The organism is Bacteroidota bacterium, from assembly GCA_013696965.1.
Taxonomy (GTDB): domain Bacteria; phylum Bacteroidota; class Bacteroidia; order JACCXN01; family JACCXN01; genus JACCXN01.
In genome coordinates, this window is the sequence record JACCXN010000081.1 from 1 (window position 1) to 57,671 (window position 57,671).

Genomic DNA, 57,671 nt, shown 5'->3' on the forward strand with positions numbered 1-57,671 from the left:
AGCTTGCGGTTGCACCAGCATTTGTCCAATAAGTTAAGGTTCCTGCGCCTGTACTTCCTGAAGTTACTGATGCTGCAGTTATATCTACCGTTGCTGGAGAACAAACTGCCGCAGGATTGGTAATTGAAAGTACAGGGGATGGGTTAATAGTAACAGTAACAGGTTCAATATCTGAACAACTTGATGCTGTTGATTGTATATAATAGGTACCGCTTGAACTAACCGCACTGGGTGAGGTTAAAACTGTTGTTGCACTGGCATTTGTCCAATAGCTTAGTGTTCCTCCACCTGTGCTGCCAGCCGTTACTGAAGCGGTAGTTAAATCTACCATTGCTGGAGAACAAACTGCCGCAGGATTTGTAATTGAAAGTACTGGTGTGGTATTAATGATAACAGTAACTGGTTCAATGTCAGTACAACCAGATGCTGAAGATTGTATATAATAAGTGCCGCTTGCACTTACAGCATTTGGGGATGTTAAGCTTGCGGTTGCACCAGCATTTGTCCAATAAGTTAAGGTTCCTGCGCCTGTACTTCCTGAAGTTACTGATGCTGCAGTTATATCTACCGTTGCTGGAGAACAAACTGCTGGAGGATTTGTAATATTCAAAACAGGATTTGCATTAACCTGAATTACAATTGTACCTGCATCACTTACACAACCACTTGCATTTGCGGTAACCGAATAAGTTCCTCCCATTGCCGTTGTAACATTATTAATGGTAATTGAAGTTGTATTTAGCGAAGTATAGCCATTAGGTCCAGTCCAATTGTAAGCAAAAGTTGCATCAGGAGAATTAACACTGATTATCAAAGTAGCTCCCTGACAAAGTGGATTAGTGGATGAACTAACCATTGGTGCAGCAGGAGCGCCTGGTGAACTTAAAGATGCTGAGCCTTGCACAGTACATCCTGCTGAACTCATAACTACAATAGAATAAGATCCTGCTCCAAGTCCTGTAAAAGTATTTGAAGCTGCAAAAGAGCTTCCTCCATTTATAGAATAAGTAAGTCCTGATCCTGTTGCATTAATTGTTATAGCTCCGTTGTTTACTCCACAACTAAGGGGGTCTGTTTCATTAATAGAAGTAATTATGGGATTTGCGTTAATTGTAACATTCACAGTGGCAACAGCACTTGAACAAGAATTTACAATAGCAATAACTGAATATGTTCCAGACATGGCCGTAGTAGCATTTGCTATAGAAGGATTTTGAGCTGTAGAAGCAAATGAATTAGGTCCAGTCCAGCTATAAGTTGCACCTGTTATAGTTGTTGCAGCCAGCATTATAGTTGAGCCTACACAAAGGACAGGGCTATTATTATAAGAAGCTGTAGGAGTCGCAGGTGTAGGATTAACAGTTACAGTTACAGCAGTTCTTGCACTAATACACCCATTAACACTTGTGGTTTGTACATAATAGGTTGTTGTAGCAGATAAAACAGGAGTTGTATAAACTGCACCTGTAATAAGTAATGTGCCTCCAGAAGCAGCAGTATACCATTGGTAAGTGCCTCCAGGTGCAGTTGCAGTTAAAGTGGCTGTGTTTCCTGAACATATTGTTGTTCCCAAGGCTGTAGGTGAAGCAGGTAAAGGGTTAATTGTAACTAAAACAGTTCCTGGATTTGTCACACATCCACTTACAGTCAATATCAAGGAATAAGTCCCTGCGTTGGCAGAAGTAATATTTGAAATCACTGGATTTTGGCTTGTGGAAGCAAAGCCGTTAGGGCCTGTCCAGCTATAAGTAGCTCCGGTAATTGAAGGAGTTGTTAAATTTAAGGTGTTTCCTTCACAAAGTGGACTGTTGGAACTTAAAGCTGGCGCAGCTGTTGAAACAATTGAAACTGTTTGGCTTGAAGTTTTTACGCATCCTAGTGCATCAGTAATTTGTAAGGTAATTGTATAATTTCCTCCGGATGAGCTGTATGTATGGGAGGGATTTTGTAATGTTGATGAGTTTCCATCTCCAAAAGTCCATAAAAAAGAAGAGTTTGCAGTTTGGCAGGTTTTAGTAAAATTGTATGTTCCGCAGGAAGGAGATACAAATGAGAAACCTGCATCTGGCCCAATAACTGCAGTTCCACCGTTACACGCACCCCCAAACGTTAAAGTAAATCCTGAATTTGAAGTTGAAAAATTATCTACTAAAAGCGTGTAAGTGTTTCCTGCAATAACATTTATTGGATTATAATTACCAGCAGTACTATTAGCATAAGCCTGCTGATTTCCCATACAAGTTTTTACTCCGGGCTCTGATGTTCTGCAGCTGCTTAATCCTGTAGAGCCTGTGCACCCGCTCCAGTTACAGGCAATGGCATTGCCCTTTGTAGTACATGTATTAGGGCTTCCTGTTATATTCCATATTGCCCAATCATAATCATTTGCACCATTGTTCGGATTTATATTAAACTCTAAAGTTCCACTGCAACCAATTGTGAATTTATACCACCTTGACTGTCTTTCCCCTCCAGATCCCCAACAAGAATTAGTAGAGCTCACCTCTTGAGTACCAAAGCCTGCTGTGGAAGAGGCCTGGTTAATTACGGCAGTATTACAAAGAATAGCAGCGGTTGAACAATCCTGTCCTGATGACACCGGGGGATTGGTTGTGGTCACACAACTTTGAAATGTTCCCGTTGTCCCGGTAGGGGTATTTGAAATTGTATAAAAATATGTTGTTCCTGATTGTAGACCATTAAAAACAGTGTTCATAGGGGAAGCACCACATTGACTTCCAACTAAATTAAGGCCTCCTGCACAGGTACCACCTACAAGTATAAGCTCAATGTTTCCAGTAAATGTACCAGCCGTAACAGTAAAAGTTGCCTGTGAACCCGTTGCTGTAAAGGAATACCAAACATCAGGATGAACACTGTTGTTGTTTCCTGTTTGGCATCCTACCACATTGTTCCAGCCATCTGTAGCATCTACTGTTGTACCTGAAACACAAGTGCCATCTGGCGTAACCACCTGAGCTGTAGTACATATATTATTTGCCGGCTGCGCATACAAATTGACTGAAAAAAACAAAGCAGCTATAAAAGGAAAAATTTTCTTCATGACGATTTGGCTAAAAGTTTGAGATTATTCGTAGATGAATTCAACTAAGGGTTTAAAGGAAGGAGAATTTACTGTTTTTCTTGATGGAATAAAAACAGTAATTAATTCACTAAGTGCTTCAGTTTTATCAATAGTATCATCCCTTAATTCCTCAATTTTGGTAAGTGTTTCTTGTGCGATTACTACTACATATTTTGATTGTGCAATGGTTATTTGATAAGTGCCTGGAGTAGCTATAGGTAATTCTACTTGTTTTCCCTGACTAAAAACAGTTGTGGTAAAAAACAAAGCAAAAAAAGAAAGAAAAGTTAATTTTTTCATAGAGATATAATTGTTTTTAATTTGTCATTTGGCAGTAGGCAGTAGGCTTGTAATACTCATTCCTAATTTTTAAAAAAAGCGAAAACGAATTCAAAATCAATATTTTTCAAAATAACAATCTTGTAAGACCATTTTTAATAAAAGGCCGGTTTAATGACTGAACCCTTACACAAGGGGGTTTTCAAAGAATTTGTAAAGATAGTGATATTCCTGTTCAAATTTTTATTTTGAATAATAATTGGTAATTGTATATTTAGCCGACCCTTAAAAAGCAATCAACACCCTGATTGTTAATAATTTGACTGTATTTTTGGGTGATTGTATTTGCAATATTTTGTATCTTTATGATGTAAATCTTGCAAATTATTTGATATGATTCCAAAACAGAAAGCGCAAAATCAAGTTAGTTTCTTTTTCTCTTTTGAGGATACTTTGGATAGAGAACATCAACTTTTTATTTTGGCCAATAAGGTTCACTGGGCGGTATTTGAAGAAACTTTTTTACCCTTATACTGCCAAAATTATAGCCATCCGGCCAAACCTATCAGATTAATGGTTGGTTTATTGATCCTTAAACATATTCGTAATATTTCGGATGAGAGCGTGGTTGAACAATGGCCTGAGAATATTTACTACCAATACTTTTGTGGCGAAACTTCTTTTGTGAGTGGGGCTCCTTGTGAAGCTTCTGAACTAGTTCACTTTCGTAAACGTATTGGAGAACAAGGGATAGAGCTGATAATTAAAGAAAGCATACGGATAAATTGTGCCGCTAACAAAGTTTGTTATTGAATATTTCGGTTCAAAAATTTCCAATCAACCACCATCAAAATAAATGGAAATAAATACAATTAAACATTAAATAAAAAAGGAGCCGCACTATGCAGCTCCCATTTTTCCAAATTATTAACCCTTATCGAATAAGAGTTACTGTTCCGGTATGTTCATACGGCTTACCATCCAGGCCTTCTGCTTTAATCATTACAAAATAAGTTCCATCTGCAGCCTCATTTCCAGATACTTTTCCGTCCCAGCCAACATTATAGTCATCAGAAACAAACACTAATTTTCCCCACCTGTTGTAAATTGAACAGCTGTAACTCTTTAAGCCGCGACTTTTTACTTTAAAAACATCATTTTTACCATCCGCATTTGGAGTGAATACATTTGGTGCTTCTAAATTAGAATCGCTTTCAACAAAAATTGTAACACTAAATGTGTCCGGGCAATTTGCCAGGCTACTGTAGGCTATAAGTATTACCTCATAGCTTCCGCCTTCTGTATAATTATAACTTGTGTCTTTTTGATTGGAGCTTATTCCTGTTCCAAAATGCCAGGTGTAATTATTTGCAAAGGAGGATTGATTTGAGAAGTTTACATTATGTGGGGTTATTCCAGTTAATGGTGTAGCCGTAAACAAAGCATCTGCATAATCAATGGTTGCAGTAGTTTGTGCCGAATTACTCACGCAACCATTTACCGTTACAGTTAAATTATATGTTCCTATATTCTGAGAGTTTAAATTATTAATCAAAGGATTTTGAACATTTGAGGTAAATCCATTTGGACCTGTCCAGTTAAAGCTTCCATTAACAACATCGGAAGCATTTAGTTGTATGTTTGTTCCAGCACATTGGGCATTAATTGACTGAATTATTGGATCCAATGGTTTTGAAAACACATTTACTGAAAGAACCGAAGGTAAACTGGTACAACCATTCTCAGTTAGTGTTGCCGAATAATTTCCCGCATGAAATGTGGATACATTATTTATTTGGGGATTATTGCCAGGAATTGATGATCCATTCGGACTTGTCCAATTTACAGTTCCATTAGTAAGTCCTGAGGAAAGAATTAAATTACCTCCTTCACAAGGGGTGTTGGATCCTAGAGTTGGTGCAGCTGGTATGGCTTGAACGCTAACAACTACTGGTTCTATAGTAAAACAGCCGGTTGTGGTATTCGTGTTTTGTATATAATAAATCCCACTTGAAGGGACCGAATTTGGAGAGGTTAATGAAATTGTTGCTCCGGCATCGGTCCAATAGGTTAAAGTTCCTCCTCCTGTGCTTCCAAAGGTTATTGATGGATCCGTTAAATTAACAGTAGATGGAGAACATACTACAGGAGGATTTGTAATTGCAAGAACCGGATTTGTGTTTATTGAAACAAGTACCGACCCAGTTACAGAGCATCCGGATTCAGTTATTTGAATATAATAAGTTCCACTTAAATTTACTGCATTTGGAGCTGTTAAGGAAACTGTTGTCCCTGCATCCTCCCAATAGGTTAGAGTTCCTGCTGATGTACTTCCAACAGTAATTGAAGGATCGGTTAAATCTATTGAATTAGGTGAACATACAGAAAGTGGGTCTGTAATTGTAAGGACTGGATTTGGATTAATGGTAACAATAACTGGTTGTAAATCGATGCAACCATTTTCTGTTGCTTGTATGTAATAAGTACCACTAGAAGTTACTGCATTTGGAGATGTTGATGCATTGGTTGCACCTGAATCGGTCCAATAGGTTAATGTTCCTGCCCCTGTACTTCCAGCGGTAACTGAAGATTCAGTTAAATCAACAGTTGAAGGTGAACATACCGCAGCAGGATTTGTAATGTCAAGCACAGGTTTTGCATTAATAGTAACAATAACAGGTTCAATGTTAGTACAACCTGATACTGAAGTTTGGATATAAAAAACTCCATTTACAGCAATTTCATCGGGTGATCCCAAGGGAATAGTTGCTCCTGCATCTATCCAATATGTTAATGTTCCACCCATCGTACTACCTGAAGTAACTGAAGCATCAGTTAAATCCACAGTTAAAGGTTCACATAATGGTGCAGGATCATTGATATTAAGAACTGGAATAGAATTAATTGTAACATCAACTGTTTCAATATTAGTACAACCTGATACGTTAGTTTGAATGTAATAGGTACCGCTTGTGCTTATTGCTTCTGGAGATATTAAGGCATCCGTTGCCCCTAAATCGTTCCAATAGGTATAATTTCCACCAGGTGTGCTTCCATCAGTAACTAAAGCGGCTGTTATATCTACAGTTTCTGGGGAGCATACTGCAATAGGGTTTGTAATTGTCAGGGTAGGAATGGAGTTTAATACAACAGTTACACCAAATGAAACTACTGGGCAACCTGTTAAGGAAACTGTGTTTGTTACAATATAAGTACCCGCAGAACTTGTTGTTAAATCAATTTCTCCGGTATTAACGTCTATGGAAAGGCCAGAAGAGGATGAAAAATTCCCTGAGCTTGCCCCTGGTGCTAATATGGGCATTGGATTTATTTCATTCAAACAAAAAGGTCCTGAATAATTAAAATCTGCCTCTGGAGCTGATGTAATAACAATTGTAACGGTTGAATCTTCAGAACAAATACCATTGGTTGTATACGTAATTGAATAAGTATTCGAAGAACTTAATGAAAGATCGATTTCTCCGGTACTTGCATCCAGGCTCAAGCCCATAGGAATTGCCGAAAAAGATCCTCCAACTGTTCCTGTAATAATTGGACTTGTTGTTCCTGACTGACAATAAACATCTGTTGAATATTCAAAAGAAGGATTATCATTTGGGGTAATGGTAATATTAACTGTATTGGCAGTCCCGGTGCAGCTTCCGATAGCATAGGTAACAGAATATACACCTTCATGAATACTATTTGCATTTGGTATAGTTGGATTTTGATTAGTGGATAAAAAACTATTTGGCCCGGTCCAATTATAGGTAACTCCCGATGAAACTGGGGTAAATAGATTTAAAGTTTGTCCTTCACAAATTGGGTTATTATAAGAGGCTGCAGAAGCAGGTGGCATAGGATTGATAGTGACATTAACAGAGCCTGCGGAGGATAAACAACCATTCACATCTAAAATTAATTCATATATTCCTGCAAATGCAGATGTTACGTTTGGAATAACCGGATTTTGATCTGATGAAGCAAATCCATTTGGCCCTGTCCAGTTATAAATAGCATCGGTAACTGTTGGTGTGGATAAATTTAATGTAGCTCCTTCACATATTGGACTATTGGATATAGCTGAAGGTGTTGCTACACCTGAAACATTTACTGTTACTACCCTTTGATACTGACACCCAAATTCATCTGTTGCAGAAAAAGTGTAATCAAATGAACCTGAAGTCGTGAAGGGTCCCACTGAAATAGTATTAGCCAATTGGTTTCCAATGCATGTTCCGGCCGTTGGACACATTGAAGGACCCGGATCTGTTACTGTTGTGCTGGTTGAGGATTGAGCAGGTACTATTGGCCCCAATCCACTATGACTCCAGTTAGCAGAGGCTATGTCTGGAGTAATTGATTCTAATGAATTATAACAAGAATTCGGGAAACTTAGGGCCCAGCCAAAAAGTGTACCATCATCTTGAAATAGATTGTCTGTAATTTTCAAAGTCCATATTCCATTAAGAGCTGCTCCATTTAATGCAGCGAAATTAGTGGCCGAATTAAAGGTAATTGGTCTGGTGTAATTACCCACTTCACAAGGTCCGGAATATATTGCACAGGATGCTGAAATGTTTGTTGTACTTGCATTTAATCCTGCTGGTGGCCAGGCAACTCCTCCTGTATTTACAACAGTATACAATGCTCCGCAACCAGGAACCTGGTCATCTTGTTCTTTACTACATGTTCCAAATTTATTGCCCGATCCTGTTTGATTAAAAACGCGAACCGTTTGGCCGCTAGGCGCTATTAAATCAATTGTAAGGTCACCTGTATATGAATGTTCAATATTAAAAGTCAGGGTTGGATAACAGCTTGGGGAAACAGTTGATCCTACAGGAAAAAAACCAGTATAATCAATTCCGGAAGTATAACTTACACCAGAACCATCAGGTAAAGGAACAACACCAGTAATAATGGTTGGTGTAGCCTGTGTAGCTGTTTGTGACTTTACAATACCATCTAAATTAACAGATTGACCGCAAGAAATACTTAAAGGCGAAGTTGTTGTTCCTGTGAAACTTGGTGGTGGTATAATTCGGATTAATTTTGTTGCCGAATTGGAACTCATGCATCCTGTTGGAAAAATACTTGTATTGCTATCCTTAACAAAAAGCTTCACGGAATAAACCCCTGCACTTGCGTAAGTGTGGGTGGTTGTACTTGTTGTTGTGGTATTAGTGGTTCCATCTCCCCATTGCCAAATATAACTTGAAATAGTAGTGCCTGGAGATGAGGTTGAAGGAGAAGCATCAAAAGCCACAGTAAGGGAGCCTGGGTTTAAAGCAGTTGTTGGGCAAATATCTAAGGTTGAATAATCTGTTAAAGCAGCAGTGGGATTAGTACATCCTGTGATACAAGAAACTGTTCCTACCCAACCTGCTCTTTGTACTGAACCATCAGAAAAAAATTGAAAAGTAATACATCCATCTGGACTAAGAGAATTTACAATAAAACTGCCTAAATTGCCACATAATTGATTGTCACTTGTTCCCGCACCACCAGCAGAACTGGCATGCCACAAATTCAGGTAATCATAACAGAAACCAGAAGCAGATTCAGTATTAAAAGATGAAAAATTTATGCTGATAACATCCCCAGGAGTTGAAGGACAAAAAGTAATCGTGCTGTTTTGATTTGCTGAATAATTCGATCCGGCACCTCCATTATCAACAAAAGTTCCAGAGCAAGTTGTAACAGTTCCATTGCTTCCATTATTCATTGTATAGGTTTGAGCTATGGAATAACCAGTGAACAATATGATGGATAATAATATCAGAAATATACTTTTCATAGTCCGCTTTATTTAATGTTTTGTAATCTGTTTTTTAATTCCTGGTCAAAAACATAAATATAACTGAGTTCCTCTAATGTATATATTGTCTTCACTTTTTGCGATAAATTTTCATGATACTTTTTTAGGGAAGTATAATAATTATATGATGCAGGATCGCTTATCTTTATTTTAAACAACTCTTCCTCAGTATATTTACTTAGCAAATTGGTGCTCTCAACATCAAAAATAGCATTGTTTGATACTCCATTCAATTTATATGAATAATCAATTTTTTTATATGTTTTAGGATTGAAAACGGTACCCGGAGGAAGGTTATAGCCTTTTTTGTCGGAATCCTGACCAAATGAAATAGAAACTATTCCCAAGAAGACGAAAAAAAATATGAATTTTTTCATTTTATATTATATTTAGAAGTCAATTGTTTGGCATAAAATGCACTAAGGAGTTGTAAAGGAAGTTATTTTCTTTTTATTTTCCAATTGCAAAACAAGATAACTCCGTTAATAAATGATTATTTAAATTGCTTTAGGCCCTATACTTAATAAATTGATATACATTCGGATAATAGAAACTTCTTGCTTATAAAATTAATCCATTTCCTTGAATTTCCTTAAATTTGAACTTTACCAAAATAAAATTCATGGCAACTAAAATTGAAAATATAGACGACTATTACAAGGCCTATAATAAAAGTATCGATCAACCCGAAGCATTTTGGGAAGAAGTTGCCGAATCATTTACCTGGAGAAAAAAATGGGATAAGGTATTGGAATGGGATTTTGAAAACCCCGATATTAAATGGTACAAAGGAGCTAAACTTAATTTTACAGAAAACTGCCTGGACAGGCATTTGCAAAACAAGTGGGACCAAATTGCAATTATATGGGAACCAAATGAACCTGATGAGGAAGGTAGAAAAATAACATATAAAGAGCTCTATTCTATGGTTTGCCGCTTTTCTAACTGCCTTAAAAAACAAGGAGTTAAAAAAGGAGATCGGGTTTGCATTTATATGCCAATGATTCCTGAACTTGCTGTTGCCCTTTTAGCATGTGCACGCATTGGTGCTGTACATTCTGTAGTTTTTGCCGGATTTTCTGCAAATTCAATTGCAGAAAGAATAAATGATTCCCAGTGCTCACTTGTTATTACCAGTGATGGGGCTTACAGAGGGCCAAAAGATATTCCTATAAAAGCTTTGGTGGATAAGGCACTTGAATCTTGTGCTTCTGTACAAAGCGTGATCGTTTATAAACGGACTAATACTTCAATAAACATGAAGGAAGGGAGAGACTTTTATTGGGAAACCCTCATGGAAAATGAAGATGATATATGTGAGGCCACAGAAACAGATGCCGAGGATATGCTATTTATTCTTTATACATCCGGATCTACGGGAAAACCAAAAGGAGTGGTGCATACATGTGCTGGATATATGGTTTACACTGATTACACTTTTAGGAATGTTTTTCAATATAAAGAGGGAGAGGTTTATTGGTGTACTGCCGATATTGGCTGGATTACAGGACATTCTTATCTGGTTTATGCTCCATTACTTGCTGGTGCTACAACCCTAATGTTTGAAGGTGTTCCATCATATCCTGATTTTGGACGGTTTTGGCAAATTATAGATAAGTTTTCGGTAAATATATTTTACACTGCCCCTACAGCGATAAGAGCCCTTGAAGCTGCAGGAACACAATGGGTGGAACCCTATTCTTTAAATTCATTAAGGGTTTTGGGATCTGTTGGAGAGCCTATAAATGAAGAGGCCTGGCATTGGTATGATATAAATATTGGAAAAAGAAAATGTCCTATTGTAGATACTTGGTGGCAAACGGAAACAGGAGGAATAATGATTTCTTCTATTGCTGGTATTACCCCTTCTAAACCTGGCTATGCTACTTTGCCTCTTCCGGGAGTACAACCTGTGCTTGTGGATGAAAAAGGAAATATTTTAGAAGGAAATGAAGTGGAAGGAAACTTATGTATTAAATTTCCCTGGCCATCAATTATCAGAACCACCTATGGCGACCACGAAAGATGCCGCATTAATTATTTTTCGACCTACAAAAACCTCTATTTTACAGGCGATGGATGCAAAAGGGACAAAGATGGAAATTATAGAATTACAGGAAGAGTAGATGATGTAATTAATGTTTCAGGACATAGAATTGGTACTGCTGAGGTTGAAAGTGCAATCGACATGCATGAAGATGTAGTGGAATCTGCTGTTGTAGGTTTTTCTCACCCAATTAAAGGACAAGGTATTTATGCCTATGTAATTTGCACTAAAATTAATGCTGATTCTACTAAATTAAAGCAGGAAATAGTCGAGATGGTTAATAAAATAATTGGTCCAATTGCCAAACCTGATAAAATTCAAGTGGTTAAAGGACTACCAAAAACAAGGTCAGGAAAAATTATGCGAAGAATATTAAGAAAAATTGCTGAAGGTGAAACTTCTAACCTTGGTGATACAAGCAGTTTGCTGGATCCTGCAATTGTAGATGAAATTAAAGAAGGGGCTTTGAAACAATAAGACATCGAAAATTATAACAGTTGGCCTGTTATTAAAATCTATGATATTCATTAATTATAAAAACTAGGGTTCATTTATAACTTCAATACTTACTTTTGCCAGTCCGCTTTTTATCATATTTAAATCTGAAGCAGCTTTTATTGAAAGATCTATCATCCGGGATGATTTTAAAGGGAGCCTATCATTTATTCTCACCTCAACTACTTTTTGGTTTTTTAAATGAGTAACTCTTACAACAGTACCAAAGGCAAGTGTTTTATGAGCTGCTGTATAGTTTTCATTGCTAAAGATCTCCCCGTTTGCTGTTTTTCTCCCTTCGAATTTTTTATGGTAAAAACTTGCCACGCCATTAACAATATTTTCCTGGGTTGGAAAATATATTGCTGTTAAAAACGCGATAAATAAAATTATAAATACCTTCATACACTACTAAAGTACAAAAAAATACCCTATTCCGCACATCTTTTCTATCTTTTGTCTCAGATAAAACAAAACTACTTATCTTCGCAAAAACCTTTTTACAATTGGCAGACAGTTTAGTAATTATACCAACTTATAACGAAAGGGAGAACATTGAAAAGATTCTTCGAAAGGTCTTTTCATTGGAGAAAGACTTTGATGTACTCATTGTGGATGATAATTCACCAGATGGTACAGCACAAATTGTAAAAAACCTTATGCAGGAATTCCCTGGCCGTTTATTTATTGAAGAACGTAAAGGCAAAATGGGCCTGGGTACTGCTTATACACATGGATTTAAATGGGCTATCCGGAAAGGTTATGATTTTGTTTTTGAAATGGATGCAGATTTTAGTCATGATCCTGAAGATTTATTGCGTCTTTACAATGCCTGTGCAAAACAAGGTGCTGATGTTGCAATTGGTTCCAGGTATGTTTCTGGAGGCAAAGTGAAAAACTGGCCCATTGGAAGAATCTTAATGTCCTATTTTGCTTCCGTTTATGTTCGCCTTGTTTTATGGATTAATATCCGTGATACAACGGCTGGTTTTAAATGTTACAAAAGGAAAGTCCTTGAATCCATCGATTTAGACAAAATAAAATTCATGGGCTATGCTTTTCAAATTGAAATGAAATATACTGCCATAAAATTAGGTTTTAAAGTTGTAGAAGTGCCTATTACCTTTATAGATCGTAAGGAGGGCACTTCAAAAATGAGTTCAGGAATTTTTAAAGAAGCATTTCTGGGAGTTTTACAGATTAAATTCTCTAATATTAAAGCAAGGCATTTAAATTCTTCAAGGAAAGCTGCTAATGCGGCAAAAACAAATGAATAAAAATTACTTAATAAAAAATGCATCACTTATTAATGAAGGGTGTATAAAGATTGCTGATGTATTGATTAGCAAAGGCCAAATTAAAAAGATAAATACCAATATTATTCCAACTGCTGATGATATTGTTATTAAAGGAACAGGAAAATTTTTACTCCCTGGCGTAATTGATGACCAGGTCCATTTCCGGGAACCCGGGCTCACCTACAAAGCAGATATTTATTCTGAATCAAGGGCAGCCGTTGCAGGAGGGGTTACCTCTTTTATGGAAATGCCAAATACTGTTCCCAATACCCTTACTATTGATTTGCTTGAAGAAAAATATGAAATGGCGGCAAAAAAATCTCTTGCCAATTATTCTTTTTTCATGGGAGCATCAAATGATAATATAAATGAAGTTCTAAAGGTTAATCCCAAAAATGTCTGCGGAGTTAAAATTTTCATGGGTTCCTCTACGGGAAACATGCTTGTTGATAGCCAAGAAGCTTTAGAGGATATCTTTTCTAAATGTAAAATGCTTATTGCTGCACATTGTGAGGATGAATCCACAATTAGGGCCAATTCTCAACTATTTAAAGAAAAATACGGAGAAGATGTTCCAATTCAAGCACATCCACTTATTCGCAGTGCAGAGGCCTGTTATAAATCTTCTTCTTTTGCGATTGAATTGGCAAAAAAGCACAATGCAAGACTACACGTTCTACATATTTCAACTGCAAGAGAAATAGAATTGTTTGAAAAAAAACCTTTGAAAGAAAAAAGGATAACCGCAGAGGCTTGTATTCACCATTTGTGGTTCACTGATGAAGATTATAAAACAAAAGGAACTTTAATAAAATGGAACCCAGCTGTTAAAACAAAGGCTGATAGGGATGCCATTTTAAATGCAGTAAAAGATGGTTTTATTGACATAATAGCAACTGACCATGCCCCTCATACATTAGAAGAAAAACAAAACAAGTATTTTAGCGCTCCTTCAGGAGGGCCACTTGTTCAACATGGCTTGGTTGCAATGTGTGAATTGTATCATCAGGGTAAAATAAGCCTGGAAAAAATTGTGGAGAAAATGTGTCATGCTCCGGCTGAATTATTTGAAATTGAAAAAAGAGGATTTATTCGAGAAGGATATTGGGCTGATTTAGTCCTTATAGATCTTAATTCACCCTGGAAAGTAGAAAAAGAAAATATTTTTTACAAATGTGGCTGGTCGCCTTTTGAAGGTCAGGTGTTCAAATCAAAAATTAATTACTCTTTTGTGAATGGGCATCCGGTATATCAGAATGGAACATTTGATGAAACAATAAAAGGCTCAAGATTAATGTTTGATAGGGCTTAGAAACTTAAAATGAAAAAATGCCAGCTGTTTGTTCCTTTATTGTTGCTATTTGTTGCTTTTGGATGCAAAAACAATACTGTAAGGATACCTGCCCATATAATTTCTCATGATTCTATTGTTAATATCCTTGCCGATATTCATATAATGGAAGCATTAAACATTCAAGGAGCCATAAATATACATGATTCGGTTAAAACCCTGGAAAATTACAAGCTGGAAATAATTGAAAAGTACAATTTGGATGTAAAGCGCTTTGATACCAGTTATGCCTTTTATACTGCAAATCCGCAATTATTAGACAAGGTTTATAATGATATTCTGATTGAATTAAGCAAAAAGAAAGCAGAAGCTGAGAATTAAAGAGCCTATTTTTCTTTAATAAATTCCTGGCAAATTTCTTTAATTGTTTGAGCTACGGGAATAAATTCAAAATTTAAATGTTTCCTTATTTTTTCATTGGAATAAAGTACTGTACTTGCGCTTGCATTTGCAGTTTCTCTTGTTATTAAGGGAACTGATCCGGTAAATAAACTTCTCACAAATTCTGTTCTCCAGGTTAAAGCCCTTAAAAACTTTCCTGCTTTTATCGTTGGTCTTTTCTTTCCAAAATTATCGTGCAAAAGATTAAACAAATCTTTAAAGTTTACATTTTCAGAGGAAATAATATAACGCTGGTGGTTGAAAGAACCTTCCATTAATTTAATCATGCATTTGCTTACATCTCTTACATCAACAAATCCTGTAATTCCTGTGGCAAAAAATTTCATTCCTTTATAGGCTGTTGAAATTATTCCTGCTGAACCCTTGCTCCAATCCCCAGAACCAAGTATAACAGAAGGATTTACAATTACAAGATCCAAACCTTCTTCTGCTGCCCTCCAGGCTTCTCTCTCTGCAGAATATTTACTTATGGCATACCCTGTGTTTTCGGGGGCGTTTTTCCACCAGTTTTCTTCAGATATTGGATCATCTTGAACCGTTTTACCAAGGGCGGCAACAGAACTTACATGGCAAACTTTTTTTACTTTTTTTTCAAGTGCCGCATTCATTAAATTTGCCGTTCCAGTACCATTTACTTCCATCATTAAATCCCTGTACTTAGGATTAAATGAAACCAATGCAGCACAATGATAAATATACTCTACTCCCTCTAATGCTTCATAAAGTGAAAAAATATCCCTTATATCACCAATAATCCATTCAACAGAATCACGGAACGAATAATCAGGAGCATAAAGTTTAAAGGTCTTTTCAACTACATCTAAATTGCTGCTTTCCCTTTTTAATGCCCTTACTTTATGACCTGCTTTAACCAGGTCAACCAACAAATGAGCCCCTAAAAGTCCTGTACCACCAGTAATTAAAATCATAATGCAAAGGTAATTTTTTTTACCATGCCTATTTAGAAATATGGTGCTGAGGCTAAAAAATTCATGTTTTTTTAAAGGATTTAAAACATAAAACAAATTCTTGGAGAAACTTTATTCCCTGTATTCGAATGAACATGTTGTTTTTCATGTTTAATACCTATCTCCTTCTTAAAATATAAATATTAAATTTGGCGTTTAATCTATATTGTGAAAAAATTTAAACTCTTATTCCTTTCCCTTTTAAGTGGGGTTTTACTAAGTGTTGCATGGCCGGCAACAGGAGGTTTGTTTTTTTTGGTGTTTTTGGCCCTGGTTCCTTTGCTTTATGTGGAAAACATAATTTCTAATAACAGGGATAAATACAAATCATTCCACTTTTTCAATTATGCTTATGTAACCTTTTTTACATGGAATGCCATTACAACCTGGTGGATTTATTATGCCACTGCAGAGGGAATGGTGGCTGCGGTAATTTGCAATGCTCTGTTTATGGCTGTTATTGCCCTGCTTTTTCATTTTACCAGAAAGGTGTTGGGTGAAAAGAGGGGTTATATTGCCCTTGTAGTATATTGGATTTCTTTTGAATACCTGCATTTGGAATGGGATCTTTCATGGCCCTGGCTTACCATAGGAAATGTTTTTGCCCAAAACACAGAACTAGTGCAATGGTATGAATACACGGGTATAATGGGAGGAACTCTTTGGGTATTGGTGGTAAATATATTGCTGTTTCGCATTTTCAGGCAATTGTATATTCTAAAGACAGGCCTAAAAAACAATTTTGTAGAAATTTCAACAGCTGCATTTATTTTATTTGCACCTATCCTTTTTTCCATTTTTACATATGCCAACTACAAGGAAAAGTCTGACCCTCTGGATATAGTAGTAGTACAGCCTAATATTGATCCTTATTTCGAGAAATTTAACGGACTCACTCCTGAGCAGCAGCTTGAAAAAATGAATACACTTGCTGCTTCCATGATTGATCAAAATACTGATTATGTAGTCTTTCCGGAAACAGCCCTTCCACAAGGAATATGGGAAAACAAGTTAGAAAACGCTCCGCCTGTTAAAGCAATAAAAGAATTTATAAAAGATTTTCCTAAACTACATTATGTAACAGGACTTTCATCCTTTCGCGAGTATCTTCCCGGAGATAAATTGTCTGCTACAGCACGCCCTTACAGAGATGGAGGAGGTCATTATGATTTATACAATACGGCAATGCAAATTGATCATGATCCTGAAATACAGATTTACCATAAATCAAAACTTGTTCCTGGCGTTGAAAAGATGCCTTTTCCTTCCCTTTTTGGATTTTTGGAGGCATACGCAATTGACATTGGAGGTATGACCGGAAGCCATGGAACAGATGCTGAAAGAGGAGTGTTTTCTTCCATAGATGGTAAAAAAAGAATTGCCCCGGTAATTTGTTATGAATCCATTTATGGGGAATATATTGGAGAATATATTAAAAATGGAGCTGAAGTTATTTTCATCATTACCAATGATGGTTGGTGGCAGGATACACCCGGATACAAACAGCATCTTCAATATGCAAAATTAAAAGCGGTTTCAAATAGAAGGAGTATCGCCCGATCTGCAAATACTGGCGTTTCCTGTTTTATTAACCAGCGCGGGGATATTCAACAGGCCACATCCTGGTGGGAACCAGCAGTAATAAGGCAAACCATTAATGCCAATGATAAAATCACTTTTTATGCACAACATGGTGATTATATTGCACGAGCAGCAGTATTCATAGCTGCTTTAATTTTTCTCAGCGCAATTGCATTTAGCATGAATAAAACCAAACAAAGACTTGGCTAACGGTTTTTAATGGAAAAATTGAAACAAAACCACATGAAAATTCATTGCATTTCTCCTTTTTTACTGATTGGAAACTCAATAAAGTCAATGAAGATTAAACAATATTTATTACTTTCGCTGAAAAATATACTGTAGTGTAAGCTACTGTTTTTACAAGCATTTAATTGAAATCTCTTGAAATGAAAAATTACGAAGTAATAATTATAGGTTCTGGCCCCGGTGGATATGTTGCGGCTATAAGATGTGCCCAATTGGGAATAAAAACAGCCATAATAGAAAAATACAAAACACTGGGAGGAACATGTCTAAATGTTGGTTGTATTCCTTCGAAAGCTTTGCTTGATTCTTCAGAACATTTTCACAATGCTGCACATAACTTTAAAGAGCATGGAATTGAAATCAAGGATTTGAAAGTTAACCTTGCCCAAATGATTGAACGAAAAAGGCAAGTAGTTTCTCAAACCTGTGATGGTATTGATTTTTTAATGAAGAAAAACAAAATTGATGTTTTTCATGGACATGCTTCTTTCGTTGATAAAAATACTGTTGAAATAACCAAAGAAAATGGTGAGAATGAAAAGATAAGTGGAGCAAAAATAATTATTGCAACCGGATCAAAGCCTTCTTCCTTGCCAGGAATTGAGATCGATAAAAAAAGAGTAATCACCTCAACCCAGGCTCTTGAATTAAATGAAGTGCCTAAACATATGATTATCATTGGTGGAGGAGTAATTGGTTTAGAACTTGGTTCTGTGTATGCCAGATTAGGTGCCAAAATATCCGTTGTGGAATTTAGTGATTCATTAATAGGTTCAATGGATAGATCATTAGGAAAAGAACTTCAAAAGGTTTTGAAAAAATCAGGATTTGATTTCTATCTGAGCCATAAGGTAACGGGAGCCAAAGCAAAGGGAAAAGAAGTAACGGTAACGGCTCAAAACAATAAAGGAGAAGAAATTGAACTTAAGGGAGATTATTGTCTTGTTTCTGTTGGTCGCATACCTTACACACAAAATCTGGGCTTAGAAAAAGCAGGAGTTAAAATGGATGACAGGAGCAGGATTGAAACCAATGAACATCTAGAAACAAATGTAAAAGGAATATATGCCATTGGAGATGTGGTAAAAGGTGCTATGCTTGCTCATAAAGCAGAGGAAGAGGGCATTTTTGTGGCAGAAACCATGATGGGTCAAAAGCCTCACATGAATTATTTATTAATTCCAGGGGTTGTTTATACCTGGCCTGAAGTTGCTGCTGTTGGTTACACTGAGGAGCAATTAAAAGCATCTGGAAAAGCCTACAAAACCGGCTCGTTTCCCTTTAAAGCAAGCGGAAGAGCCAGGGCCAGCATGGATCTGGATGGTTTTGTAAAAGTTTTAGCCGATAAGGAAACGGATGAAATACTAGGCGTTCACATGATAGGACCAAGAGCAGCAGACATGATCGCAGAAGCTGTGGTGGCAATGGAATACAGGGCAAGCGCAGAGGATATTGCTCGTATGAGTCATGCCCACCCTACTTTTACAGAGGCTTTAAAAGAAGCCTGCCTTGATGCTACAGAGAAAAGAGCATTGCATTTTTAACTTTGTAATTCTTTAAAAACAGAAAGATCAATTTTACACCTTCAAAAATATTACTAATTGAAAACAGGAGTCCTTCTCATTAACCTGGGAACACCCGATAGCCCTTCTACAGGTGATGTAAGGAAATATTTAAGTGAGTTTTTGAACGACCCAAGAGTAATCGACATTCCTTACATTTCAAGAAAATTATTGGTTAATTTAATTATCGTTCCTTTCAGATCAGCAAAATCAGCAAAATTATATAGGGAAATCTGGACAGAAAAAGGATCTCCTTTGTTAATTCATGGTGAAGAATTAAAGAAAAAACTACAACAGGAATTAGGAGGAAACTTTGTGGTTGATTTTGGTATGCGGTATCAAAAACCAGCACTATCAGATGCCTTGGACCGTTTAAGAAAGCAAAAAGTTTCAAAAATTAAAATAATACCACTTTACCCACAGTATGCCTCAAGTTCCACGGGTTCCACTATTCAGAAAATAATGGAACTTATGGCAGCATGGGAAGTTATTCCATCAATAGAAATTACAAGTGGCTTTTGCAATTATCCTCCTTTTATAGATGCATTTTCGGCTGTTGCAAACAAATACAACCATGCGAATTTCGACCATGTTATTTTCAGCTATCATGGGTTACCAGAAAGGCAGATATTAAAAGCATCTTATCATTATGGCGACAATTATTGCAAATTGGATAAGTGCTGCAATAAACTTTCAAGCAGTAATCAATATTGTTACCGGGCACAATGTTTTGAAACCACGAGATTACTTGCCCAAAAACTAAATATTCCTGAAGATAAATATACAGTAAGTTTCCAGTCCCGTCTAGGAAGAGATCCTTGGATTAAACCCTATTCTGATCATGTAATTATTGAAAAGGCAAAACAAGGAATGAAAAATCTATTGGTTTTTTCTCCAGCTTTTGTGGCTGATTGCCTTGAAACAATTTATGAAATTCAAGTGGAATATCAGGAAATTTTCCAGGAACATGGGGGTGAAAAAATTCAACTTGTGGAAAGCTTAAATACCCATCCCGCATGGATTGATGCCTTAAAAAAAATGGTTACAGGTTAATTAAAATATTTAACCTGCTATTTGTTTTGCGCATAAAAAAATATTTGCGGGCTTGAGTGAAATATCCTTGGCTGATTTTATTTTAGAATAGAACAGACGCCTAGTGCGAACCTTATTCTATTTATCACCAATATCCTTTATCATATGAATGGAGCATGCAAAATGTCCGGAGTTACCTAATGCCTTTGAAAGTAATTCAAACCCCATACTTTTATATACAAATACTGCATTTTCTAACTCTGGCAAAGTTTCAAGATAAATTCTTTTGTATCCATTTTCTTTTGCGAAATCAGTACACTTATTAATTAAAGCTTTCCCTAAGCCTATTCCTCTTGCCTCAGGCAAAAGGTACATTTTTACTAATTCGCATGTTTTTTTCGGTAATCCTTGGGTTGGATAAATTCCTGCTCCGCCAACAATTTTTCCATCTGAAGTTGCAACAAAATAAACACTTTCAGGTCTTGAATAAGAAAATGTCATGTTATTCAGACTTGCATCAAAATATGCAGTTCCGGGTCTGTTTACTCCAAACTCAACGAGCACTTGTTTAATAACAGAACAAACTGCTGGATCATCATCTAAACAAATTTCCCTGATAGTAACAATCATTGTCATTTTTAATTATTGCATTTAATCCAATCAACTTGAAATGGCTTATTCTTCTTTTGCTTTTGTATGCTCAGGAGAATTTTTATAAGATCCCTCGATTATTTATTACTCAAAAGAATCTCTTTTACATTTACTCTAATTCTCTGAGCAATATCATCCGTGGGTAAATCATTGGCATCAAGACCAAATGGATCTTCTATTTCCTCTGCAATAAGTTCAAGGCTGGCCAGTACATAAAAGGTAAAAACAACAATTGGAATTGCCCAATAATGAAAGTCACTTACAAAGCCAAAAGGCATAGTCATAACATAAATGAATATGAATTTTTTAATGAATAGGCTGTAGGAATAGGGAATTGGTGTTCTTTTTATTCTTTCGCAGGCTCCTGTAATATCTGTTAAAGATCGAAACTCTTCATTTAAAATGATTAATTGATCACCTGATATTTCACCATTTTTATAACATTGGTTAATCTCCGCCAATATTAATCCTGCTATTTTATTGGGGATATGCTCAACTTTAAAAATTTCCTCTTTGCTTAGCCCTGAATATTCTTCAAGCTCAACTGCCAGTACCCCCGATCTTAAGCTTTCTTTTAATGCATAAGGGTAATTTCCTATTAATACCGAAATGTTTTTCCTGCTTTCTTTATTATCCAAAGGCAGAAAAACATTTATTTTTATTGCAAGGTTACGACTGTTATTCACCAGGCTGCCCCATACTTTACGGCCTTCCCACCAGCGCTCATATGCCGTATTGGTTCGAAACACGAGTAAAAGCGAAATAATAAAGCCAAGGAATGAATGAACCAGTGTGGTACTTTTGTACTTTAATTCCCAAATTTCAATTTCAATATAAATAATGATATATGTATAAACTCCCACTGCTAACATGGTAGGAATTAAAATCCTGAATGTATCGCTTTTGTGGAATTGAAATATTAGTTTAAACCAATCTTTAGGATTGTATAATACCATCTTTAATTAACATTTATTGAAGGGCAAAGGTAAGAAATCAACATGAGGTAGCTGAACATTAGGATTTCCAATTTTAGTAAAGCAGGATTAAATGCATTTTCAGGGAAAAGCAATGGATTAAAAAAAATCAGGAAAAGCATAGAATTATTTCTCTAAAAAATACAGATTATACTTATTCTTTAGACGTTTTCATTATAGCGAAAATTTCTATAACAAAGCCAATAAGCACAATAGTTGGGGCAAGTGTTAGCCTTCTAAAATCAAATATTGCCTCAGAAAAAACATTGGGATCATCAGAACCACCACCAATCATTAGGATAAAACCAACAGCAATAAAAACAATGCCAACAAGCATTAATATGTAATTCTGTTTTCCAAAAGCAAAATCATGACCATCTGCTTTAATTGAACCTGAAGTGGTTGTTTTAGAGGAAGTTGAAGGGGTTGTTTTAGTTACACTCATAATATATATTTAACTTATTTTATCAAAGGTTTAGTATAGGTCTTCTGTTTTTAAACGAAGGAACTTTGTTACGGCAAACATTGTGCATATCCAGGAAATAAAAACTCCTAAAACCAGAACAATACCAAATATATATAAAAACAATTGCATATCCTGAAGTTCGAAAAGTTCTGGGACTTCTTTTTGAATTAAATATAAAACTCCAACCAATAAACCTATAGCAATAAATGCCCCGTAAATTCCCTGTGCAATTCCTATTATCATAAAAGGCTTTCGGATAAATCCACTTGTTGCACCTACCAATTGCATGCTTTTTATTAAAAATCGTTTCGAATAAATAGATAACCTGATTGTATTGTTAATTAAAACGATTGCTATCATTAACAACAAGGAACTAAACCCAAGTAAAATAATACTTATTTTTTTTACATTTTCGTTTACCATTTCCACCAGGGACTTCTGATAAAACACTTCCTTTATTTTTGTGTTGGAAATCAATTCCTTTTCAATCCATGCTATGCTGTCGTTATTTGCAAAACTGGCATGCAAGTGCACATCAATTGAAGAAAGCAGGGGATTAAAACCTAAAAAGCTGATGAAATCCTCACCTAAATCCTCTTGAAGAGATTTTGCCGCCTGTTCTTTTGTAATGTACTCTGTTGATTTTACATAATTTGATGCATCGAGTGATTTTTGGAGATGAATTATGTCAACCTCTTTTACGTTTTCCTTTAAAATAACAGATATTCCAATATTTTCTTTAACATGATCAGATAATTTTTGGGCATGCAGAACAATTAAGCCCAAAAGGCCAAGCATGAATAACACAAGCGTAATGCTAATAACTGTTGTGAAATAGGAGGTTTTTAGTCTTCTTCCCGTTGATTTATCCTGTTTGTTTGCCATTAATGCAGTTGCTCTAGCTGTTTAAAGAGTGTAAATTTAATAAAATTCATTAAGAGATGGATTTCCTTTAATTTATAATTTTCGTAAATTTAGTATTCCTGGTATATATTAACTTTAAAACTACTGGAATCATTTTAGGATGTATTAAAAAAACACTTATCCCCTGTGCGTTTATTGGTTTCCATTTTTGGGGAATGAGTGAAAGGATAATACAAAGGGACCTAAAGAAAAAAAAATAATCAAGAAATGGTATGACAGAAAATGAACTTTCCTATAAAATTATTGGAGCTGCAATTGAATTGCATAAAAACTTAGGTCCTGGATTACTTGAATCTGCATATGAAACTGGCTTAGCCTATGATTTAAAAGAAATGGGATTAAATGTAAAGCAACAAGTTCCAATGCCCTTTTTATATAAGGAGACAAAACAAAATATTGGTTATAGAATTGATTTGTTAATTGAAAATAAAATATTAATCGAATTAAAATCAATAGAAAATTTAGCGCCCGTGCATTTTGCCCAAACCCTAACCTATTTGAAGTTATCCTACCTGAAATTGGCATTGCTAATAAACTTCAATACAAAAACATTAAAAGAGGGAATACATCGAATAGTTAATAATCTTTAAACATAAGAACCTAAAGTAAAACCCTCTTTGCATGCTTTGCGATAAACTTTGCGCTCTTTGCGTGAAATTATTAATTGGTCACGCAAAGTGCACTAAGAAAAAAGTTCACGCAAAGAGCGCAAAGAAAAAAAATTCACGCAAAGAGCGCTAAGAAAAAATCAAGTTTAAACAAAAAGATCTGAAGTAAAACCCTCTTTGCATGCTTTGCGATAAACTTTGCGCTCTTTGCGTGAAATTTTAATTGTTCACGCAAAGGGCGCTAAGAAAAAATTAAGTTTGCGTCTTTGCGTGAAATTTAATATATCAAAATCGTATCGGAGAAACCCGAATAAAAAAGCATTATTTTGTGTAATTTCACAACCTGATTAAATAAACGAGAAAATGGAGTATAATTTCAGTGAAATCGAGAAGAAATGGCAGGCATACTGGAGCCTTCATAAAACATATAAAGCAGAACAAGCTTCTTTTAAACCCAAATACTATATTCTTGACATGTTTCCTTACCCTTCAGGTGCTGGATTGCATGTTGGGCATCCCTTAGGATATATTGCCTCCGATATATATTCCAGATTCAAAAGGCTCACCGGTTTTAATGTATTGCATCCAATGGGATATGATGCTTTTGGACTCCCTGCAGAACAATATGCAATACAAACAGGACAACATCCGGCCATTACCACAGAGAAAAACATTGAACGATACAGGGAACAATTAGATAAAATAGGCTTCTCCTTTGACTGGGACAGACAGGTAAAAACTTCGGAACCTAACTATTACAAATGGACGCAGTGGATCTTTATTCAACTATTTAAATCCTGGTATAACAAGAAAACAGATAAAGCAGAAACCATAGAGGCCTTAGTTGAAGAGTTTCAAGAAAATGGCAATACAAAAATCAAAGCAGCAAGTGATTATGAAGGCGTTTTTTCTGGAGATGAATGGAAATCCATGGATGAAAAAAAACAACAGGAAATCCTTTTAAATTACAGGCTTACTTATTTATCAGATACAATGGTTAATTGGTGTCCAGACTTGGGAACTGTGCTTGCCAATGAAGAAGTAAGGGATGGACTTTCAGAAAGAGGAGGATATCCCGTTGAACGTAAATTAATGAAACAATGGTCAATGCGAATTACTGCCTATGCAGATCGATTACTAAAGGATTTGCAGGATATTGATTGGAGTGAAAGCATTAAAGAGCAACAACGCAACTGGATTGGAAAATCAACTGGTGCTTCTGTTAATTTTCAGATTGATGGACACAAAGAAAAAATCGAAGTATTTACCACAAGACCAGACACTATTTTTGGTGTAACCTTTCTTACATTAGCCCCCGAGCATGAATTGATTGATAAAATTACTACTTCAAGTCAAAAAAACGAAGTTGAAAAATACGTACAAGTAGCAAAAAACCGTACAGAAAGGGAAAGAATGACCGAGGTTAAAAAAATTACAGGTCAGTTTACCGGTGCTTATGCTATTCATCCCTTCACTAACGAAAAACTTCCTGTCTGGACCGGGGATTATGTACTTGGAGGATATGGAACAGGTGCAGTAATGTCTGTTCCCGGGCATGATTTGAGAGATTATGCTTTTGCAGAACATTTTAATATTCCAATTAAGGAAGTTGTTAAAGGCGGAAATGTTTTGGAACAAGCCTATGAGCCTAAAGAAGGAATAATGGTTAATTCCGATTTTTTAGAAGGGATGCAGGTAAAGCAAGCCATTGAAAAAGCCATTGAAAAGATCGAGGAAAAAAGCATTGGAAAAGGCAAAACAAATTTCAGGATAAGAGATGCTATTTTCAGCAGGCAACGTTACTGGGGCGAACCTTTCCCCGTTTATTATAAGGATGGACTGCCGTATATGCTAAATGAAGATGAGCTTCCTCTTGAACTTCCTGAAGTAGATAAATATTTACCAACAGAAAGCGGAGAGCCTCCTCTTGCAAGGGCAAAAAATTGGAAAACAAAAAAAGGTTACCCATATGAAACTAGTACCATGCCTGGATGGGCAGGTTCATCCTGGTATTTTTTACGTTACATGGATTCCGGTAATAAAGAGGAATTTGTTTCTAAAGAAGCAAATGAATACTGGCAAAATGTAGACTTATACATAGGAGGTTCCGAACACGCCACTGGCCATCTTTTGTATTCACGCTTCTGGAACAAATTTTTATTTGATCTTGGTTATATTGTAGATAAAGAGCCGTTTAAAAAATTGATTAACCAGGGAATGATACAAGGTGTTTCCTGTATAGTATATAGGTATGACATTGGTTATAAAGAAGGAAACCAGTTTAAATATAAAGCAACTAATTTTTATTTATCAAAAAAAATAGCTGAAACAATCATTGATGGGGAAGTAGTAGATAATGATTTAAAACAAATTATTATTGAACAAGAGGGAGAAGAATTTTGGAAGAACAACGAAAAGCAATTGGGATTTTTAATTGCTGCTGATATTAACAAAGAGGATATTACAACAGGAGCAAAAATAAAAAAAACACCTCTGTATGTTGATATAAAATACTGTGATGGAGAGCGTGTGAATATTGAATTACTGGCCCAAGAAGATATGCGCTTTTTAAATGCAAATTTTATAAAGGAAAACGATGGCAGTTTTTTAAGCTGCAGAGAGGTTGAAAAGATGTCAAAATCCAAATTTAATGTTGTAAACCCTGATGATATTGTTGAACGATACGGAGCAGACACTTTACGTTTGTATGAAATGTTCCTGGGCCCTCTTGAACAATCTAAACCATGGAGTACAAACGGGATTGAAGGCGTGCACCGCTTTTTAAAGAAACTTTGGAGACTTTTTATTAACGATAAAGGCCAAGTTGATATTTCTGATGAACATCCTGATCAAACGGAGTTAAAGGCGCTTCACAAAACTATAAAAAAAGTAAAAGAGGATATAGAAAGATTCTCCTTTAACACTTCAGTAAGTAACTTTATGATTTGTGTAAATGAACTTTCTGATTTAAAATGCAATAAAAGGGAAATTTTAAAGGATTTAACTATCCTTCTTTCCCCCTATGCCCCGCATATCGCTGAGGAATTCTGGTCACTTCTGGGTAATACCCGAAGTGTTACTTTTGCTCATTTTCCGGAGTTTAACCAGGCTTATTTGATTGAAGATAATTTTAATTATCCTGTATGTTTTAATGGGAAAACCAGGTTCATGCTGGAATTGCCTACTAATTTAGCTAAAGAACAAATTCAAAAAGAAGTGCTTGCTTCAGCTGAAACGCAAAAGTGGCTTGCAGGAAACAAACCCAAAAATGTGATTGTTGTACCAAATAAAATTGTGAATGTTGTAATCTAATTTACAGCATTAATTTACACTATATGTTATTAATAATGAGATAGGTGATTCACTTATTTAATTTTTGTAAGCCCTTTTAAAATATGAGAATAATCATAACATTATCAATGCTTTTTACTTTTCTTGAGGCTTTCTGTGGTCAAATACCTGTCGGATTATATACATACCACATAAATGTCTGGAGGTATTGGGAAAAAACCAACACCGGTTACAAAAACAAAATGATTGTATTCAACACCAGTGACAGCATTCTTGAATTCTCACTTCACCAAGTGATCTATCTTGGAACTACTATGAACGTTGATACAACTAAAAATAACGTATTTATTAAAGCCACAAAAATAGATAAATACAAATATGCCATTTTTGACTTGCCACCATCAACAGAAAGAGAAGAATATATGCAGTTTAATGTAAACCATAAATCAGTTGGAATCTTGGGACATAACAATATTGAGCCTCCAAAGGGCCTACCAAACGGCAGGTATTCTTCTAACGAAGGATTAAACGCCAAGGAAATTACTTTTTGGATTTCTAAAAACAATTTAATAACAAAAAACAATCAAACTGATACTATTATTCTACATTTTAATTATTTTGAACGCCCTATTTACGACAAAGACGGAATTCTTTTCCTCATATTTAAGCCCTATTTGAACTTCCGACAATTTGAAGTAACTTTAAATGGTAAAAATATTGGTGACTTTAATGTATATAATGAATATGCTTTAGAAATCCCAATCTATTCCGAGGTTGACGACAAATACAAGATGGAAATAATGGTAATATACAAGGCAACCAAGACAAAAGAGTTATCATTAGGACTAAGCTCTTCAATTGGAACCAGTTTGCTAAAAGAAGGACAAACAAAAAAAGAACTACAAAGGAAGTTATATCCAATGCCATATCTATTACCTATTGTGATAAATTAAAAACTACGCCAAGAATGTGTAAAAGGCAGTAGCTTAAATGCATTTTGGTCCCGATGCATAGTAACTGCAACTAAGCCCTAATTGCAAGTACGCAGGAATCGTTTGGTTCTTGTATAAATTCAAATTAAATGGAAGAAGCTCAAGCAAATAACCCATTACATGGAAAAACACTAGAAATGATTTTAAAGCATTTGGTGGATTATTATGGATGGGAAAAATTGGATGAAAAAATTAAGATAAATTGTTTTCATAGCAATCCGAGCATTAAATCAAGCCTTGTTTTTCTGAGAAAAACCCCTTGGGCACGCTTGAAGGTCGAGAATCTTTACCTCAAATCATTGAAAAACCCTAAGGGATAATTTATTTGTTCCAAATAAGGGTTTAAAAAAAATCCTGCTTTTTACAAGGCAGGATTTTTTTTGTCAATTTGTATAAATTCGTTTCTTATTAACTCTTTAAAGCTTCTGCTCCACCTACAATTTCTAAAATTTCGTTTGTAATTGCTGCTTGACGGGCTTTGTTGTATGTTAAACGCAGGCTTTTTAATAATTCTCCCGCATTATCTGTTGCTTTATGCATTGCAGTCATACGTGCACCATGTTCTGCTGCATGAGAATCAAGCAAAGCCTTGTAAAATTGTATTTTCAGTGATTTTGGAATTAATTCACTTACAATGGATTCCTTATTGGGTTCAAAAATATATTCTGAAGTAAAAGAACTTCCTGAAGCCGACACCTCCAAAGGTTTAATTGGCAAAAATTGTTCTGTTGTTAAAACCTGGATTGCTGCATTTTTAAACTGGTTATAAACAAGTTCAATACGATCAAATTCTCCTTTTACAAACAATTCCATTATTACCTCAGCAATTGGGAAAACGTTCGCAAAGGACAAATCATCAAAAAGTTCATGCAATCTCCTTGGCATATCACTGCCTATTATATTGTATTTTGATTTTTTGAAATAATCAGTGGCCTTTTTTCCAACACACAAAACACTAACGTTAGAGTTTGCATACGTTTCAGAGGCCAGTTTGCTTGCCTGCTTTACCACATTGGCATTAAAAGCTCCACAAAGCCCCCTATTGGAGGTTACAACAACAATCAAAACATTTTTAACGGTTCTTTGTTTTGAATAAGGATTATCAGCAGAGCTTTCCAAAGTTGAACTCAGGTTTTCGAGGATCTCCTTCAACTTTGAAGCGTAAGGCCTCATTTGAGTAATAGCGTCCTGGGCCCTTCTTAACTTAGCAGCAGATACCATTTTCATGGCACTGGTGATTTGCTGGGTAGAAGAAACTGATGTAATCCGACTTCTTACTTCTTTTAAATTTGCCATTTTCTATCTTTTATTCACTAAGCTTATTATTTTGCAAACTTAGCTGATACGTCTTTTGCTGCTTTATCAAGAACGGCAGTAATTTCATCGTTGAATTTACCAGCCTTCAAATCGGCTAATATGTTTTTATGTTCTGCTTCTAGCAAGGCAAGGTATTGGCTTTCAAATTCTTTTACATTCTTGGCTGGAACACTTTTCAATAAACCCTTTGTACCGCAGTAAATAATAGCAATTTGTTTTTCAACACTCATTGGAGAAAATTGTCCCTGTTTAAGGATTTCAACGTTTCTAACTCCTTTTTCAATTACATTTTTAGTTGCAGCATCAAGGTCAGAACCGAATTTAGCAAATGCTTCAAGTTCCCTGTATTGTGCCTGGTCAAGTTTTAATGTACCAGCAACTTTTTTCATTGATTTAATTTGCGCGTTACCTCCAACACGAGAAACAGAAATACCAACATTAATTGCAGGGCGTATACCAGCATTAAACAAGTTTGATTCAAGAAATATCTGTCCATCAGTAATGGAAATTACGTTTGTTGGAATATACGCAGAAACATCACCAGCTTGTGTTTCAATAATTGGAAGAGCGGTAATGGATCCACCACCCTTAACAATTGGCAAAAGAGAATCAGGTAAATCATTCATGCTTCTTGCAATTTCATCGGAAGCATTAATTTTAGCTGCTCTTTCAAGCAACCTGGAGTGAAGGTAAAATACATCACCAGGATAAGCCTCACGCCCTGGTGGTCTTCTCAATAAAAGAGATACTTCACGGTATGCAACTGCTTGTTTTGAAAGATCATCATATACAATAAGAACCGGACGACCTGTATCTCTAAAATACTCACCAATTGCGACACCCGCAAAAGGAGCATAAAATTGCATTGGGGCAGGATCAGCTGCAGAAGCTGCAACTACAATGGTATAGGGCATTGCCCCGTTTTCTTCAAGAATTCTTACAATGTTTGCAACGGTAGAACTTTTTTGTCCAATGGCAACATAGATGCAATATACTGGCTGTCCACTCTCATAAAATTCTTTTTGATTTATAATCGTATCAATTGCAACAGCAGTCTTTCCTGTTTGTCTGTCACCAATGATAAGTTCCCTTTGACCTCTTCCGATTGGAATCATTGAGTCAATGGCTTTGATACCTGTTTGAAGAGGTTCGTTTACGGGCTGACGGTAGATTACTCCTGGAGCTTTTCTCTCAAGTGGCATTTCAAAAAGTTCGCCACCAATAGGGCCTTTCCCATCAATTGGAGTACCAAGCGTATTTACAACTCTTCCAACCATTTGTTCACCTACATTAATTGAGGCAATTTTTTTGGTTCTTTTTACAATGTCGCCTTCTTTTATGGCAAGATAATCACCCAGCAATACCACACCAACATTATCTTCTTCAAGATTTAAAACGATACCTTTAAGTCCGTTTTCAAATTCAACCAATTCTCCTGATTGTACTTTGGTAAGTCCGTAAACACGGGCAATACCATCACCAATTTGAAGCACTGTACCTACTTCTTCAAGTTCGGTTTCAGTTTTAAAATTGGATAACTGTTGTCTTAAAATTGCAGAAATTTCTGCCGGTCTGATCTCAGCCATTTTATATGATTTTTATTTAAAAATTTTTGATGTAAGGATTCTCTTTGAACTCTCTTTTTAATTTCTCAAGCTTATGTAACAATGTTGTATCTATTCTTTTATCGGCAAATTGAAGGGTAAATCCACCAATAAAATCCGGATTTACTTTTTCAACCAACTCTACTTCCCATTTGCTGCTATCGCTAATCATTTGCAAAACTCTTTGTCTGATATTCTCATCAATTCCTGATGCTGAGGTAATAACAGCAGTCATAATCTTTTTATGCGTGTTGTATTGCTTTAAAAATTCCTTAGCAATATCCTGAACAAATTGTTCGCGTCTTTTTTTGCAAAGAAGTTCAATAAAAGCCTGTGATAAATTACTGATTTTTTCCTGGAAAACTTCTTTGAAAACAGCTATTTTCTTATCTGTTTTTACAATTGGATTTTTAATAAAATTTGAAAAATCCCTGTTTTCAGTGCATAAACTCACAACAAATTGCATGTCTTTTTTCACTTGTTCCGAGTTTCCTTGTTCTAAGGAAAGATCAAGAAGTGATTTAGCGTACCTGGATGCTACTATAGTGCCTTTCATTTGTTATTTGCTTTATTCATTTACTCTGACAATGATATATAAATTAGGATAAAAAAAATCAGCGTGTTTTTGTATCTGTAAAATTAATCTGAAAACTTTTCTTACTAATTTAAACTTATCTCATCAATCATTCCATTTACCAGTGCTTTTTGTTTTTCATTGTCTGATAACTGTTCTCTAAGAATTTTTTCTGCTATCTCAATGGATAATTTTGCCACCTGGTTTTTAAGGTCAACAATGGCAGACATTTTTTGATTTTCAATTGTTTCTTTTGCCTGTGCAATAATTTTATTTGCTTCAATTTGTGCTTTGTCTTTGGCTTCAGCAATAATTATGTCTTTTGCCTCGCGTCCTGCTTTTAAAATATTATCTCTTTCAGCTTTTGCTTCTCTTAATATGTTTTCATTGAAGGTTTTAAGCTTTTCAATTTCTTCCTGAGCCATTTCGGCTGCCATTAATGCGTTTTCAATTGCATCTTCTCTTTCTTTAATTGTACCAAGAATTGGTTTCCAGGCAAATTTACCCAATAGGAAAAGAACAATCAAAAAAGCAAGCGTTGACCAGAAAATAAGACCTATACCGGGTGTTACTAATTCCATAAAAAGTGAAAATTTTAATTTAAATAATTACACGTTTTTTAAAGCCGGGAATATAACCAACCGTTATATTCCCGGCTTTTTAATTAACCTAATACTACAAGAAGGCACAATACAATTGCAAAGAATGCAGCACCTTCTACAAGGGCAGCAGCCACAATCATATTTGCTCTAATGTCACCAGTTGCTTCTGGTTGTCTTGCCATTGATTCAAGTGCAGAAGCACCAATTTTACCAATACCAATACCTGCAGCCAAAGCTGCAATTCCTGCACCTATTGCCGCGCCCATTACTCCAAAAGGTTGAACGTCAAGTAAAACTGTTAAAAGTGTAGATAACATAATTTAATTATTAAGGGTTAAAAAAAACAATTGTTAATGCGTGTGGTGATGCTCCTCAAAAACAGCCATACCAAAATACAGCGCAGAAAGCAGGGTAAACACGTAAGCCTGAAGAAATGCTACCAGCAACTCCAGGAAATTCATAAAAACGATAAAAATTACTGACATTACTGAAACTCCATAACCTGAAGCAGGGCTTATACTTCCAAAAATGAAAATCAAGCTAAAAAAAGCAAGAATAATAATATGACCGGCAGTTATGTTTGCAAACAATCGAAGCATCAACACAACTGGTTTTGACAATACACCAAGAATTTCAATAGGTATCATAATTGGTAAAAGCCAAAGTGGAACTCCAGGTGTTTTAACAATATGTATCCAATAATGTTTATTGGCACTAAAAAGTGTTACAATAAATGTAAATGCAGCCAAAACAAGGGTAACAGCTATATTTCCTGTTACGTTGGCTCCAAATGGGAAAATTGGAATAAGTCCCATTAAATTGTTTACCAAAATAAAAAAGAAGATGGACAATAAAAAAGGCATAAATTTTTGATATCCTGCACCTATTGATGGCTTTGCAACCTCATCACGAATAAACATTATTAATGGCTCAACAAATGACTGCAGTCCTTTGGGTGCCTTTTTCGGACCTTTTTTATATGCTTTTGCAACGGAAATAAAAACAAGGCACAATATAATTATGCTTAAAAACATTGCCGAAACGTTTTTAGTTATTGAAAAATCATAAAAAGAAATGTTTGCAGCCTCTTCGGTAGTGTAGGCCTGTTCATCTAAAATTATTTTTCCTGGTTTTAAGCGATAACCCTTATATGCTGCATGCCCATGCTCAAATTTGCTTGACATAAAAACATCCAAACCATTTTGGGGAGAATAAATTATTACAGGAAGAGGAATAGAAATGGAATGATCACCAATATCCATAATATGCCAATCATGCGCATCCTTAATGTGATTCAAAATCATTTCCCCGGCACTAAAGCCTTTCTCAATATCATGTTCTCCAGCAAGAGTAGGTTGTGCCTCTTGGTGTTGAACTGCTTCTTCTGAAGCAATTAACATTGTTGGAATGAACCCAAACCCTAATATTAGTAATGCTGCTACTAAACGTATATTGAAAGCATTGAATTTGTTGACCATTTCAAAGTTTTTCTATGTCTTTTTTCAAATAAGTTCGCAAAGGTAAATATTTATAATATATAATAAAATAAATTCTTTGCTTTATTCTAAAGAAAAACGATTGGAGGCAAACAAATTTGATAAAACATGATAAATGTCTTTCTATTTAGGACGATTTAAATGTTTAAGTATCAAAATTGTTTCAAAGGAGGTATAAATCAAATATAGGATAAAAAAGGACAAAAGGAAAACTTTGGCTTCTCCTTTGTTTAATACTGCATAGATCACAATAAAAATCATTGAAATAAACAACTTCAATGTAACACCTCCCATATAATAAGCAGGGAACCTTCCAGGTGATTTTATGGCAGCCTTGGTTAAAAAATAATGTGTTAATACAGTTATAACAAAGAAAAAACCTATGCTATAATAATGAACCAAAGGAGCTTTAATGAGCAAAAAATGAAAACCAACAAAACTCAGAAATATTAAAACAAATGTAAGTATGACAAGCTTTTTCAAAAATTCAATAAACTCCCTATTCATTATTATTTATTGTTTACTTGTTTTATAATTACATACATGGCAAGGCCAACAGAAAGAAGAGTCAGTACAAGTTTAAATAAAGGGTAATTGAGTTGAATTTTGTCATCAAGCCAAATTCCTGCATAAACACCGGCAAGAATTATGGCAATCATTTGAAAAGCAATACCTGAGTATTTAATAAAATCATTAGGCGCTTTTTCCGGAGATTTTGAGCTCTTCCTTTTTCTCTCCATGTTTTATATCCTTAATAACTCCGCCCATACTACAGGAGCCAGTAAAAGTTGCTCCGGGTTCAATGGAAAGTTTATTTGTAATAATATCTCCATTAATTTTTGAGGATGCTTTAAGGGACAAAAGTTCAGAAACAGTAATTTGTCCTTGTACATTTCCCCAAATGTCTGCATTTTGGCAGGATACTTCACCCTCAATAATTCCCGTAGCTCCAATAACCAATTTTCCTTTTGAAATTAAAGAACCTTCAAGAGTTCCATCAATCCTAATAGCTTCATTTGAAATAATATCCCCCTTAATTACTGTTCCCGAGCCTATCTGGTTAATAGATGTGGTACTTACCTCATTTCTTGCCATATCGTTTCTTTTAAACATTTTTACGCGCGTATTAATAATAAGTTTTGTAAAGATAAAATTATTAACAAATGTAGAATAATCAGATAATGAAAACTATTTTAATTGTTTTTTTGTTTTTTCTCAAGGTATTTTAAGTCGAAAAACGCTTTGTATTCATCCACATTTTTGTCCTTGAAAAATATGGGATAATTGGCTGTTGAAATGGCAAATTCCACCATTTTTCCACCCGCTTTTTGAATCACCATCTCATCCTCTTTTATTGCAGTATAATAAGTCATGGCTTTTGTTTTGTCAGCGAGTCCATCTCCCTTTACAACCAATATTTGAATAGAGTCATTAAAAAACAAATTTGTAATGGAGAGTTGAGATGTGCTAAAATAGGTGCTGTTAAAATCAGAAACTGCAATTTTCAAGTCATTGATGTTTGTTTGAGTGGGTATAAAAAGCATATAATTGTGCGATGCCTCTTTTTCAAATTTGTATTTAGAGGCAATTTCCATTGCAGGCTCAGGTTTAGTGTTTTCAATATATTCGAGCATCTCCTTGGCTTTTAAATTTACCGGATCATTTGGATAATTGACTACAATTTCCCTTAGTTCACGCTCGAAAGGAACAATTCCCTGGGTCTTGCCAATAACAAGAGCTTTAAGAAAATTGAATTTTGCTGAATGTTCACTTTTTGCATATAAAGTATCTGCCCTATAACAATTGGCAAGCACTAGTACATATTCAGCTTCATTGTATTTTTGATAGGTTTCAATATAGAAAGCTTCGATTTCATTTTTGCTTGCAGTAGTTGTTTTATATTGATCAGGGTTCCTTATAATTCTGCTGTACTCGCTGTCAGCATACTGATTTAGAAGTATGTCCTTGTAATAATCAGCTCGTTTGTGGTTTTCCAGGGCCAGGTTGCATCGGTATAACTGGTAGAAACATTGTAACTTGTAAAAGCTTTCGGGAAAACGACCAATAAATTCTTCAAGAATTTTTACAGTATTTTTGTTATCTGCGAATTGCTCTTTATAAATAATTCCGGCATTGTAATAGGCATCCACTATTTTTTGTGTGGAAAGAATCATCTTTTCTTCCGTAAGCGGCAGGTCTTTCAAATATTTCTCTTTGTCCCTCAAAGCCTCCAAAGGATCGATAGTATCGGACAATTCTTTTTCCTCATTACCATCAATATCAAATATTCCTGATTCTTTTATACTTCTTCTCCAATTGTCCTCTAGTGTTCTGTCGCCCCATTTCTTTCTGAATTCAGCAAATCCAAAGCTTGTAGCTGTGTTATTGTAAAAATACCAAACACTTCCAGTGCTAACTCCCGATACCTGCTGTCCTTGCTGACTTAAAGGCTGATTAGAAAGTTGCTCCAATCTTTCCTGATCTTCTCTTTTCTTTCTAATCTCTTCTTTAATAATATTTTCAATTACTATATCCAGATATTCATTCCTTTCGGCCTCGCTCATTCTTGCAATTTTTTGAAGACTATCCTCTGTGCTTATGGTTGTCAGATTAACAATCAAACCTGTAAGGCTTTCGCGTTTGCTCATTATTGCCTCATAATCAGGATGATTTGAAGGAAGGATTCCTGCACAACTATCATAATAAGTCTGAGCAGCTTTATATTCTGGTTTAGCAAAATAAATTTCCCCTAATTTTAAATATGAAAGTGCTTTTTGTTTAACATTTTCTATTGAACTGGATACAGATAAGTTCAAATATTTTATGGCTTCTTTTTCATCTTTATCTGACATTGACATTTCAGCCAATGCATAATAAATCTGGTCAAAATATTCCTTATTCTTTGAATCTTTTAACATCTTAACCAGTTGTCCTTTAATTTCGTTTTTTCGTTTTTCACTTCCATCAAAAGCCTTTGCCTGGCTTATCTTGGCCTGGAATGCCATTTCATAGGGAGGATTCAGCTTCACAACTTCGGCAAAATAAGTTGATGCTTTTCTATTGTCTTCGGTTTTCTGGTATAGTTGTGCAAGAATATAGGTGAGCCTAATTTTAGTTTTTTTCTTTTTGACATTTATAAGGGCCTTTTCAACATATTTGGCTGTCAATGGATAATCCTCTCTTTTTAAATAAAAATCAGCGATGGCCATATCCAGTTCTGCCCGAATTCGTTTAGGGAATTTACTATCGTTGTCAACCATGTCAATTAGGGTTTGGGCTTTGCTTACAATTGCACCCTCATTGTATGATCTGATAAGCCATACCATTGCATCATATTTGATTTCATTTTTCTTGTATTGCTTAAGCACGTAATCAAAAACTTCAATGGCGGCAAAATAATCCTTTTTATAATAATGGGAAATCCCAATTGTCATATAATTATCGTCAATCCATTTAACATATTCAATGTCTTTTATAAATATGGAGTGGCGCTGAATAACGTTAGAAGATTTTTTAAAAGCCCTATCCATTTCAGGATAAACGGACTTTGCAGCTTTTTCATCACCTAATTGGTACACAGGCAATACCCTTGCATAATCATCGAAATGACCCTTTTCTAATTTAACAACGCCTTCTTTAATGCTTTCTTTAGCATAAAAATAACCGTTGTATCTTGCTGTTAAGTTATGGAAACTTCGGTTTACAAAAGTGTTTTTTTTGGTAGAGCACCCAGAAAAAAGCAAGCCAATTCCACAAATAAACACAAATAGCGGCAGGTAATTAATTGTATTTCGCACACTCACTTTTATTTCAGCTTTAGGGTATAATTAACTGTAATTTCGCAAAATTATTTTAATTATGGAATAATAAGGATAAAAATCAAATCTTTAATTCAAAAAGCAAGAAAAAATCTCAAGGTTAAAAATTTTATATTATGAATTGAGGTTTTAGTGTGCTTTTTTTGTTTAGCCCACATCTTTAAATAGATTGACAATTTCTGTTTTCGCAATTCTACTTTTATCAAAGGGAAAGAAGCATCCATCAAAATTATTACAGCAATTCAGGGGTTTTATAACTTGTTGCAATGAAGGCTTTTTTTGATTAATTTTAAAAGAAGTGAAATTTCAACTATAAAATGTATTTATACTAAAACCATGCATTTTGTAATGGAGTTTCGCCCTTTTTACCACTCAAATTTTAAACAAAAAATGGAAAAATTAAACGTAACTCAAAAACTAATACAATCGCATTTGATAGGCGGAGAAATGATCCAAGGACAAGAAATTGCATTAAAAATAGATCAGGCATTGTTACAAGATGCAACCGGAACACTAGTAATGCTGGAATTGGAGGCTATGGGGCTAAGGGCAGCAAAAACGGAAATAGCGGTTCAATATGTTGATCACAATATTTTACAAACTGATTTTAAGAATGCTGACGATCATATTTTTCTTAAATCAGCAGCTGAGAAATTCGGAATATGGTTTAGCAGGCCAGGGAATGGAGTAAGTCACCCTGTTCATATGGAAAGATTTGGCAAACCGGGAAAAACGCTTTTAGGTGCAGATTCTCATACATGTGCAGGAGGAGCACTGGGAATGCTGGCAATGGGAACTGGTGGAATTGATGTGGCTGCTGCCATTGCCGGCGAACCATATTATGTAAGAATGCCTAAAATAATGGGAATTGAACTTAAAGGAAAATTACCCGAATGGGTTAGTGCTAAGGATATTATTCTTGAAATTTTAAGAATTAGGAATGTTAAAGGTGGAGTTGGGTACATTTTTGAATATTTTGGAGATGGGCTGGATTGCCTAAATGCAATGGATCGTCATGTAATATGCAATATGGGTGCTGAATTAGGTGCTACCACATCGGTTTTTCCATCAGATGATGAAATTAAACGGTTTTTATACGCTCAATACAGGGATTTTGATTGGACTGAGCTGAAAGCTGATGAAGGAGCGGAGTATGATGAGTATATGCAAATTGATCTTTCAGAATTGGAGCCGATGATCGCTTGTCCGAGTAGTCCTGGAAATGTAGTGAAGGTGTCAGAGATTGCTGGTAAAGAAATTCATCAATCCATTATCGGCTCCTCAGCAAATCCTGGGATACGAGATTTTTGGATCGCCAGCCAGATGGTAAAAGGAAAAAACGTGGATTCAAAAGTTTCCTTTGATATTAATCCAACATCAAGGCAAATTGTTGAAAACCTTAGCCATTCCAATGCTTTATTTGATCTTGTTCATGCCGGTGCAAGGTTTCACCAGTCGGGCTGTCTTGGGTGCATTGGAATGGGCCAGGCCCCTGCAACAAATAAAATATCACTGAGAACAATGCCACGAAATTTTCCAGGCCGATCTGGAACTTTTGATGATCAGGTATATTTATGCAGTCCTGAAACTGCCGCAGCATCCGCTATAAAAGGAGAAATTACTGATCCCAGAGATTTTGCCAGGGAATACAATCTTACTTATCCTGTTTATGAGGAGCCTGAAAGAGAAATTATTGATACAGCTCTACTTTTGTCACCAACAGAGAATGAAATGGAAATCGATCTTATTAAAGGGCCAAATATTAAATCCATACCTACGCTTGCACCACTGCCACGAACCATAAAAGCTCCTGTTTTATTAAAACTAAATGACAATGTATCAACAGATGAAATTTTGAAAGCAGGTGCCATTGTCCTGCCATTCAGGAGCAATATTCCGGAAATAAGTAAGTGGGCATTTCATGCTTTTGATGCGGAGTTTCTTAAAAAATCAGAAGTGGCACAAAGTCATTTTGGAGGTCATTTTGTTGTTGCAGGTGATAATTATGCACAAGGCTCCAGCCGGGAACATGCGGCCCTTGCCCCTAGATATTTAGGGCAATTTGGTGTAATTGCAAAAAGTTATGCACGCATAGGCTGGCAAAATCTGATAAATTTTGGCATTGTTCCCTTTGAATTTGAACAAAGCGAGGACTATGAAAAGATAAACCAGAACGATGTTATTTATATAAAAGACCTTTATGCGGCAATTGAACAAAAAACTTCAATTCCTGTAAAAAACACAACCCAAAATTATGAATTCAGGATCAAACATAATATGAGTGAAAGACAAATGAAAATTATGATGGCCGGGGGTGCTATTAATCTTTATAAAAAGAAATTGGAAAAGGAAGTATTTTAAACTGAACTATTAAAAAAGGAATCCTGAATTATTTAATTAATTCAGGATTTCTTTCTTTTATTATCAACTTGACTTTATCTACTCATTAGTTTCGAACAGACTTATACTAAAATAGCTTCCAATTCATTAAGTTCTTCATGATTAATATCCGCTTGAGCTTCTTTTTTTAAATTAGGATAAAATCGATCAATTAATATTCTAATAATTGCGAAACTTTTTGGGGATCTCAAATCCGGTTCTACAAGTTCATCAATTAAATAGCAAATAAGCTTCTCCTTCTTTATTTTATACTGTTCAAGCATTAAAGTGGAAGTGTTGGCAGAATGCAATTTAATCATGTCATCAACCTTTTTGATGTCATCAATTAAATCCATTAATCTATACTTTTTTACTTGATCCATAATATACAAAGTTAATAAATAATTTCCAAGAATCCCTTGGGGTTCTTTTTACCCGACAAATCTCGTCTTGTTTTGTCGAATCTATCCATCCAGTAGGAAACATCACTTTTGTAAAAGAAGTGTTTCTCATGACTTTCTGAATAAACCTCTAGAATATATGCATCTACGCCATAAACTTTAAAAGACCCTTTTACACAAAAATTATCAAGTTGTGTGCCTAATTTTGCAACTACCTGATAATCTATGAAAGTTATCATATCAATATCCTTTGGATTTGGTATCTGCGTTACAAAAGAACCGTTAATCCATTGTTGTAACGGCTGTCCTTGCAACAAATTTTTTAAAGCATCTGAATATTTTATATAGCTGTCAAAAATTTTAGGTCTTGTAGCAGAAGGAATTGCATCCACAAAGTGTATTTTTAATTCAGCAACAGAAGCCACAATCTTAGTGTTGGGGGTTAATAATCCTTTTGAATCAAATTTTAGCATAGGACAAAACCATGTCTTTTTTCATTTTGCTTTTTATAAATTAATCGGAAATCATTTATTCATCAATTCCCGATTTTCTTCTGGCTTTTTTACACCGTTTTCACCTTATTCCAGGGCTTAATTTGCCAATTGATTAATCCTGTGCAAATATGATTTTTCAGAATATCATACACTTCAACATTGAGTTCCACAAAAACTGCATCTTTATTAAACAAGGGGGCAATCACATTTTCTTCAACCCATGAGTTGCTCAATTCAAATTTTGCATACACATTTGTTTTTGCCTGGTAATGATAGGTCATGTGAATGTTTTTTAAAATAATCCTATATCCTTGAACCTCATTTGATGACAATAAAACCATCCCTGTAGCATATTCACAGAGTGTTGCCAAAGCGCAGGCATGAATTCCTTTAATGTGGTTGAGGTTTGATTTTTTATAAGGAAGCTCGATTTCCACGGCCTGATTAGTTATTTTTTTGATTTTAAAGGAATGGGGTTTGTTAAAAGGCACGAATCGGGCTGCTGCTTTATTTAGCAGCCATAAATAAAAAGATGATTTTTGTGCTTTTGCAATAAGCCAGTTTAATCGCTTCATGTATAAAGATTTTTTTAAAGATAAATAATTAAAATTTCAATGCATGATCAGCATTAATTCATTTAACCCCAAAAAATCAAACCCTGCATGAATAAAGAGCTTTGAAAGGAAATAATTCCATGCAATTTAGTGTAAAATGCACATTCTGGTTTTTCTTATTTGTTTTTATGTGTCTTTTAGCTAGTTACTTAAGTTTGTTTTTGTTTTCTGGTGAACAAAAAAACAGTGGTTTTTATTTTCCTCTATTTGTTTTTTTGCTAGCTTCGCTTATAAAGCAACCTTAATACTTAATAATTATGACACGAATTTTCCAACTAATATTCCTTGTATTTTTCTTTTTTGCGCATTTAACTCTTAATGCCGCAGAAAATAATTTAAGTAGAAATAAAGAAAAAAAAGCGACAAATTCATTAAATATGAATTCACTCCTTGTAAAGCCCGCAGGTTCTAGCAAGGACATAACTGATGGCGGTTTTTTCTTTTACTTAGGAGTTTTTAAACCTTCAAAAAATTATATGTATCCCCCTGATTTTAGTAATGATTCACAAAGACGTTTTAAGATGGGGTTTGATATGGATCTTGGAAACATGTTTAAAGTTACGGATTTAGGACCTATGTCAATTGGCTTGAAAGCAACTTTTCTTTCTGGTGGCTATACTGCGATGAAAACTGACACTTCAATTTGGGGAACCCAAAGGATTATTAATGGAAGCCTTCCAAGACTTGGACCTTATCTTTCTTTTGAAATAAGCGAATCTATGGCCTTTGACTTATATTACCAGGCAGGACCAAGTTATGTGTTGATGTTTGACCGCGATTGGGGTTCAATAGGTGATGGTTTTATTGGGCTTACACATGATTTTGGTTTTGCATACCGATTATCTTCACTTTCAATAGGTGCTGGATATAGAATGGGAAAAGTTCTTGATATGAACCAACTTGGAGAAGGCGTAGACAAAGAATTCAGAAATCTTGCCCGGACGAATAACCTAAGAGTGTTTATTGGTATTAAAGTTTAACTTTTCTATTCCTTAAATACCTTGTTTATTAATTGGCCAACAAAAAATTATAACCAAAACCCCGAAGGGGTGTTATAAAAATAAACAATCAATAATTTCACCCTCGGGGTTGAACTGGAATTAAAAATATTAATCTATAATTGTATCATCCCTTCGGGGTTAGCTTTTTCAGTGGCCTCCTTTTAGGGAGGCCACTTTTTTTAATTTCTAAAGTATTCTTATTTAGCTATTCATGCTTTAATTAATGGTATTGATACAAGTGTGATCCTGTATTGTTTTTATAGGTCCATTCAACTTTCAATCCCCAGGGACATCCGCTGTTTACAACATTTCCACTGGCATCCACACCTATTGTTGTAATGAAACTAAATTCCTTTGCATCAACAATAATTTCCATTTTTCCGGCTACCGGCTTGTGAGCCCCGCATGTGGTATTCCATATTACCGGTTCTGTAACCTGGCTTGTAAAATTATCACCATCCTTGGTTACACCCCAGTTTTCTAAATTAGAAATATTATTTTGGGTTCCGGTTCCTTCTCCTTTAATCTGATAAACGGGGTTAGTCCAGGTATGGGTATATCTTCGTGATATGTTAAAAGTGCTGGTTGTTTGATCATCAAATTTCACAATCAGGTTACTTCCATTAACATCATGTATCAACTGATTCTGCATACCAAAAAGAAGTGTTATAACATTACCACCACTTGTATTTGTTAAATTGTTGGTTCCGTTAAAAGTAAGGCTTATATTATCATTAACCCTTGTAACTTTATAATCGATATAATCAATAGTTAACACAGCATTTACGTCACTCCATCTTTTCCCTGTGGCATATCCTTGTAAAGTAAGCTTTACACTTCCACTTCTTTTTCTATTGTAACAATTAGTAGAGCCATCAAAAACAATAGTAATAATTCCCTGGGATCTTAATGAAGTATCCACGGTTGCACCACAAATAGAATCTCCATATGCTCCAGGAATTTGGGTTTTCCCGCTATAAGAACCAGAAAGCACCTGATTGGCTTCGTTTACAACATTGTCAATGTTTGACTGAATGTTTTTATTGTCTTCTGATATTGCTCCATCTTCCTTTTTGAATTCCTTGTTTTTCCGACAAGATTCAGTAAAAACCAAAGTAGATAAAATAACAATTACGAATAATGTAGTTTTTAATCGTTTCATAAGCATATAATTTGTTTTATAAGTGTAATCCCGATTTATCGGGAGCCCTGTTTATTCATTTGTGATTGTGCAGGCTATTACATGGTTTTTTTGTTTAGAAACAAATTTACATCTTTTTTCAACTCAATTAAAAATTATTTCGGTAGATAAAGAAAAAATATATTCATGTGGAGAATAAGTGAAGGTATGTTAACCCAATGCCTTGTTGTTATGGAAAATCAAGACAATAAATCTATAGCAATTACAAGTCTAAGTTATCCTGATCTTTATCTTCCCGTTCAATTTCCCAGCTAATTTTTTTAATACTCTCCTGAAGCCCAAGCATGCTTGTTACTTCTTCTATAAGGTTATCATTTCTGCCAATTGAAAGAATAGAGGCTTTGATTTCCATTAGATTATCCGTGTCGGTATCAGAACTATTCAAGGAATACAATTTTAAAGCTGTATTGTCAATATTTCTCATAAGAATTGCCCTGATATTGCTTTCGTTTTTTTTAGGGCAGGTGATTTTAATTGTATAAATTATATAGGACAAACCTGGAGACAAAGATCTCTTTCCAATAAGATAACCTAATGGGCGAAGGGAGAGATGGGCTAAAATTACTACAATTGCTCCAACCCCTGCTTCTCGCCAAAACCCCATGCCTGTTAAAGAACCAATTGCTGCAGAGCACCAAAGGGTTGCTGCTGTATTTAAGCCCCTAATGTTAATACCCTCCTTAATAATTACTCCTGCACCTAGAAAACCGATTCCTGTAACAATTTGAGAGGCTATTCTTGAAGGGCTGGCATCATCATCATAAATATTAACCGAAATAAGAACATATAAGGCAGCTCCTAGAGAAACCAGCGCGTTAGTGCGTAAACCTGCATTTCGCTGTTGCCATTGCCGCTCAAAACCAACCATGCCTCCCAATAAAAAAGCCAACAATACACGAATTATAATAACATGTAATTCCACAAAATTTCCTTTTCTATTAAATATACGAAAATGTGATGGAAATAAAAGGATTTAAATCAATAGAGATTTACGACAACAGAACCGTCAGAAACAATTTTAAAAATTTTTTCCACTGTGTAAATGGATTCTTTCCTGCTTTTGGGGCGAAAAACAACTATATAATTACCAGGTTGTAATTGCAATGTTTCAGATAAGTTGTTTTCATTCAAATCATACAACCAGTTCATTTTTTCATTCTCTTGGGTAAAAACACTTCCGTAACCAATTTCTTTGGCATTAAGCTTTACAGTACCGGGTTTCGGAATTTCAATTGTATGGGTCAAGCTCTGTGTAATGTTAACATTATTAATATAAATTCTTGGAAGTGTAAGTATTTCAAGGTCATAAACACCAACCAGGTATTTTTCGGTAGTATTCACTTCTTGAATATGCAAAGTCTTTTTATCACCGCTTTTTCTTACAATAGTATGTGTTTTTCCAATTGCCGAACCATAAGTGGGGGTTTTCAGGTTTAATTTTCCCTGAGGGGCATCAACTCCAATAACATTGTGTTTGCCAGGGAAAAGCACTATGCTATCCTTTATGACTTGTGGAATGGTGTTAACAATTAGTTTATAGGTAATGACAGGATCTATTTTAACCGTATCAGGGTTTCCGGCTGAATTAATTGTGTGTACATAATTGTACATAAGGTTTTTTGTATGGTAATCGTAAAAACTCATGTTTACATTGGTCTCACTGGGCTTTCCTGAAATATCCAGTAAGTTAACCTGGGCAGTGGTAACATTAACCGTTTGTGTAATTATTACATCAATAATTTCCGTAAAAACTCCTGGTTTAGCTATATCGTAAAAAGGCCCAACACAATTAAAGGTTTTTGCCTCTTCAATAGATAATCCCATTCCAATAACAAAAGGCCTGAAACGAATTCCTTTTTCTTTTAGCTTTATGGCTGCTTCACAAATATCACCATTGCATTCCTCGATTCCATCTGTTATTAAAATTATCATATTTACACTGGGGGAATTGGGGAAATCATCTGCTGCCTCAATCAATGAACGGGCTATGGGGGTTGTGCCTTTGGGTGATGTGTTTTTAATTTTCTCTTTTATTGTTTCAAGATTGTTTTTATAAAAAAGGACTTCGAGTTTGGTATCGCTGCAATCCTGAGGTGGTACCTTTTTTTGATGCCCGTAAATTCTAAGACCAAATTCGGTATTGGATAATAATTTAAGGCTATCGGCAAATTGAGAAAACATTTTTTTTGCAGTTTCAATCCTGGTACTTTCCTCGTATTTTTCATACATGCTATTTGAAGCATCAAAAATGATCAAAATGCGTGTTAGGGGTTTTTGTTTTTGCTGAGAATGTGCAAAAAATGAACCCAAAAAAAGTAGTGCAAAGAGTAAAAACCGCATCAACTAAATTAAAATTTACACAAAATTAAGGAATATAAAAGAGAAATGACTTTTTCTTTTTATCTGTTTTCTATAACGGTGGATAAAATTTGCATAATGAAACATAAAAATCTGAAAAAAATCACTGTCGTAAAAAATTGATTTGATAGCCTTTAAAACTAGTCAGATACCCATTTCGATTATTCCTCCAAATTTTGTATATTTAAAAGGAAAACGCAAATGACTGGGGATTTTTTCAGGCAATCAAGGCTCTAAATCCGAATTGCCCTAAGTGGTATTGTGTTTATAATTTATTCGTTTTTTATTTATCAATGGAACTCAATGAAGTTTAAAGCTTTGATTTTTAATTATAATATGGAATATTTTCATTCCTGTTTGTATATGACTATTTCAAAATAGAATAAAACGATTTTTTAAATAAAACACTTGTAAAGTCTAGGAAATTGAAAAAGGAACAAGAGGTAAAAGGTACATTAAAATCCTCAGAAGAAAGATATAGGCACTTCATTAGCATTTCTCCTATTGGGTTTTTCGAAACAGATGAAGAAGGCTGTTTAATCTTTGCAAATCCAAAATTTATAAGAATATCTGGATTTTCGAGAGAAGAACTAATGGGTACAAAGTGGACCAGCAAAATTTATAAAGAGGATAGAAAAAGTATTACTGATGCATGGGAAACTTTCATAAATCATGGGGGGGAGTTTAATCAAGAATTCCGGTTCGAAAAACCAAATGAAACAATTGAATGGGTACGCGGGCTCTTAAAAGAGATTGTTGATAAACACAAAAAAAACAGGCGTTATATAGGGACAATTAGTGTTGTAACGGAACAAAAGAAAACAGAACAGGCACTTGATCTGGAAAAAACTAAGCGCTTAAAGGCCGAACACTCCGAAGCCGTATTAAAAAACACATTGGATAGTATTGATGATGGTTTTGTTGTAATAAACAAACATTGGAAATTTACCTATGTAAATAAAATGGCAGAACGATTATTGGATGTGGAACAAGATGAAATCATAGGAAAAAGCATTTGGAAAGTTTATTATGAAGGGCTTAACTTCAGAGATTTTCCTTTTTATACGAATTGTATTAAAGCAATGAATGAGGATGTAACAAACGAATATGAACACTATGAAATTTCCTTGAATAGGTGGTTTTTAGCTCGAATTTATCCTCATAAAAATGGACTATCAATTTATTTTAATGAAATTACAGATAGAAAAAAAGCTGAATTAAATGAAAAAGAAAGAAACGAAAAATCCATTCGATTTCAATCTGCTTTGCTTGAAATAAGCAGGATCAAGTATAAAAGCATGGATGAAACTTTCAGAGAAATACTTAAAATTGATGCAAAAGAAATTGAAACAGATAGAGTTAGCATTTGGCTCTTTAACAAGGAGAAAACCGAAATAATTTGCATCCTGTTATATAGCAAAGAAAAAGATGTTTTTGAAAAAGATATAGTACTAACAGCATCAGACTATCCCTTCTATTTTAAAACTCTTGAAAAAAACAGGGTAATTGCAACAACAAATGCATTAACAGATCCATCAACCAATGAATTAACATCTCATTACTTAATCCCCATAGGAATATCTTCATTAATGGATATTCCTATTCGTTCGATGGGCAAACTAATTGGAATAGTTTGTCATGAGCATATTGGGCCATTAAGAGAATGGACAACAGAGGAGCAGAACTTCGGATCTTCAGTTGCTGATATGGTTGGGTTAGCCATTGAGTCATTTGAACGAAAAAATGCTGAAAAAGAAATGGTTAAATTTGAGTCTGTGGTTAAAAACAGCATTGATTTTATTGCTATTTCTTCCATCCAAGGGAAAATGCTGTTTTTAAATGAGGCCGGCAGAAAAATGGTGGGACTGGGATTGAAAGAAGATATACATTCAAAAACAATTGTAGATTTTGTGACCCCCAAAGAGCTTAACAGGGCTTTAAAGGTAGTACTTCCAACAATAAAAGAAAAAGGATTTTGGAAGGGAGAATCCTCCTTGCTTCATTTTAAAACTAAAAATGAAATTCCGGTAAGTGTAACTTCATTTGTATTGAAAGATCCTGAAACAAATGTTCCCATAGGACATGGAACTATTCAGAGAGATATTTCAGAACTCTCAAGAATAAACATAGAACTTGACCAGTTTGTATACAGTGCTTCCCATGATTTAAGATCTCCCCTCACAAATATTTTGAGCCTACTGTATATTTTAAATACTGAAAACAAGGAATTAGAAAACAAGCAGTATCTTGATTTAATTGAAAAAAACGTTTGGAAATTAGATAGTGTAACAAGAAATATAATAACATATTCCTGGAATGCAAAGGAAGATATTAAAATTGAACGATTGGATTTAAAAGCAATTGTTAAAGAATCTTTTGATAACCTGAATTATTTGCATCAGGGAATTGAAATTGAAATTAAGATAAGCATCAATGAGAGTATTCCCTTTTTTTCAGACAAAAATCGTCTTTTAATAATTTTTCAAAACCTTATTTCAAATGCTATAATATACAGGGCATCATACAATCCCTGTATTTCCATAGCAGCTAAAGTAACCAAAGAAAAAGCAACAATACTATTTGAAGATAATGGCATTGGAATTCCAGTAATTTATATTGATAAAATTTTTGATATGTTTTATAAAGCAAGTACCAAAAGTCCTGGATCAGGTATGGGATTATACATTGTAAAAGAATGCCTGAGAAAATTGAGTGGAAAAATCAGTATCTATTCGAAAATAGAAAAAGGAACAACCTTAATCGTAAAAATTCCAAATGAAAACAAACCAAAAGCCTGATGCAATTTTATAGCTTTCCAATTCGCAAGTTATTCGTACGTAGTGGGGCAAATGTGAAAAAATTAAAATAAAAAGGAATTAATTCGATATTAAAAAGGCCTTTATCTGGTCTTTGTGAAATGCACTGCTTTTGAGAGAAATTTAAAATGCAATTCATTTCTTTTTACCCCTTATTGCGGCCTGTTTTTGAAGTATAAAGCAAAATCAAGTAAAATCAAAAAACAAGTTGGCTAATCCGAAATAGATTAGTAAACCTGTAATATCCACCACCGTTGTAATGGCGGGACTTGCAGCAACGGCAGGGTCACCTCCAAAGCGTTTTACAAGCAAAGGGAGACTTGCTCCAATTATGGTAGAGGTAACTACTTGAAGTGTAAGTGCGAGTGAAATGAACATTGCAATCATTGAAAGGTTGAATTTGTCTGGGACTTCTGTTTCCCAGGATAGGAAAAGCACTTTGGCATAAGCCAAAATTCCCAGGCAAATTGCCAGAAGAAGTGAAATACGAGCCTCTTTAAAAATAATTTTGAACCAGTTTGTAATATTAATCTGACCTAGGGCAAGTGCTCTAACAACAACTGTTGCCGCCTGGCTTCCTGCATTTCCACCTGTATCAGCCATCATTGGCATATACAGTGCAAGGATAATGAGTTGTTGCAGGGCATTTTCATAACTATGGACAATAAGACCAGATATAACACCCACAACAGCAAGACTTGCAACCCATACAATTCTCTTTCTAAAATGCTGAAAAGCGGTTGTTTCCAAATATGGGAGTCCGTCAGGATCAGGCACAATACCCATAAATTTCTCAAAATCCTCTGTATGCTCAGCCCTGATTACCTCGATGGCCTCGTCATGACTTACAATTCCAACCAATTGGCCCAAAGGGTTTAATACTGGAATTGCAACTAAATCATATTTTTCAATTTTTCCAGCAACACTCTCTCTGTCTTCCATTACCTCGGCATAGATGAAATTTTCATGCAGGGCATCTTCAACAAGGGTTTTAGGATCCTCTAAAATCAGATCTTTTAAGGTAATAAAGCCTTTCATTTTCATCCGATCATCTACTACATAAATATAATAGACCATTTTCTTTGAAGGGGCGTCTCTTCTTACTTTTTCAATGGCTTGCTCAACTGTCATGTTGCTTCTAACAGTAGCAAAATCGGTACTCATGATACCTCCTGCAGTTTCGGGAGGATAGGAACTCAGATGGATAACATCTTCGCGGGTTCTTTTATCAAGGAATGGAAGCAGCTGCAATTGCTGCTCGATATCAAACTCCTGGTAAAGATCGGCTCTCACACCAGAAGGCATTTGCTTGAAAATATCGGCAAAATGACCTCTATCAATCAGTTCGAAAAGTGCAAGTTGCAAATCAAAGTCTAAATCTGAAAAAATTCTTCCCTGTTCTCTTATATCAAAAAGAAGCAGGTAATCTATGATTTCTTTCTCTTCGAGCTCCGAGAGTATATCGGCCACCTCAATGGTTGGCATTTCCTGGAAAGTCTCCAACAAAGCCTCAGTATTTTTAGCCTGAAGCATTTCCTGGATTTCTGCGTATTTTTTATCGTCCTTTTCCATTATAAACTCGATATACTTAAAAAACAATAGGGAGCATTAAAAGGGGAGATAAAAACAAGCGGGAATGCAATTCTTACAGGATAAAATACCTGTACTAATGATTCAAATCCTTGAAAAGGAATTGAAACTGCGGCCCCACGTTGAGTTTTAGCTCTGAATGACTTATCCCCCGAAAACGGGGAAAGCTGCTTTATGCTATGCCTTAATCCGGCAAAGCCTGCTCTACCCATTGGCGTCTTTCGACATTTCCGGGCAGCAGCCTGTGTTCATTCAGTAACCTCACCTAACAGGCAACTATTGATAATAAAACGGGTGCAAAAGTAGTGATAATTTATTGGAATTGCAATTCAACCCTAATCTCAATTAATATCTGTGATTTTTTTTTGATTTCAAAGAAATGACAAGCTGGAGAAAACCAGTAAAAAATTATTCAATTAAAAATCCAGGTATACTGCTACTTTTACTGGATTCTATATTTGCTTATAAATTTGGATTTGTAGTATCTGTTGCTTTGCTATCTGCTGCCTGAATAAGCTTTTCCCTGAGCGTTTGTTCGTAATTAGCGGGTATGTTAGAGCCGTTGTAAAGCGGATAAAATGCAAGATCCTTAGAAACTATTTTAGTAACAAAAACTTTTTTGTTTTCCTTGTCAAGGTGAATCATTTCCATTGGAATCAACAAGTGGTTTTCCGCGGTTCCAGTCACAAAATGTTTGTCTACAATCATATCTGCATATTCAACCTTCATATTGTCTTTGTCAACAATAAGGTCTTCAACTTTTCCAATCTTTACATTATCTGAACTAAAAACATTCCATTGTATAATATCAGTTTCATTGTCAGCGATTTCAAAGTCTTCCAGTTTTTTTAAGTTATAAAGCCTTTTTACATCCTTATAAGTTGTGGTTTTATCAATTCTCATTTTTCCTCCTTTTTTTAGTTTTACCAATTTTCGCTTCTGAAACGGACATTTTCTGTGTCATAGCATCAAGTGCAAATGCAGCCTCTTCAAAAAAATCAATTATCTGAGTTCCTTGTTTCAATGCAGGGGTATTTGGATCAACAGCCCGGGCAGTTGATTTAAGATTTTGCACTTCATTGGATACTTCAGGAAAATGTTCTTCTTGAACAGCCACAATAATATCAGATGCAAGTTCGAAAGCTGACCTCAGAGAATCGGCATGGGCAAGCGATTGGGGATCTTTTTGAATGTTTTGTGCAGTTTGTTTTAATTGTTCCTTTTTTTCCTTTATTTCGGCCGTTTCACTGTTGGTTTCATTTACAAGTGCATCAAGGGCAGAGGCTAATTTGAGGATACTCTGTGATGAATATTCATGGCTTTGGTCCATTTTTTCTTCAGGATCGGTTTGTCTAACATATTTAATATAATCAGTTACCTCTTCCGGAACTTCTGTTTTGGCTAAATCCGAATCAATTACCCTTTGCTCTCCATTGTCTACAAGTAAAAGAATTACAACTATTATTAATATTAATGCTATAACCCATGGCCAAACAGGTTTTTTCTTTTTTTGAATATGTATTTCTGCCATTTTCTAAAATGTTAATTACTGTATTTTAAATTTAATCATTAATTATGGGAAATAAAAATATATTGCAAATGAGGTCATTAGGGTTAAAAGCAAAGGAAATCAACAAAAGCTAATCTAATTAAAGCAGGAGGTTTTTTAGCAACAATTTTTGGTTTGGAATTTGCCTTAAATTCAATAAAAAAAGGAATGAAAACAATAGAAAAAAAACAAAAAAAAACCGGACAGGAATATTTCCAGGTTACTCCTGATTTATGGGGGATGAGAATATTATTTGTAAATGTATATATGGTAGTAGACCATGTGAATGAGAGTTGGGTTTTAATAGATGCAGGCCTAAAGGGATCGGAGAATAAAATCATTCAAATGGCACAGGATTTATTTGGTAAAGACAATCCTCCATCGGCCATTATATTAACCCATGGACATTTTGATCATGTGGGAGCTCTTGAAGAACTACTAAAAACATGGAATGTTCCGGTTTACGCCCATTCTTTGGAACATCCCTATTTAACAGGGTTTTCATCTTATCCCCCACCTGATCCAACTGCTGGTGGTGGTCTAATGTCCCTCATGTCATGGGCATATCCAACAGATCCTATCGACATTAGTTCCAATCTTCATGCACTTGAAAATGGCAATGTGCCCATTTTAAAGGAATGGGAATATATTCATACTCCAGGACATAGCCCCGGTCATATTTCCCTTTTTAGGAAAAGAGGAAATATTTTAATCGCAGGTGATGCTTTTGTTACCACAAAACAGGAATCTATACTTTCGGTTTTGTTCCAGGAAAAGATTATTTCAGGACCTCCTCGTTATTATACAACAAATTGGGCAAAAGCATATAATTCTGTGAGAACTCTTTCCCGATTAAAGCCAGAAGTTGCTGCTACGGGTCATGGAGTGCCCTTTTATGGAAAAGAATTGCGGAAAGGGATCAGGCATCTGGAAGAGCATTTTTATTCTGAATCAGTTCCAAAAGAAGGGCGCTATGTTAGTGAACCTTCTCAAGAAGACGAATATGGGGTTACTTATGTTCCCCCTCTAAATTTAAAAACCATTGTTAAAATTGGACTCTGGGTGGGTGTTTCTATTTTTTCAACAGCTTTTTTTGTGCTGAACAGAAAAAACATCTTAAGGTTATTCACAGAAAAAAATTTAGGAAGTCAAATAAAAAGTAAGACTAAGGAACTTCTTCCCGTTAAAACTTTAGGAAAAAAATTATCAAAAGTTAAATTGTTATAGCATTTGAATATTTATGTAAGTATAGGAGTATAGACATCTTAAGGTTATTCACAGAAAAAACTTTAGGAAGTCAAATAAAAAGCAGGACTAAGGAACTTCTTCCCGTTAAAACTTTAGGAAAAAAATTATCAAAAGTTAAATTGTTATAGCATTTGAATATTTATGTAAGTACAAAAAGTATCTAAATCATTTCCTGGATTTAGGGGTGAAGTAGGACGGCAAAAACAAGCATTAAAAGCACCCCAAGAACTTTCTATGGATTCCATGGAAGGTTCTTTTGTTTTTTTATCATTGGACTACATTTGGGGGCATTGGGCAGCATAATGTGTATAGCTGTTGGCTGTTTTATAAGGGGAAAATTTTGGCGAAAACTTTGCCAAGGGAATTGCCTGCTGCCAAAACTATATGAATTACTCTTTCGAACTTAGCCACATTCGACTTTTTTGTTATTGGGGTCAGAATATAAACTTTCCAAAAACCTTGGTTAAGGTTATGAATAAATATATTTTCTTTCCGTTGGAATAGCCAAAAAGCCAAATTAGATTGCGACATTTGAAAATTGGACGTGGGCAACATAAAACCAGGTGGACATTATTTTGGCAATTGGAGTGAATTGGTGTTACTTTAAATTAATAACTAAATGAATAGCATGAACCTTAAAGTTGATTGGTTTTTTACCAAAGCCACAAAATGGCAGGAAGCATATGCCGAATTAAGAACGATTGTCCTTGATTGTGGGCTGAATGAAGAATTGAAATGGGGAGTTCCTTGTTACACATTTCAAAACAATAACATCGTTTTAATTCATGGTTTTAAAGAATACTGTGCACTTCTATTTCACAAAGGCGCTCTGCTGAAAGATGAAAATGGTATTTTAATACAACAGACAGAAAATGTTCAGGCTGCACGACAGATTCGTTTCACCTCCGTTAAGGAAATAAATAAGATAACAAAAGTTTTGAAAGCTTATATCAAACAGGCAATTGAAGTGGAAAAGGCAGGTTTGAAAGTAGAAATGAAAAAGACTACAGAATTCAAAATGCCTGAAGAATTTCAAACTGTTTTAGAGGATATGCCTGAATTAAAAAAAGCCTTCTATGCACTGACTCAGGGACGACAAAGAGGTTACATGCTTTATTTTTCTCAACCTAAACAATCAAAGACCCGTGAATCAAGGATTGAAAAATATTTGGAAAAAATTCTCAGAGGACAGGGCTTAGACGATAAACAAACTTGAAGAAACAGATAAACGAATTACGAAGAGCCCCATAACAGCGGTGATTGTTGAACAACCATCTTAAAAAATAAAAAACTGCAGCTGTTTCATTATTTAAATTAATCATATACTATTGTTTAAAGAAAAGGGTTATAACAAAAGAATTTATTCTTACTTTTGATTAACATTTTAAAAAAGTAAAACAATAGTTAATTGTTCAACAATAAACAAATTGATTTATTAAAAACTGTAGGAATTCATGCTAAAAACCTGAAATTCTGCAAATAATTATTCTTTATATTGCGAATACACCCAGTGATGTTTTAAATGGGTGTATCTTTGTTGAATCTGTTTAAATAACAAAATTTGAAACTATACATTAAATACATGGTAAGCAATCGCTGCAAGTCTGCGGTGAAGGATGAATTAAAAAAACTTGGTCTTCATTTTATCCTGGTTGATTTAGGAGAAGTTGATGTTATGACTATTTCCCATCAGCAAAGAGAACTGTTAAAAACAGGTTTACTCGAGGCAGGATTAGAATTAATGGATGACAAGCGGGCAGTTTTGATTGAAAAAATCAAAACTGTAATCGTTGAAATGGTTCATCATACAGAGGAGATAATCAAAGTGAATTTTTCAACGTATTTAAGTGAAAAATTAAACCACGATTATACGTATTTGTCTAACTTGTTTTCTGAGTTACAAGGCACTACTATTGAGCAATTTATAATATGCCATAAAATTGAGCGGATAAAAGAATTGATGATTTATGGCGAACTGAATATTACAGAAATAGCCTGGAAAATGAACTACAGCAGTGTTGCGCATTTGTCAAATCAATTTAAAAAAATAACGGGTCTGTCACCTTCTCACTTTAAAAAGTTGAAGAACCAAAGGCGAAAACCAATTGAGGAAATTGGCACTTGCCGTTAAAACAAACACATTGGAAACAGCAAAAAATCAAGATTTTCTATACGCAAGAAACATAATCGAGGCCAGCCTTGATCCGTTAATTGCAATAGATACACTTGGAAAGATAACCGATATGAACCAGGCAACTGTGAATATTATTGGATTAACTCGCGAAAAAATTACCAATACCGATTTCTTTAGTTATTTTACTGATCAACAAAAATCACGTGAAGTTTATGAGCAGGTTCTCACTAATGGATCTATTGCCGATGCTGCGCTTACCTTTGTCAATAAAAATGGGAAATTAACAGATGTATTGTTCAATGGATCTGTTTACAAGGATAATAAAGGAAAAACTCTTGGCGTAGTTGTTGTTTCAAGAGGAAATCAAAAAAGGGCTGAGGAGTTAATGCTTGCCAACCAAGAGCTCTTATTTCAAAATAAAGAGAAAGGAAAGCGTGCAGAAGAGTTGATCATCGCCAATAAAGAACTTGCCTTTCAAAATAAGGAAAAAGAAAAACGCGCAAATGAGTTGGTCATTGCCAACAAAGAACTTGCTTTTCAAAATAAGGAAAAAGAAAAACGCGCAAATGAGTTGGTCATTGCCAATAAGGAACTTGCTTTTCAAAATAAGGAAAAAGAAAAGCGTGCGGATGAGTTGATAATTGCCAACAAAGAGCTAGCATTTCAAAACAATGAGAAAGTAAAACGCGCAGATGAATTGGCAATTTCCAACAAAGAGCTAGAATTTCAAAACAATGAGAAAGGAAAACGCGCAGATGAATTGGCAATAGCCAACAAAGAGCTAGCATTTCAAAACAATGAGAAAGGAAAACGCGCAGATGAATTGGCAATAGCCAACAAAGAACTTGCTTTTCAAAATAAGGAAAAAGAAAAACGCGCAAATGAATTTGCGATTGCCAACAAAGAACTTGCTTTTCAAAACAATGAGAAAGGAAAACGCGCAGATGAATTGGCAATTGCCAATAAAGAACTTGCTTTTCAAAACAATGAGAAAGGAAAACGTGCGAATGAGTTGATAATAGCCAACACAGAGCTAGCATTTCAAAACAATGAGAAAGGAAAAAGGGCAGATGAATTAGTTCTTGCAAATGAAGAACTAGCATTTCAAAACAATGAAAAAGGAAAACGGGCAGAAGAGTTGGTAATAGCCAATAAAGAACTTGTTTTTCAAACTGGAGAGAAAGAAAAACGGGCAGCAGAATTAGTAATTGCTGATATAGAACTTGATTTTCAAAACAAAGAGAAAGAAAAAAGAGAACTCGCAAATAAGGAACTAAAAGCATTTCATTATACTGCAAAATTAGCATCTCAATATTCACTTAGCCTTATAGAAGCAAGCAGAGATCCACTTGTTACAATAAGTCCTGAAGGAAAAATTACAGATTTGAACCAGGCAACAGCAAAAATAACAGGTCTTTCCCGCACTAAGTTAATTGGTTCTGATTTTTTTGATTATTTTACCGAGCCTAATGAAGCCCGTAAGGTCTATAAAGAAGTATTTGCAAAAGGATCTGTAGCTGATTCACCTCTTACACTGCGTCATAAAAATGGCAAACTTACTGATGTATTATTCAATGGTTCTGTTTATAAGGATGATCAGGGAAATGTATTAGGGGTGGTAATTGTTGCAAGAGATGTAACAGCACAAACATTGCTTTCCAAGTATTCACGAAGCCTTATAGAAGCGAGTCTTGATCCTTTAGTTACAATAAGTACAGAAGGCAAGATTACTGATATGAATCAGGCTACCATTGATATAACAGGTATAACACGCAGCAAACTAACAGGAACTTACTTTCTGAATTATTTTACAGAGCCGAAAAAAGCCCTTGGTGTTTATCAGGAAGTATTTGCAAATGGATCAGTTACTGATTCCCCTCTTACACTGCGTCACAAAAATGGCAAGCTTACTGATGTTCTCTTTAATGGATCAGTATACAAGGATGATAGAGGAAATGTGTTGGGAGTAGTTGTTGTAGCAAGGGATGTTACTGATCAAAAAAGAATTGCAACAGAACTCCTCGAGGCTAAAGTTTTTGCTGAATTGGCAACAGTTTTTGCTGAAGAGGCTAAGGCAAATGCTGAAAATGCAACAAAAATAGCTGAGGATGCAGTTAAAGCAAAGCAGCAATTCCTGTCAAACATGAGTCACGAGATTCGAACTCCTATGAATGCAATCATAGGGTTTACAAAAGTTGTGCTTAGGACAGAACTAACCTCTAAACAAAAAGAATATTTAAGTGCCATAAAAATGAGTGGCGATGCACTTATTGTGCTCATTAACGATATACTAGACCTGGCAAAAGTAGATTCGGGAAAAGTAACATTTGAACAAATTCCTTTTAATATGGAAGCATCCTTATCAGCGATGCTCCATGTTTTTGAAACAAAAATACAGG

The 57,671-nt window shown here is 35.0% G+C and carries 47 protein-coding genes and 1 pseudogene (1 of these 48 running past the window's edge); 19 read left to right on the forward strand and 29 right to left on the reverse strand.

Translation table 11 applies throughout. The features are described 5' to 3' along the window. Both H0V01_11790 and H0V01_11795 read right to left on the reverse strand, forming a co-directional pair. On the reverse strand, positions 1 to 3,064 hold a 3,064-nt coding region (locus H0V01_11790), incomplete at its 3' end, for a hypothetical protein (GenBank protein MBA2584054.1). A 24-nt stretch (positions 3,065 to 3,088) separates the two neighbouring features. Beyond that, on the reverse strand, positions 3,089 to 3,385 hold the full coding sequence (locus tag H0V01_11795) for a hypothetical protein (GenBank protein MBA2584055.1): 297 nt from the start codon (positions 3,383 to 3,385) through the stop codon (positions 3,089 to 3,091). Positions 3,386 to 3,757: 372 nt separating this feature from the next. Between H0V01_11795 and H0V01_11800 the strand changes: the two are divergent. After that, positions 3,758 to 4,150 (forward strand): annotated as a pseudogene (locus H0V01_11800) (transposase). A 148-nt stretch (positions 4,151 to 4,298) separates the two neighbouring features. Here the strand turns inward: H0V01_11800 and H0V01_11805 are convergent. Next, positions 4,299 to 9,164, reverse strand: a complete 4,866-nt coding sequence (locus tag H0V01_11805) for a gliding motility-associated C-terminal domain-containing protein (protein ID MBA2584056.1) — start codon at positions 9,162 to 9,164, stop codon at positions 4,299 to 4,301. An 8-nt stretch (positions 9,165 to 9,172) separates the two neighbouring features. Next, on the reverse strand, positions 9,173 to 9,562 hold the full coding sequence (locus tag H0V01_11810; GenBank protein ID MBA2584057.1) for a hypothetical protein: 390 nt from the start codon (positions 9,560 to 9,562) through the stop codon (positions 9,173 to 9,175). A gap of 245 nt (positions 9,563 to 9,807) precedes the next feature. Here H0V01_11810 and acs point away from each other — a divergent pair, with 245 nt between their 5' ends. Next, positions 9,808 to 11,709 (forward strand): acetate--CoA ligase, encoded by a 1,902-nt coding sequence (gene acs / locus H0V01_11815; protein MBA2584058.1) that lies wholly within the window; start codon positions 9,808 to 9,810, stop codon positions 11,707 to 11,709. A 63-nt stretch (positions 11,710 to 11,772) separates the two neighbouring features. Here the strand turns inward: acs and H0V01_11820 are convergent, their stop codons facing one another. Continuing rightward, positions 11,773 to 12,132, reverse strand: a complete 360-nt coding sequence (locus H0V01_11820) for a septal ring lytic transglycosylase RlpA family protein (protein MBA2584059.1) — start codon at positions 12,130 to 12,132, stop codon at positions 11,773 to 11,775. Positions 12,133 to 12,233: 101 nt separating this feature from the next. Between H0V01_11820 and H0V01_11825 the strand changes: the two genes are divergently transcribed. The 3 genes from H0V01_11825 to H0V01_11835 are packed head-to-tail and all read left to right on the forward strand — an operon-like array spanning position 12,234 to position 14,697. Further along, entirely contained in the window at positions 12,234 to 13,004 is a 771-nt protein-coding gene (locus H0V01_11825; protein MBA2584060.1) for a polyprenol monophosphomannose synthase, read from the forward strand. After that, on the forward strand, positions 12,997 to 14,337 hold the full coding sequence (locus tag H0V01_11830) for a dihydroorotase (protein MBA2584061.1): 1,341 nt from the start codon (positions 12,997 to 12,999) through the stop codon (positions 14,335 to 14,337). Before H0V01_11825 ends, H0V01_11830 begins: the two co-directional genes overlap by 8 nt. Before the next feature lie 9 nt (positions 14,338 to 14,346). Continuing rightward, positions 14,347 to 14,697 (forward strand): DUF4296 domain-containing protein, encoded by a 351-nt coding sequence (locus H0V01_11835; protein ID MBA2584062.1) that lies wholly within the window; start codon positions 14,347 to 14,349, stop codon positions 14,695 to 14,697. A gap of 5 nt (positions 14,698 to 14,702) precedes the next feature. Here the strand turns inward: H0V01_11835 and H0V01_11840 are convergent, their stop codons facing one another. Further along, complete coding sequence (locus tag H0V01_11840; GenBank protein MBA2584063.1) at positions 14,703 to 15,707, reverse strand: NAD-dependent epimerase/dehydratase family protein; 1,005 nt, start codon at positions 15,705 to 15,707, stop codon at positions 14,703 to 14,705. Positions 15,708 to 15,914: 207 nt separating this feature from the next. On the opposite strand from H0V01_11840, the gene lnt reads away from it, so the two are divergent. The 3 genes from lnt to hemH all read left to right on the forward strand — a co-directional run bounded on the left by lnt (position 15,915) and on the right by hemH (position 20,191). Further along, complete coding sequence (gene lnt, locus H0V01_11845) at positions 15,915 to 17,537, forward strand: apolipoprotein N-acyltransferase (protein MBA2584064.1); 1,623 nt, start codon at positions 15,915 to 15,917, stop codon at positions 17,535 to 17,537. A gap of 179 nt (positions 17,538 to 17,716) precedes the next feature. Next, on the forward strand, positions 17,717 to 19,120 hold the full coding sequence (gene lpdA, locus H0V01_11850; protein MBA2584065.1) for a dihydrolipoyl dehydrogenase: 1,404 nt from the start codon (positions 17,717 to 17,719) through the stop codon (positions 19,118 to 19,120). Positions 19,121 to 19,177: 57 nt separating this feature from the next. Further along, positions 19,178 to 20,191, forward strand: a complete 1,014-nt coding sequence (gene hemH / locus H0V01_11855) for a ferrochelatase (protein MBA2584066.1) — start codon at positions 19,178 to 19,180, stop codon at positions 20,189 to 20,191. A 117-nt stretch (positions 20,192 to 20,308) separates the two neighbouring features. On the opposite strand, the gene H0V01_11860 is transcribed toward hemH, so the two are convergent. The 4 genes from H0V01_11860 to H0V01_11875 all read right to left on the reverse strand — a co-directional run bounded on the left by H0V01_11860 (position 20,309) and on the right by H0V01_11875 (position 23,146). Continuing rightward, a complete protein-coding gene (locus H0V01_11860; GenBank protein ID MBA2584067.1) occupies positions 20,309 to 20,800 on the reverse strand; it encodes a GNAT family N-acetyltransferase in 492 nt (163 codons plus the stop codon). Positions 20,801 to 20,898: 98 nt separating this feature from the next. Further along, the gene (locus H0V01_11865; GenBank protein ID MBA2584068.1) at positions 20,899 to 21,777 is read right to left on the reverse strand and encodes a hypothetical protein; all 879 of its coding nucleotides are present in this window, start codon (positions 21,775 to 21,777) and stop codon (positions 20,899 to 20,901) included. Between the two features lie 172 nt (positions 21,778 to 21,949). Beyond that, the gene (locus H0V01_11870; GenBank protein MBA2584069.1) at positions 21,950 to 22,240 is read right to left on the reverse strand and encodes a DUF3098 domain-containing protein; all 291 of its coding nucleotides are present in this window, start codon (positions 22,238 to 22,240) and stop codon (positions 21,950 to 21,952) included. A gap of 30 nt (positions 22,241 to 22,270) precedes the next feature. Beyond that, positions 22,271 to 23,146, reverse strand: a complete 876-nt coding sequence (locus H0V01_11875; GenBank protein ID MBA2584070.1) for a cell division protein FtsX — start codon at positions 23,144 to 23,146, stop codon at positions 22,271 to 22,273. A gap of 251 nt (positions 23,147 to 23,397) precedes the next feature. Between H0V01_11875 and H0V01_11880 the strand changes: the two genes are divergently transcribed. The 4 genes from H0V01_11880 (at position 23,398) to H0V01_11895 (ending at position 28,396) form a co-directional block, all read left to right on the forward strand. Then, positions 23,398 to 23,775: a GxxExxY protein gene (locus H0V01_11880; protein MBA2584071.1), complete on the forward strand. Its 378-nt coding sequence runs from the start codon at positions 23,398 to 23,400 to the stop codon at positions 23,773 to 23,775. 381 nt (positions 23,776 to 24,156) lie between these two features. Then, complete coding sequence (locus H0V01_11885; GenBank protein ID MBA2584072.1) at positions 24,157 to 27,105, forward strand: leucine--tRNA ligase; 2,949 nt, start codon at positions 24,157 to 24,159, stop codon at positions 27,103 to 27,105. 83 nt (positions 27,106 to 27,188) lie between these two features. Next, on the forward strand, positions 27,189 to 28,037 hold the full coding sequence (locus H0V01_11890; GenBank protein ID MBA2584073.1) for a hypothetical protein: 849 nt from the start codon (positions 27,189 to 27,191) through the stop codon (positions 28,035 to 28,037). Positions 28,038 to 28,165: 128 nt separating this feature from the next. Beyond that, positions 28,166 to 28,396: a DUF2132 domain-containing protein gene (locus H0V01_11895; protein ID MBA2584074.1), complete on the forward strand. Its 231-nt coding sequence runs from the start codon at positions 28,166 to 28,168 to the stop codon at positions 28,394 to 28,396. 88 nt (positions 28,397 to 28,484) lie between these two features. Here H0V01_11895 and atpG read toward each other — a convergent pair whose 3' ends face one another. From atpG to H0V01_11945, 10 genes are all read right to left on the reverse strand, one after another. Beyond that, on the reverse strand, positions 28,485 to 29,372 hold the full coding sequence (gene atpG / locus H0V01_11900; GenBank protein ID MBA2584075.1) for an ATP synthase F1 subunit gamma: 888 nt from the start codon (positions 29,370 to 29,372) through the stop codon (positions 28,485 to 28,487). A gap of 26 nt (positions 29,373 to 29,398) precedes the next feature. Then, a complete protein-coding gene (locus H0V01_11905; protein MBA2584076.1) occupies positions 29,399 to 30,979 on the reverse strand; it encodes a F0F1 ATP synthase subunit alpha in 1,581 nt (526 codons plus the stop codon). A gap of 16 nt (positions 30,980 to 30,995) precedes the next feature. Then, positions 30,996 to 31,553: an ATP synthase F1 subunit delta gene (gene atpH, locus H0V01_11910; GenBank protein ID MBA2584077.1), complete on the reverse strand. Its 558-nt coding sequence runs from the start codon at positions 31,551 to 31,553 to the stop codon at positions 30,996 to 30,998. Between the two features lie 104 nt (positions 31,554 to 31,657). After that, positions 31,658 to 32,152 (reverse strand): F0F1 ATP synthase subunit B, encoded by a 495-nt coding sequence (locus tag H0V01_11915; protein MBA2584078.1) that lies wholly within the window; start codon positions 32,150 to 32,152, stop codon positions 31,658 to 31,660. 83 nt (positions 32,153 to 32,235) lie between these two features. Further along, positions 32,236 to 32,490: an ATP synthase F0 subunit C gene (gene atpE, locus H0V01_11920; GenBank protein ID MBA2584079.1), complete on the reverse strand. Its 255-nt coding sequence runs from the start codon at positions 32,488 to 32,490 to the stop codon at positions 32,236 to 32,238. Between the two features lie 33 nt (positions 32,491 to 32,523). Next, on the reverse strand, positions 32,524 to 33,573 hold the full coding sequence (atpB, locus tag H0V01_11925; GenBank protein MBA2584080.1) for a F0F1 ATP synthase subunit A: 1,050 nt from the start codon (positions 33,571 to 33,573) through the stop codon (positions 32,524 to 32,526). Between the two features lie 219 nt (positions 33,574 to 33,792). Beyond that, positions 33,793 to 34,152, reverse strand: a complete 360-nt coding sequence (locus tag H0V01_11930) for a hypothetical protein (GenBank protein MBA2584081.1) — start codon at positions 34,150 to 34,152, stop codon at positions 33,793 to 33,795. A gap of 26 nt (positions 34,153 to 34,178) precedes the next feature. After that, positions 34,179 to 34,328 (reverse strand): AtpZ/AtpI family protein, encoded by a 150-nt coding sequence (locus tag H0V01_11935; protein MBA2584082.1) that lies wholly within the window; start codon positions 34,326 to 34,328, stop codon positions 34,179 to 34,181. Positions 34,329 to 34,362: 34 nt separating this feature from the next. Further along, a complete protein-coding gene (locus H0V01_11940) occupies positions 34,363 to 34,764 on the reverse strand; it encodes a polymer-forming cytoskeletal protein (protein ID MBA2584083.1) in 402 nt (133 codons plus the stop codon). 98 nt (positions 34,765 to 34,862) lie between these two features. Beyond that, on the reverse strand, positions 34,863 to 37,466 hold the full coding sequence (locus tag H0V01_11945; GenBank protein ID MBA2584084.1) for a tetratricopeptide repeat protein: 2,604 nt from the start codon (positions 37,464 to 37,466) through the stop codon (positions 34,863 to 34,865). Between the two features lie 411 nt (positions 37,467 to 37,877). Between H0V01_11945 and H0V01_11950 the strand changes: the two genes are divergently transcribed. After that, positions 37,878 to 39,848, forward strand: a complete 1,971-nt coding sequence (locus tag H0V01_11950) for an aconitate hydratase (protein ID MBA2584085.1) — start codon at positions 37,878 to 37,880, stop codon at positions 39,846 to 39,848. A gap of 101 nt (positions 39,849 to 39,949) precedes the next feature. Here H0V01_11950 and H0V01_11955 read toward each other — a convergent pair whose 3' ends face one another. The 3 genes from H0V01_11955 to H0V01_11965 form a co-directional block, all read right to left on the reverse strand. After that, a complete protein-coding gene (locus H0V01_11955; GenBank protein MBA2584086.1) occupies positions 39,950 to 40,249 on the reverse strand; it encodes a hypothetical protein in 300 nt (99 codons plus the stop codon). Between the two features lie 11 nt (positions 40,250 to 40,260). Next, positions 40,261 to 40,740, reverse strand: coding sequence for a hypothetical protein (locus H0V01_11960; protein MBA2584087.1), 480 nt, complete (start codon positions 40,738 to 40,740; stop codon positions 40,261 to 40,263). Between the two features lie 89 nt (positions 40,741 to 40,829). Beyond that, the gene (locus tag H0V01_11965; protein MBA2584088.1) at positions 40,830 to 41,336 is read right to left on the reverse strand and encodes a YiiD C-terminal domain-containing protein; all 507 of its coding nucleotides are present in this window, start codon (positions 41,334 to 41,336) and stop codon (positions 40,830 to 40,832) included. A 416-nt stretch (positions 41,337 to 41,752) separates the two neighbouring features. On the opposite strand from H0V01_11965, the gene H0V01_11970 reads away from it, so the two are divergent. Beyond that, on the forward strand, positions 41,753 to 42,355 hold the full coding sequence (locus H0V01_11970; protein ID MBA2584089.1) for a hypothetical protein: 603 nt from the start codon (positions 41,753 to 41,755) through the stop codon (positions 42,353 to 42,355). Positions 42,356 to 42,596: 241 nt separating this feature from the next. Here the strand turns inward: H0V01_11970 and H0V01_11975 are convergent, their stop codons facing one another. From H0V01_11975 to H0V01_11985, 3 genes are all read right to left on the reverse strand, one after another. Beyond that, positions 42,597 to 43,538 carry a hypothetical protein gene (locus tag H0V01_11975; protein ID MBA2584090.1) on the reverse strand — a complete coding sequence of 314 codons (942 nt, stop codon included), beginning with the start codon at positions 43,536 to 43,538 and terminating at the stop codon, positions 42,597 to 42,599. A gap of 241 nt (positions 43,539 to 43,779) precedes the next feature. Then, positions 43,780 to 44,445, reverse strand: coding sequence for an MgtC/SapB family protein (locus H0V01_11980; protein MBA2584091.1), 666 nt, complete (start codon positions 44,443 to 44,445; stop codon positions 43,780 to 43,782). 110 nt (positions 44,446 to 44,555) lie between these two features. Continuing rightward, the gene (locus H0V01_11985) at positions 44,556 to 45,806 is read right to left on the reverse strand and encodes a hypothetical protein (protein ID MBA2584092.1); all 1,251 of its coding nucleotides are present in this window, start codon (positions 45,804 to 45,806) and stop codon (positions 44,556 to 44,558) included. A 554-nt stretch (positions 45,807 to 46,360) separates the two neighbouring features. Here H0V01_11985 and H0V01_11990 point away from each other — a divergent pair. Further along, positions 46,361 to 48,733, forward strand: a complete 2,373-nt coding sequence (locus H0V01_11990) for a PAS domain S-box protein (GenBank protein ID MBA2584093.1) — start codon at positions 46,361 to 46,363, stop codon at positions 48,731 to 48,733. Positions 48,734 to 48,937: 204 nt separating this feature from the next. Here the strand turns inward: H0V01_11990 and mgtE are convergent, their stop codons facing one another. From mgtE to H0V01_12005, 3 genes are all read right to left on the reverse strand, one after another. Next, positions 48,938 to 50,284, reverse strand: coding sequence for a magnesium transporter (gene mgtE, locus H0V01_11995; protein MBA2584094.1), 1,347 nt, complete (start codon positions 50,282 to 50,284; stop codon positions 48,938 to 48,940). Between the two features lie 519 nt (positions 50,285 to 50,803). Beyond that, the gene (locus H0V01_12000; GenBank protein MBA2584095.1) at positions 50,804 to 51,244 is read right to left on the reverse strand and encodes a PRC-barrel domain-containing protein; all 441 of its coding nucleotides are present in this window, start codon (positions 51,242 to 51,244) and stop codon (positions 50,804 to 50,806) included. After that, on the reverse strand, positions 51,234 to 51,872 hold the full coding sequence (locus tag H0V01_12005) for a hypothetical protein (protein MBA2584096.1): 639 nt from the start codon (positions 51,870 to 51,872) through the stop codon (positions 51,234 to 51,236). Before H0V01_12005 ends, H0V01_12000 begins: the two co-directional genes overlap by 11 nt. Before the next feature lie 186 nt (positions 51,873 to 52,058). On the opposite strand from H0V01_12005, the gene H0V01_12010 reads away from it, so the two are divergent. The 4 genes from H0V01_12010 to H0V01_12025 all read left to right on the forward strand — a co-directional run. Further along, complete coding sequence (locus H0V01_12010) at positions 52,059 to 53,117, forward strand: MBL fold metallo-hydrolase (GenBank protein MBA2584097.1); 1,059 nt, start codon at positions 52,059 to 52,061, stop codon at positions 53,115 to 53,117. Positions 53,118 to 53,766: 649 nt separating this feature from the next. Next, on the forward strand, positions 53,767 to 54,354 hold the full coding sequence (locus tag H0V01_12015; protein ID MBA2584098.1) for a DUF1801 domain-containing protein: 588 nt from the start codon (positions 53,767 to 53,769) through the stop codon (positions 54,352 to 54,354). Positions 54,355 to 54,720: 366 nt separating this feature from the next. Beyond that, the gene (locus tag H0V01_12020) at positions 54,721 to 55,269 is read left to right on the forward strand and encodes a helix-turn-helix transcriptional regulator (protein MBA2584099.1); all 549 of its coding nucleotides are present in this window, start codon (positions 54,721 to 54,723) and stop codon (positions 55,267 to 55,269) included. 10 nt (positions 55,270 to 55,279) lie between these two features. Further along, positions 55,280 to 57,671, forward strand: the 5' portion of a protein-coding gene (locus tag H0V01_12025; GenBank protein MBA2584100.1) for a PAS domain S-box protein. 1,238 nt of this gene lie beyond the right edge of the window; the window shows 2,392 of its 3,630 coding nt (coding positions 1-2,392); it begins with the start codon at positions 55,280 to 55,282; the stop codon falls past the right edge of the window.

What these genes read in the sequence shown, in the direction of transcription:
- H0V01_11795 (MBA2584055.1), bottom strand. Translation starts at nt 3,385, where the DNA reads ATGAAAAAATTAACTTTTCTTTCTTTTTTTGCTTTGTTTTTTACCACA.
- H0V01_11805 (MBA2584056.1), bottom strand. Translation starts at nt 9,164, where the DNA reads ATGAAAAGTATATTTCTGATATTATTATCCATCATATTGTTCACTGGT.
- H0V01_11810 (MBA2584057.1), bottom strand. Translation starts at nt 9,562, where the DNA reads ATGAAAAAATTCATATTTTTTTTCGTCTTCTTGGGAATAGTTTCTATT.
- acs (MBA2584058.1), top strand. Translation starts at nt 9,808, where the DNA reads ATGGCAACTAAAATTGAAAATATAGACGACTATTACAAGGCCTATAAT.
- H0V01_11820 (MBA2584059.1), bottom strand. Translation starts at nt 12,132, where the DNA reads ATGAAGGTATTTATAATTTTATTTATCGCGTTTTTAACAGCAATATAT.
- H0V01_11830 (MBA2584061.1), top strand. Translation starts at nt 12,997, where the DNA reads ATGAATAAAAATTACTTAATAAAAAATGCATCACTTATTAATGAAGGG.
- H0V01_11835 (MBA2584062.1), top strand. Translation starts at nt 14,347, where the DNA reads ATGAAAAAATGCCAGCTGTTTGTTCCTTTATTGTTGCTATTTGTTGCT.
- H0V01_11840 (MBA2584063.1), bottom strand. Translation starts at nt 15,707, where the DNA reads ATGATTTTAATTACTGGTGGTACAGGACTTTTAGGGGCTCATTTGTTG.
- lpdA (MBA2584065.1), top strand. Translation starts at nt 17,717, where the DNA reads ATGAAAAATTACGAAGTAATAATTATAGGTTCTGGCCCCGGTGGATAT.
- H0V01_11860 (MBA2584067.1), bottom strand. Translation starts at nt 20,800, where the DNA reads ATGATTGTTACTATCAGGGAAATTTGTTTAGATGATGATCCAGCAGTT.
- H0V01_11865 (MBA2584068.1), bottom strand. Translation starts at nt 21,777, where the DNA reads ATGGTATTATACAATCCTAAAGATTGGTTTAAACTAATATTTCAATTC.
- H0V01_11870 (MBA2584069.1), bottom strand. Translation starts at nt 22,240, where the DNA reads ATGAGTGTAACTAAAACAACCCCTTCAACTTCCTCTAAAACAACCACT.
- H0V01_11875 (MBA2584070.1), bottom strand. Translation starts at nt 23,146, where the DNA reads ATGGCAAACAAACAGGATAAATCAACGGGAAGAAGACTAAAAACCTCC.
- H0V01_11880 (MBA2584071.1), top strand. Translation starts at nt 23,398, where the DNA reads ATGACAGAAAATGAACTTTCCTATAAAATTATTGGAGCTGCAATTGAA.
- H0V01_11885 (MBA2584072.1), top strand. Translation starts at nt 24,157, where the DNA reads ATGGAGTATAATTTCAGTGAAATCGAGAAGAAATGGCAGGCATACTGG.
- H0V01_11890 (MBA2584073.1), top strand. Translation starts at nt 27,189, where the DNA reads ATGAGAATAATCATAACATTATCAATGCTTTTTACTTTTCTTGAGGCT.
- H0V01_11895 (MBA2584074.1), top strand. Translation starts at nt 28,166, where the DNA reads ATGGAAGAAGCTCAAGCAAATAACCCATTACATGGAAAAACACTAGAA.
- atpG (MBA2584075.1), bottom strand. Translation starts at nt 29,372, where the DNA reads ATGGCAAATTTAAAAGAAGTAAGAAGTCGGATTACATCAGTTTCTTCT.
- H0V01_11905 (MBA2584076.1), bottom strand. Translation starts at nt 30,979, where the DNA reads ATGGCTGAGATCAGACCGGCAGAAATTTCTGCAATTTTAAGACAACAG.
- atpH (MBA2584077.1), bottom strand. Translation starts at nt 31,553, where the DNA reads ATGAAAGGCACTATAGTAGCATCCAGGTACGCTAAATCACTTCTTGAT.
- H0V01_11915 (MBA2584078.1), bottom strand. Translation starts at nt 32,152, where the DNA reads ATGGAATTAGTAACACCCGGTATAGGTCTTATTTTCTGGTCAACGCTT.
- atpE (MBA2584079.1), bottom strand. Translation starts at nt 32,490, where the DNA reads ATGTTATCTACACTTTTAACAGTTTTACTTGACGTTCAACCTTTTGGA.
- atpB (MBA2584080.1), bottom strand. Translation starts at nt 33,573, where the DNA reads ATGTTAATTGCTTCAGAAGAAGCAGTTCAACACCAAGAGGCACAACCT.
- H0V01_11935 (MBA2584082.1), bottom strand. Translation starts at nt 34,328, where the DNA reads ATGATTGCCATAATTCTTGCCGGTGTTTATGCAGGAATTTGGCTTGAT.
- H0V01_11940 (MBA2584083.1), bottom strand. Translation starts at nt 34,764, where the DNA reads ATGGCAAGAAATGAGGTAAGTACCACATCTATTAACCAGATAGGCTCG.
- H0V01_11950 (MBA2584085.1), top strand. Translation starts at nt 37,878, where the DNA reads ATGGAAAAATTAAACGTAACTCAAAAACTAATACAATCGCATTTGATA.
- H0V01_11955 (MBA2584086.1), bottom strand. Translation starts at nt 40,249, where the DNA reads ATGGATCAAGTAAAAAAGTATAGATTAATGGATTTAATTGATGACATC.
- H0V01_11960 (MBA2584087.1), bottom strand. Translation starts at nt 40,740, where the DNA reads ATGCTAAAATTTGATTCAAAAGGATTATTAACCCCCAACACTAAGATT.
- H0V01_11965 (MBA2584088.1), bottom strand. Translation starts at nt 41,336, where the DNA reads ATGAAGCGATTAAACTGGCTTATTGCAAAAGCACAAAAATCATCTTTT.
- H0V01_11970 (MBA2584089.1), top strand. Translation starts at nt 41,753, where the DNA reads ATGAATTCACTCCTTGTAAAGCCCGCAGGTTCTAGCAAGGACATAACT.
- H0V01_11975 (MBA2584090.1), bottom strand. Translation starts at nt 43,538, where the DNA reads ATGAAACGATTAAAAACTACATTATTCGTAATTGTTATTTTATCTACT.
- H0V01_11980 (MBA2584091.1), bottom strand. Translation starts at nt 44,445, where the DNA reads ATGGTTGGTTTTGAGCGGCAATGGCAACAGCGAAATGCAGGTTTACGC.
- H0V01_11985 (MBA2584092.1), bottom strand. Translation starts at nt 45,806, where the DNA reads ATGTATGAAAAATACGAGGAAAGTACCAGGATTGAAACTGCAAAAAAA.
- mgtE (MBA2584094.1), bottom strand. Translation starts at nt 50,284, where the DNA reads ATGCTTCAGGCTAAAAATACTGAGGCTTTGTTGGAGACTTTCCAGGAA.
- H0V01_12000 (MBA2584095.1), bottom strand. Translation starts at nt 51,244, where the DNA reads ATGAGAATTGATAAAACCACAACTTATAAGGATGTAAAAAGGCTTTAT.
- H0V01_12005 (MBA2584096.1), bottom strand. Translation starts at nt 51,872, where the DNA reads ATGGCAGAAATACATATTCAAAAAAAGAAAAAACCTGTTTGGCCATGG.
- H0V01_12010 (MBA2584097.1), top strand. Translation starts at nt 52,059, where the DNA reads ATGAAAACAATAGAAAAAAAACAAAAAAAAACCGGACAGGAATATTTC.
- H0V01_12015 (MBA2584098.1), top strand. Translation starts at nt 53,767, where the DNA reads ATGAACCTTAAAGTTGATTGGTTTTTTACCAAAGCCACAAAATGGCAG.
- H0V01_12020 (MBA2584099.1), top strand. Translation starts at nt 54,721, where the DNA reads ATGGTAAGCAATCGCTGCAAGTCTGCGGTGAAGGATGAATTAAAAAAA.